50 protein-coding genes and 1 pseudogene (2 of these 51 cut by a window edge) are annotated in these 57671 nt (G+C 45.4%); 26 read left to right on the top strand and 25 right to left on the bottom strand.

Features of this window, described 5'->3' with window-relative positions; translation table 11 throughout:
* Together ONT08_RS07335 and holA are read right to left on the bottom strand one after the other, a co-directional pair.
* Positions 1–289: the 5' portion of a helix-turn-helix transcriptional regulator gene (locus ONT08_RS07335; RefSeq protein WP_264959624.1), read on the bottom strand. The gene continues 257 nt to the left of window position 1, outside the view; only the first 289 of its 546 coding nucleotides appear in the window; the start codon lies at positions 287–289; its stop codon lies beyond the left edge, outside the window.
* A gap of 1020 nt (positions 290–1309) precedes the next feature.
* Entirely contained in the window at positions 1310–2338 is a 1029-nt protein-coding gene (holA, locus tag ONT08_RS07330) for a DNA polymerase III subunit delta (protein ID WP_117588217.1), read from the bottom strand.
* Positions 2339–2594: 256 nt separating this feature from the next.
* On the opposite strand from holA, the gene ONT08_RS07325 reads away from it, so the two are divergent.
* From ONT08_RS07325 to ONT08_RS07305, 5 genes are all read left to right on the top strand, one after another.
* Complete coding sequence (locus tag ONT08_RS07325) at positions 2595–3053, top strand: type I restriction enzyme HsdR N-terminal domain-containing protein (protein WP_022120899.1); 459 nt, start codon at positions 2595–2597, stop codon at positions 3051–3053.
* A 350-nt stretch (positions 3054–3403) separates the two neighbouring features.
* Entirely contained in the window at positions 3404–4657 is a 1254-nt protein-coding gene (locus ONT08_RS07320) for a nucleotide sugar dehydrogenase (RefSeq protein WP_119236629.1), read from the top strand.
* An 81-nt stretch (positions 4658–4738) separates the two neighbouring features.
* Positions 4739–5206, top strand: coding sequence for a MaoC family dehydratase (locus ONT08_RS07315; protein WP_006847353.1), 468 nt, complete (start codon positions 4739–4741; stop codon positions 5204–5206).
* A gap of 3 nt (positions 5207–5209) precedes the next feature.
* Complete coding sequence (locus ONT08_RS07310; protein ID WP_264959623.1) at positions 5210–6061, top strand: TerB family tellurite resistance protein; 852 nt, start codon at positions 5210–5212, stop codon at positions 6059–6061.
* A 253-nt stretch (positions 6062–6314) separates the two neighbouring features.
* The gene (locus ONT08_RS07305; protein ID WP_264959388.1) at positions 6315–7871 is read left to right on the top strand and encodes an IS1182 family transposase; all 1557 of its coding nucleotides are present in this window, start codon (positions 6315–6317) and stop codon (positions 7869–7871) included.
* Positions 7872–8140: 269 nt separating this feature from the next.
* Here ONT08_RS07305 and ONT08_RS07300 read toward each other — a convergent pair whose 3' ends face one another.
* Positions 8141–8968 carry a zinc ribbon domain-containing protein gene (locus ONT08_RS07300; protein ID WP_117587846.1) on the bottom strand — a complete coding sequence of 276 codons (828 nt, stop codon included), beginning with the start codon at positions 8966–8968 and terminating at the stop codon, positions 8141–8143.
* Positions 8969–9012: 44 nt separating this feature from the next.
* Entirely contained in the window at positions 9013–9804 is a 792-nt protein-coding gene (locus ONT08_RS07295; protein ID WP_117587845.1) for a Nif3-like dinuclear metal center hexameric protein, read from the bottom strand.
* Positions 9805–10081: 277 nt separating this feature from the next.
* Between ONT08_RS07295 and ONT08_RS07290 the strand changes: the two genes are divergently transcribed.
* The 3 genes from ONT08_RS07290 (at position 10082) to ONT08_RS07280 (ending at position 13099) form a co-directional block, all read left to right on the top strand.
* Positions 10082–11206 carry an agmatine deiminase family protein gene (locus ONT08_RS07290; protein ID WP_118085836.1) on the top strand — a complete coding sequence of 375 codons (1125 nt, stop codon included), beginning with the start codon at positions 10082–10084 and terminating at the stop codon, positions 11204–11206.
* Between the two features lie 29 nt (positions 11207–11235).
* Positions 11236–12111, top strand: coding sequence for a carbon-nitrogen hydrolase (locus ONT08_RS07285; RefSeq protein WP_264959622.1), 876 nt, complete (start codon positions 11236–11238; stop codon positions 12109–12111).
* A gap of 79 nt (positions 12112–12190) precedes the next feature.
* Entirely contained in the window at positions 12191–13099 is a 909-nt protein-coding gene (locus ONT08_RS07280) for an AEC family transporter (RefSeq protein ID WP_264959621.1), read from the top strand.
* Between the two features lie 109 nt (positions 13100–13208).
* Here the strand turns inward: ONT08_RS07280 and ONT08_RS07275 are convergent, their stop codons facing one another.
* Positions 13209–15668: a C10 family peptidase gene (locus tag ONT08_RS07275; protein ID WP_264959620.1), complete on the bottom strand. Its 2460-nt coding sequence runs from the start codon at positions 15666–15668 to the stop codon at positions 13209–13211.
* Positions 15669–15942: 274 nt separating this feature from the next.
* Between ONT08_RS07275 and ONT08_RS07270 the strand changes: the two genes are divergently transcribed.
* Both ONT08_RS07270 and ONT08_RS07265 read left to right on the top strand, forming a co-directional pair.
* Positions 15943–17712 carry an outer membrane beta-barrel family protein gene (locus ONT08_RS07270; protein ID WP_264959619.1) on the top strand — a complete coding sequence of 590 codons (1770 nt, stop codon included), beginning with the start codon at positions 15943–15945 and terminating at the stop codon, positions 17710–17712.
* A gap of 103 nt (positions 17713–17815) precedes the next feature.
* Positions 17816–18568 carry a NigD1/NigD2 family lipoprotein gene (locus tag ONT08_RS07265; protein WP_264959618.1) on the top strand — a complete coding sequence of 251 codons (753 nt, stop codon included), beginning with the start codon at positions 17816–17818 and terminating at the stop codon, positions 18566–18568.
* A 171-nt stretch (positions 18569–18739) separates the two neighbouring features.
* On the opposite strand, the gene ONT08_RS07260 is transcribed toward ONT08_RS07265, so the two are convergent.
* Both ONT08_RS07260 and ONT08_RS07255 read right to left on the bottom strand, forming a co-directional pair.
* Positions 18740–18838, bottom strand: a complete 99-nt coding sequence (locus ONT08_RS07260) for a smalltalk protein (RefSeq protein WP_153081227.1) — start codon at positions 18836–18838, stop codon at positions 18740–18742.
* Positions 18839–18911: 73 nt separating this feature from the next.
* A complete protein-coding gene (locus tag ONT08_RS07255; RefSeq protein WP_117587840.1) occupies positions 18912–19469 on the bottom strand; it encodes an HU family DNA-binding protein in 558 nt (185 codons plus the stop codon).
* Positions 19470–20228: 759 nt separating this feature from the next.
* On the opposite strand from ONT08_RS07255, the gene ONT08_RS07250 reads away from it, so the two are divergent.
* The 6 genes from ONT08_RS07250 (at position 20229) to ONT08_RS07225 (ending at position 23584) form a co-directional block, all read left to right on the top strand.
* On the top strand, positions 20229–20669 hold the full coding sequence (locus tag ONT08_RS07250) for a DUF3791 domain-containing protein (protein ID WP_264959617.1): 441 nt from the start codon (positions 20229–20231) through the stop codon (positions 20667–20669).
* Complete coding sequence (locus ONT08_RS07245; protein WP_264959616.1) at positions 20666–21154, top strand: DUF3990 domain-containing protein; 489 nt, start codon at positions 20666–20668, stop codon at positions 21152–21154. Before ONT08_RS07250 ends, ONT08_RS07245 begins: the two co-directional genes overlap by 4 nt.
* The gene (locus ONT08_RS07240; RefSeq protein ID WP_117588197.1) at positions 21135–21386 is read left to right on the top strand and encodes a hypothetical protein; all 252 of its coding nucleotides are present in this window, start codon (positions 21135–21137) and stop codon (positions 21384–21386) included. Before ONT08_RS07245 ends, ONT08_RS07240 begins: the two co-directional genes overlap by 20 nt.
* A 384-nt stretch (positions 21387–21770) precedes the next feature.
* Positions 21771–21950 carry a nucleotidyltransferase family protein gene (locus tag ONT08_RS07235; protein ID WP_264959615.1) on the top strand — a complete coding sequence of 60 codons (180 nt, stop codon included), beginning with the start codon at positions 21771–21773 and terminating at the stop codon, positions 21948–21950.
* Between the two features lie 78 nt (positions 21951–22028).
* Positions 22029–22946 (top strand): IS982 family transposase, encoded by a 918-nt coding sequence (locus ONT08_RS07230; protein ID WP_119250497.1) that lies wholly within the window; start codon positions 22029–22031, stop codon positions 22944–22946.
* Positions 22947–23206: 260 nt separating this feature from the next.
* The gene (locus ONT08_RS07225) at positions 23207–23584 is read left to right on the top strand and encodes a HepT-like ribonuclease domain-containing protein (protein ID WP_264959614.1); all 378 of its coding nucleotides are present in this window, start codon (positions 23207–23209) and stop codon (positions 23582–23584) included.
* Between the two features lie 142 nt (positions 23585–23726).
* Here ONT08_RS07225 and ONT08_RS07220 read toward each other — a convergent pair whose 3' ends face one another.
* Both ONT08_RS07220 and ONT08_RS07215 read right to left on the bottom strand, forming a co-directional pair.
* Complete coding sequence (locus tag ONT08_RS07220; protein WP_264959613.1) at positions 23727–24236, bottom strand: very short patch repair endonuclease; 510 nt, start codon at positions 24234–24236, stop codon at positions 23727–23729.
* A 180-nt stretch (positions 24237–24416) separates the two neighbouring features.
* Positions 24417–24743, bottom strand: a pseudogene (locus ONT08_RS07215) (PD-(D/E)XK nuclease family transposase); the annotation flags it as partial.
* A gap of 357 nt (positions 24744–25100) precedes the next feature.
* Between ONT08_RS07215 and ONT08_RS07210 the strand changes: the two are divergent.
* Together ONT08_RS07210 and ONT08_RS07205 are read left to right on the top strand one after the other, a co-directional pair.
* On the top strand, positions 25101–25256 hold the full coding sequence (locus tag ONT08_RS07210) for a hypothetical protein (RefSeq protein ID WP_254972510.1): 156 nt from the start codon (positions 25101–25103) through the stop codon (positions 25254–25256).
* Positions 25253–25822 (top strand): GNAT family N-acetyltransferase, encoded by a 570-nt coding sequence (locus ONT08_RS07205; RefSeq protein ID WP_117692190.1) that lies wholly within the window; start codon positions 25253–25255, stop codon positions 25820–25822. The genes ONT08_RS07210 and ONT08_RS07205 overlap by 4 nt, the downstream gene beginning before the upstream one ends.
* Positions 25823–26593: 771 nt before the next feature.
* Here ONT08_RS07205 and ONT08_RS07200 read toward each other — a convergent pair.
* From ONT08_RS07200 to ONT08_RS07190, 3 genes are all read right to left on the bottom strand, one after another.
* Positions 26594–27037, bottom strand: coding sequence for a hypothetical protein (locus tag ONT08_RS07200; RefSeq protein WP_264959612.1), 444 nt, complete (start codon positions 27035–27037; stop codon positions 26594–26596).
* Positions 27038–27073: 36 nt separating this feature from the next.
* Complete coding sequence (locus ONT08_RS07195) at positions 27074–27580, bottom strand: very short patch repair endonuclease (RefSeq protein WP_118416781.1); 507 nt, start codon at positions 27578–27580, stop codon at positions 27074–27076.
* Positions 27581–27661: 81 nt separating this feature from the next.
* A complete protein-coding gene (locus tag ONT08_RS07190; RefSeq protein ID WP_153081231.1) occupies positions 27662–27934 on the bottom strand; it encodes a hypothetical protein in 273 nt (90 codons plus the stop codon).
* A gap of 393 nt (positions 27935–28327) precedes the next feature.
* On the opposite strand from ONT08_RS07190, the gene ONT08_RS07185 reads away from it, so the two are divergent.
* The 3 genes from ONT08_RS07185 to ONT08_RS07175 all read left to right on the top strand — a co-directional run bounded on the left by ONT08_RS07185 (position 28328) and on the right by ONT08_RS07175 (position 32540).
* Entirely contained in the window at positions 28328–28630 is a 303-nt protein-coding gene (locus ONT08_RS07185; RefSeq protein ID WP_264959611.1) for a nucleotidyltransferase family protein, read from the top strand.
* A gap of 282 nt (positions 28631–28912) precedes the next feature.
* Positions 28913–30793 carry an AAA family ATPase gene (locus ONT08_RS07180; RefSeq protein ID WP_264959610.1) on the top strand — a complete coding sequence of 627 codons (1881 nt, stop codon included), beginning with the start codon at positions 28913–28915 and terminating at the stop codon, positions 30791–30793.
* 7 nt (positions 30794–30800) lie between these two features.
* A complete protein-coding gene (locus tag ONT08_RS07175) occupies positions 30801–32540 on the top strand; it encodes an LlaJI family restriction endonuclease (RefSeq protein ID WP_264959609.1) in 1740 nt (579 codons plus the stop codon).
* Between the two features lie 4 nt (positions 32541–32544).
* Here ONT08_RS07175 and ONT08_RS07170 read toward each other — a convergent pair whose 3' ends face one another.
* The 11 genes from ONT08_RS07170 to ONT08_RS07120 all read right to left on the bottom strand — a co-directional run bounded on the left by ONT08_RS07170 (position 32545) and on the right by ONT08_RS07120 (position 49256).
* Positions 32545–32937, bottom strand: coding sequence for a (deoxy)nucleoside triphosphate pyrophosphohydrolase (locus ONT08_RS07170; protein ID WP_264959608.1), 393 nt, complete (start codon positions 32935–32937; stop codon positions 32545–32547).
* A gap of 27 nt (positions 32938–32964) precedes the next feature.
* Positions 32965–35736: a DUF3427 domain-containing protein gene (locus ONT08_RS07165; RefSeq protein ID WP_264959607.1), complete on the bottom strand. Its 2772-nt coding sequence runs from the start codon at positions 35734–35736 to the stop codon at positions 32965–32967.
* A gap of 119 nt (positions 35737–35855) precedes the next feature.
* Positions 35856–36320 carry a hypothetical protein gene (locus ONT08_RS07160; RefSeq protein WP_234699085.1) on the bottom strand — a complete coding sequence of 155 codons (465 nt, stop codon included), beginning with the start codon at positions 36318–36320 and terminating at the stop codon, positions 35856–35858.
* Positions 36317–36601, bottom strand: coding sequence for a hypothetical protein (locus tag ONT08_RS07155; protein WP_264959606.1), 285 nt, complete (start codon positions 36599–36601; stop codon positions 36317–36319). Before ONT08_RS07155 ends, ONT08_RS07160 begins: the two co-directional genes overlap by 4 nt.
* Positions 36602–36811: 210 nt before the next feature.
* Positions 36812–39178: a beta-galactosidase gene (locus ONT08_RS07150; protein ID WP_153079729.1), complete on the bottom strand. Its 2367-nt coding sequence runs from the start codon at positions 39176–39178 to the stop codon at positions 36812–36814.
* Positions 39179–39296: 118 nt separating this feature from the next.
* On the bottom strand, positions 39297–40856 hold the full coding sequence (locus tag ONT08_RS07145; RefSeq protein WP_181975380.1) for a glycoside hydrolase: 1560 nt from the start codon (positions 40854–40856) through the stop codon (positions 39297–39299).
* Between the two features lie 68 nt (positions 40857–40924).
* Positions 40925–42679 (bottom strand): glycoside hydrolase, encoded by a 1755-nt coding sequence (locus ONT08_RS07140; protein WP_118200802.1) that lies wholly within the window; start codon positions 42677–42679, stop codon positions 40925–40927.
* A gap of 97 nt (positions 42680–42776) precedes the next feature.
* Entirely contained in the window at positions 42777–44393 is a 1617-nt protein-coding gene (locus tag ONT08_RS07135; RefSeq protein ID WP_264911562.1) for a RagB/SusD family nutrient uptake outer membrane protein, read from the bottom strand.
* A gap of 57 nt (positions 44394–44450) precedes the next feature.
* The gene (locus ONT08_RS07130) at positions 44451–47468 is read right to left on the bottom strand and encodes a SusC/RagA family TonB-linked outer membrane protein (RefSeq protein WP_264959605.1); all 3018 of its coding nucleotides are present in this window, start codon (positions 47466–47468) and stop codon (positions 44451–44453) included.
* 50 nt (positions 47469–47518) lie between these two features.
* Positions 47519–48985 (bottom strand): hypothetical protein, encoded by a 1467-nt coding sequence (locus ONT08_RS07125; RefSeq protein WP_228115395.1) that lies wholly within the window; start codon positions 48983–48985, stop codon positions 47519–47521.
* Positions 48986–49076: 91 nt separating this feature from the next.
* Positions 49077–49256 carry a hypothetical protein gene (locus ONT08_RS07120; protein WP_147330173.1) on the bottom strand — a complete coding sequence of 60 codons (180 nt, stop codon included), beginning with the start codon at positions 49254–49256 and terminating at the stop codon, positions 49077–49079.
* A 15-nt stretch (positions 49257–49271) separates the two neighbouring features.
* Between ONT08_RS07120 and ONT08_RS07115 the strand changes: the two genes are divergently transcribed.
* The gene (locus tag ONT08_RS07115) at positions 49272–53327 is read left to right on the top strand and encodes a hybrid sensor histidine kinase/response regulator transcription factor (RefSeq protein ID WP_264959604.1); all 4056 of its coding nucleotides are present in this window, start codon (positions 49272–49274) and stop codon (positions 53325–53327) included.
* 40 nt (positions 53328–53367) lie between these two features.
* Here ONT08_RS07115 and ONT08_RS07110 read toward each other — a convergent pair whose 3' ends face one another.
* Positions 53368–53832, bottom strand: coding sequence for a hypothetical protein (locus ONT08_RS07110; RefSeq protein ID WP_264959603.1), 465 nt, complete (start codon positions 53830–53832; stop codon positions 53368–53370).
* A complete protein-coding gene (locus tag ONT08_RS07105; protein WP_228112419.1) occupies positions 53829–54113 on the bottom strand; it encodes a hypothetical protein in 285 nt (94 codons plus the stop codon). The genes ONT08_RS07110 and ONT08_RS07105 overlap by 4 nt, the downstream gene beginning before the upstream one ends.
* 543 nt (positions 54114–54656) lie before the next feature.
* Here ONT08_RS07105 and ONT08_RS07100 point away from each other — a divergent pair.
* The 4 genes from ONT08_RS07100 to ONT08_RS07085 all read left to right on the top strand — a co-directional run.
* Positions 54657–55664: an IS110 family transposase gene (locus tag ONT08_RS07100; RefSeq protein WP_119235899.1), complete on the top strand. Its 1008-nt coding sequence runs from the start codon at positions 54657–54659 to the stop codon at positions 55662–55664.
* Positions 55665–56220: 556 nt separating this feature from the next.
* A complete protein-coding gene (locus ONT08_RS07095) occupies positions 56221–56376 on the top strand; it encodes a hypothetical protein (RefSeq protein WP_022120246.1) in 156 nt (51 codons plus the stop codon).
* A complete protein-coding gene (locus ONT08_RS07090) occupies positions 56358–56753 on the top strand; it encodes a hypothetical protein (RefSeq protein WP_264959602.1) in 396 nt (131 codons plus the stop codon). The genes ONT08_RS07095 and ONT08_RS07090 overlap by 19 nt, the downstream gene beginning before the upstream one ends.
* 281 nt (positions 56754–57034) lie before the next feature.
* On the top strand, positions 57035–57671 hold the beginning of the coding sequence (locus tag ONT08_RS07085) for a hypothetical protein (protein ID WP_264959601.1). 1958 nt of this gene lie beyond the right edge of the window; the window shows 637 of its 2595 coding nt (coding positions 1–637); it begins with the start codon at positions 57035–57037; its stop codon lies off the right edge, out of view.

Genomic DNA, 57671 nt, shown 5'->3' with positions numbered 1-57671 from the left:
CAGCACCACCGGCTGCTCCATCCGTAACGCCCTGATGCATGTCTGCAGCACCCTCTTCGCTGCCACCCTGGGAAGCCTGGTTCTGATACATAGGAGGAGTACCGTAGAGTACCCAATAAACGTTTACCTGAGGAAAACTCTTATGGATGCCATCCACAATGCTGAGCGATGGATTGGTCTTTCCGTTGAAAATATTGCTCAGTGTAGCGGTCGAGATTCCGATCATCTGAGCGAAGTTTTGCTGAGTGAGGTGCTGGTCCTCCATCAGCTGTCTGATTCTATCTTTCATGCTCTAAAATTTTTAGTGTTCATTTTTCTACTGATACGATGTTTTATTTCCGAACAAGCCACTTTTGGACCTTTTTCGGTTGATTTTACAAAGATAAAGCAAAAATTTAGAATAACCAAACATTTCTGAATAAATTTAGATTTTTAAACTTTAGGTTTCTGTTTATAAATTTGAATTCTACTCACTCCAGTGTTCGGTTTTTAGGTTTAGTTTTATAAATATAAACCTATCAATCAAAATATATGACGAACCTTTTCTTTATAGATTTAGGCTAAATCACTGGTTATTCATACCATAAACCGCCTAAATAAAGGCATATAGAGCGGTTTATGCAATGTTTACCCAACACCTATGTAAAAGTCTATGGTTTATAAAACAACTAAAATACATAACTAACTGAGTTTCCGCTACTTACAAATTCAAAATATAGTATGAATATTTATTCATTCATAACCATAAACATCCTATTTTACCTTTATTTTTATAAATATAAAACATAAATTCGTGTATTTAGTTTTCTTGCATTTATGTTTATAAATCAAAATCATCCATTTTGATTTATGAATTTAAAAACATAAACTTAGGAAATATAAACCTTAACAAATGCAAACGACCGATTTCAGACAACAGGAAATGGCAAATTTTTCCATTTCTAGCGTATTCCAGCCCATCGGCAAGGAAACGGGCAAATTCGCGAGTAATGAAGAGGGTTAATTTATATAAGTTACTGATAACCAATAAAGTTAAGTCTATTTTCAGGCGAAAACGAAAAATGGGCATCTAGCTCGAAAAATCGCTTAAATCCCCCATTTTTGCCCCAAAATCGCCCAAAATGAGCCCAGATAAACGCTCCAAAAAGAGCTGAAAATCCCCCATTTGGGGCAAATTTATAATGCTAAACGCTAGTTGGCTGCTTTCTGGAAACAGGCGGCAAAGAAGGCCGAAAACGAAAACGAGCTCCTGCCGAGAGAAAACTCTCAGCAGGAGCTCGCCTACTCTCCCCCACCTCGCTCTTCAGCATCAGTGAAGGATAAAAAAGATGAGTTCTTTCATCAGTTCACCCACCGGAGTGGATGGATTATCCAGTCCCTTTATCTTCGCATCCACCTCCTTAAACTTCTCAATAATCGCCATCACTTTCACGCCCGTATAGTTCCTCATTCCTGTAATATATTCGCGCGCCGCCCAAGCTCCGCGCAAATCCAGGAATTTTGCGAGCTCATTTTCGTTCTGCCTGTTGGGTGCATAATAAGCAATCATCAGGTTTTGAAAATAAGTAAAGAGCATCGGGAGAAGCGTGAAGAGAGAACCACTCTTCGGATTGCTGTCAAAATAATTTATTATCTGATTTGCCTTGAACACATCGCGGCTGATGATGGCACTTCTCAGCTCGAAGGCATTGAAGTCTTTGCTCACCCCTATTTCTCGCTCCACAATCTCCGGAGTAACACGCCGGTCGTTCTCAGGAAGAGAAATGAGCAGTTTGTCGAGCTCGGAAGTGAGTCGGTGCAAATCTGCTCCCACATGATCAGCCACCATCTGAGTAGCCTTGGGTTCTATGGTTGCCTTGCGGGTCTTGAGATAAGTCTCGATGAAGCCCGGCAGATTTCGATCGTAGAGCTTTTTGCTTTCAAAAACCACACCCGCCTTGGCAGCGAGGGCAGAAAACTTTTTACGACTGTCGAGCTTGCCGTTTTTATGACAGAAAACAAGGATGGTTGTTTTTACCGGATTTTCGAGGTACTTCTCGAGCGCTTCCAAATTCCGTAAATTCTGAGCCTCTTTCACAACCACTACTCTATACTCCGCCATCATCGGGTAGCCCTTGCACAAATCTGCCACTTGCGCACCCGTAACATCAGCTCCGAAAACCACCATCTGATTGAAGTCACGCTCCTCGGGCTGGAGCACATTTTCTGAAATGTAGTCGCAGATCTTATCTATATAAAAAGGTTCCTCGCCCATCAGAACATAGACGGGAGAATACTTCCGAGCCTTCAGATCTTTCATGATAGACTCGTAACTTATTGCACTTTTCTTTTCTACCATTGGATTATTTTTTGTAACTTTGCACCCAGCAAACTCCGGGGGTGCGGACAAGCATTTGCTCCGCCTCCAGGTTCGCAGTTTTCTGAGGTGCAGTTTTCAGCTGCACTTCGACTGCAAAGTTACAAAAAATAAATTGAACTGCCTATATAAAAGAGGTAGTTTTTGAAAATGAGGTATGGTTAAAAGAAGAAAAGAAACCATATCGAAAACAGAAAAGAAAGAAATATAACTCCTATATATAATAAGGTACAGAAAAATGATTCGCTTAAATTTGCCATCTTTCGACATCAAGGTTTCGGGCTCAAAACAGCATCCCCAGATACTGGATGTGCTGCGCCGGAAGTTCATCACGCTCACTCCCGAAGAATGGGTGCGCCAGCATTTCGTTCATTTTCTCATCGAGCACAAGGGGTATCCTGCCTCTCTGCTCGCCAACGAAATCCAGCTGAAATGTGGCGACAAGGTGCTGCGCGCCGACAGTGTGCTCTACTCCCGTGAGCTGCAGCCCCGCATGATTATCGAGTACAAAGCTCCTCACATCCCCATCACGCAGAAAGTATTCGACCAGATTTCGGTTTACAATCTTCTGCTCCATGTCGACTTTCTGGTGGTGAGCAACGGGCTGGAGCATTACATCTGCAAGATGGATTATGAAAGTAAAAAATATGTATTTTTAGAGACCATTCCCGATTATTCCGATTTATTGACATTATGAGAGCGTCGGGGGATAGTCCGGAAGTTTTTAAACAGAGTTTCCCCAGCCTTCAAAATTTGCGAATTTCCGCCCAACCGGCCATCCGTTTTAGAATTCGCGAATTTTGGAGGCCTTTTTCTGCCCCTTTTCCTCTCCCTTTTTGAGCACTCCTTTTCCTCCCATCCCCCTTCTCGCGTTATTTTTTAATAAAAAAAACATTTTCATTTTGTAGTCTCCTCCTTTTATACTATCTTTGCATAAGATAAGCTGCACTCGGCAATTTGAAAGCAAGCTTTCATTGCTCTCGTTTGCATTATCTTTGCATCTAATATATATATTAAGGTATAGACTGCCTAAAAGAACAGAAAGAAATGGAGAATAAAAAGATAAAAATCGCCGTAGCCGGAACAGGATATGTAGGCCTGAGCATCGCTACCCTGCTGAGCCAGCATCATGAGGTGGTGGCAGTAGACGTGGTACCCGAAAAGGTGGAGCTCATCAACTCGCGCCGCTCGCCTATCCAGGACGAATACATAGAGAAATATCTGGCTGAAAAGGAACTCAACCTCAAAGCCACAACCGATGGAGAAGAAGCCTATAAGGATGCCGACTTCGTAGTGATTGCCACACCAACCAACTATGATCCGGTGAAAAACTACTTCGACACCTCGCACGTAGAAGAAGTCATCCGTCTGGTGATGCAGGTGAATCCCGATGCCATCATGGTCATCAAGAGCACCATTCCGGTAGGCTACACCGAAACCATCCGCCAGAAGACGGGCAGCAAGAACATCATCTTCGCTCCTGAATTCCTGCGCGAGAGCAAGGCTCTCTACGACAACCTCTACCCGAGCCGCATCATCGTGGGCAGACCGAACGGTGACGAGCGACTGGACCAGGCAGCCCACACCTTTGCAGAACTGCTGAAAGAGGGAGCCATCAAGCAAGACATAGAAACCCTGTTCATGGGACTTACCGAGGCAGAAGCGGTGAAACTCTTCGCCAACACCTACCTCGCCCTGCGCGTGAGCTACTTCAACGAGCTGGATACCTACGCCGAAATGAAGGGCCTCGACACCAAGGCGATTATCGACGGAGTGGGTCTGGACCCTCGCATCGGCACCTTCTACAACAACCCTTCCTTCGGATACGGCGGCTACTGTCTGCCGAAAGATACCAAGCAGCTGCTCGCCAACTATGCCGATGTGCCTGAGAACCTGATTCAGGCGATTGTGGAGAGCAACCGCACCCGCAAGGATTTCATCGCCGACCGCGTGCTGAACATGGCTGGCTACTACGATTATGCCAACCAGAACAACTTCAGCGAGGAGGAAGAGAAGCCTTGCACCATCGGCGTATACCGCCTCACGATGAAGAGCAACAGCGACAACTTCCGCCAGAGCAGCATACAGGGCGTGATGAAGCGCATCAAGGCAAAGGGCGCGCAGGTTATCATCTACGAACCTACGCTGAAAGACGGAACCACCTTCTTCGGAAGCCGCATCGTAAACAACCTGGATGCCTTCAAGCAGCAGAGTCAGGCCATCATCGCCAACCGGTATGACAAGTGTCTGGATGATGTGGAAGAAAAGGTTTACACCCGCGATATTTTCAGAAGAGACTGATCTGAACTGAAAGTTAACAGTTAAAAGCTGAAGACGAAAAATAGAAAACAATAATATTTATAATAAAGAGAAAAATAAGAAATGGCAAAATTAGTAATCAATTCCTACGAGGAATTTGCATCTCACCTCGGTGAGAAGTTAGGAGAATCAGACTGGTTGCAGATTGACCAGGACCGTATCAACAAGTTCGCAGACGCTACACTCGACCCACAGTGGATCCACGTAGACGTAGAGCGCGCCAAGGTAGAGAGCCCTTACCACAGCACCATCGCTCACGGTTACCTCACCCTCTCAGTACTCCCATACCTCTGGCAGCAGATTATCGAGGTAAACAACCTCAAGATGCTCGTAAACTACGGCATGGACAAGATGAAGTTCGGTCAGCCAGTCATCACCGGTTCACGCGTGCGCCTGGTAGCCACTCTCCACGACATCCAGAACATCCGTGGCATCTGCAAGACCAGCATCAAGTTTGACATCGAAATAGAAGGTCAGCGCAAGCCAGCCCTCTCAGGCATCGCTTCTTTCCTCTACTATTTCAACAACTAAAAGATGGCAGCAGGTAAATGGATTGGTGGTGTGCTCGGTTTCATCACAGCCGGTCCGCTGGGAGCCCTGGCAGGCTATGCCCTCGGTTCCCTCTTTGAGCACGGCCTGGATGCGGTAAACCGCGACGGCGACCACCATTACAACAACGCCTACGATGCCTACAGCGGCCAGCAGCACAACGGCCGCCAGGGCTTCAGCAACCAGGGCTACAGCCGCCAGCAGAGCTATGAAGGAGAGCGAAACTCCTTCATGTTTTCGCTGCTGGTGCTCAGCTCCTACATCATCAATGCAGATGGCAAGATCATGCATTCCGAGATGGAGATGGTGCGCCGCTTCCTGCGTCAGAATTTCGGCGAGGCAGCCAAGCAGCAGGGCGAGGAAATCCTCCTCAAACTCTTCGAACAGCAGAAGCAGATGGGCATGCAGCAGTACCGTTCGGTGATACAGGACAGCTGTCATCAGATACGTGCCAACATGATGTATGAACAGCGCCTGCAGTTGCTCAATTTCCTCGTCATGATAGCCCAGGCCGATGGAGTTGTGAATCCTCAGGAGATTCAGGCACTCAAGGAGATGGCCATCCACATGGGTCTTTCTGCCGAGGATGTAGACCAGATGCTGAATCTGGAGAGCGGGGCTTCTTCAGCAGGCAGTCTGGATGATGCCTACCGTGTTCTGGGTATCAGTCCTGACGCCTCAAACGATGAGGTGAAGGCCGCATACCGCAAGATGGCGCTCAAGCATCATCCTGACAAGGTAGCAGCCCTGGGCGAAGATGTGCGCCGTGCAGCCGAGAAGAAATTCCAGGAAATCAACGACGCCAAAGACCGCATTTACAAGGCTAGAGGACTCTAGGGTCCAGATTAGGATTAAAAGTTCCAGATTAGGATTAAAGGAGTTAAGGCAGATTGTCCTAGCTGCCTGAAAACGAAAAAAAAATAAGAGGGTGTGTCATAAGTCTGTGACGCACCCCTTTTTATTTTTTGCCTTTTCACAGATACGAAATCTTTAAAAAACATTTTTATTTACAACAAAGCCCAAACTTTCACAAGCTCGGGCTTTGCCTTTCCGCAAAAGATTTGTATCTTTGCAGAAAACTTCTTTAAGTATGGCAAAGATACAAATAAAATCTGAAACTCGGCACGAATTGAGCTTTTTTCCTAACTCTTTCGATGATTATGTGCCAAAAGACAGCAAAGTTCGTATGGTGGATCATATTATTCGCAGTATGGACATCAACCCTCTCATGGATACCTATGATGGGATTGGTGCTCCTCCTTATAGTCCGAAGATGCTTCTAAGTTTAGTTGTTTTTGCCTATATCAATGGCGTTTATTCCTGTCGTGGCATAGCGGACGCACTTAAATACGATGTTCGCTATATGTGGATTTGTGGAGGTAAGCAACTATCTTTCGCAACAATCAACCGCTTTAGATCCAATCATATGATTAAATGCATCGACTTTTATTTTGATGCAGTCGTCTCCATATTGGTTGAAAAGGGCGTGATTAGTCTGGAGGAACAATATGTTGATGGCACTAAGATAGAGTCGAAAGCAAACAAGTACACGTTTGTATGGAAGAAGACTGTGGAAAAGAACAGGGCTAAGCTCTTGGAAAAGACCTCTGCTGCATTGGCTCAGATAAAAGAACAAATTCGCCTGAATGGCGGGAGTGACATTAAGGAAGAAGACAGCGAGCCAGCCACTTCCGCCAAGGATGTAGAGAGAAGTGCACGTTTGTGTGAGAGGCAAGCTAAGAACCTTCCTAAGGCAAAGCTTACAGGAAGAGAGAAGCAAAAGCTAAATACTCAGATAGATCACTTGTTCAAAGCCTCGGACAAACTGTGCGAGTATGAAAAATCACTGGATATACTGGGCGAGAGAAACAGTTACTCCAAGACTGATCCCGATGCGACCTTCATGCGCCTCAAGGAAGATGCCATGAACAATGGGCAGACAAAGCCTGCCTATAACCTTCAAATTGCGACAGAGAATCAATATTGGACGAATTTCGCCCTTTATCCCAATCCAACAGACACCCTGACCTTCAAGCCTTTTTTGGATAAGTACAAGAAAAGATATGGAAAGCAATCCAAGAGCGTCACCGCAGACTCAGGGTATGGCTCGGAGGAGAACTACGAGTACCTAGAGATGGAAGAAATGATGGGTTATGTAAAGTACAACTGGTTTCACAAGGAACAGCATAAGCCTTTCAAGGAGGATGCCTTCAACCAAGCGAACTTCTACTACAACAGGGATGATGACTATTATGTCTGCCCCATGGGACAACACATGGAACCTTGTGGACAACGGCAAACGAAAAGTGACTCCGGCTATGTGTCTGTCATTACATTATATAGAGCACAACGATGTGATGGATGTCCGCTTGGAAGTCTCTGCAAGAAATCCAAAGGCAACAGAACCATATATGTCAACCATAAACTGAATGCATATAAAAAGGAAGCCTTCCTGCTACTAACGTCTGAAGAGGGCTTGAAACACAGAAGCCAGCGACCGATAGAGCCGGAAGCTGTATTTGGGCAGATGAAGGCGGATATGCATTATAAGCGATTCAGGCATTTTGGAATGGACAAGGTTTACATGGATCTAGGATTGTTCGGAATGGGATTCAATTTGAAGAAATATTTGGGTATAAAACGATAAAACTCAATTTTGTTTTTTTATCGTCAGGGATAACTATGCCCTTTTGTGGGCTTTGGGGCTGTTTTGTTATCGATAAAACAAGAAAAGTAAAGTTTCTATACAATATAATAAGATTCCCTTTGTGAAGAAAGACTACGATTCAACTAGAATATATAGAAACACACACAAAAAAAGGGTGCGTCACAGACTTATGACACACCCTCTTATTGTATCTTATCGTATCTTTATCAGAAGATTATCATCCGAAAAGAGCGGAGAGAGAAGGAAGATTAATCCTCATCCTCAGTCTTTCTTCTGCGGATAGCGCGCTTGCGCTTTGGCTTCTCCTCTGTCTTAGGAGACTCAATCTTAACACCAGCCAATTCTGGGTCGATGAGGATACGGCCGCAATACTCACAAGGGATAATCTTCTTGTGCATCTTGATATCGAGCTGGCGCTGAGGTGGAATCTTGTTGAAGCAACCGCCACATGCATCACGCTGCACGTAAACGATACCCAAACCGTTGCGGGCACCATTACGGATGCGCTTGAAGCTCTGGAGCAAACGTGGCTCAATCTTCTTCTCGAGCTCGAATGCCTTCTCCTTCAAATTCTCCTCTTCTTCACGGGTTTCAGCCATGATTGACTCAAGCTCAGAACGCTTAATTACCAGACCCTTCTCGCGGTCTGCCTTCTGGTCCTCAGCCTTGTGAAGGTCGTACAGGCGCTCGTTGATTGTCTGCTGCGCCTCGCGGATCTTCTTGCTGCAAAGTTCGATTTCCAGCTCCTGGAACTCGATTTCCTTGCTCAAAGTATCATACTCGCGGTTGTTACTAACCATTTCGAGCTGCTTCTTATAACGCTCCACGCTAGCCTGAGCCTCCTCAATCTCGTGCTGCTTCTGATCGATGGCGCGGTCAAACTGCTCAATATCAGTCTGGATTTTCTCGATACGGGTGGTAAGACCAGCAATATCGTCTTCCAAATCCTGAACTTCGAGAGGCAACTCACCTCTCAACGCACGCTTTTCATCAATTGCAGACAAGGTGGTCTGAAGCTGATAGAGAGCCTTCAACTTCTCTTCCACTGTCAAATCTGTAGGATCTTTCTTTGCCATAATTCCTTATTTATTTTTAATTTAAATCTTTTATATTCAACGTTTTACAAGTACAGAACAGGGTTGGTATTCACCTCCGAGATGCAGCATTTGGCATCAGGGAAATTCTCCTGGATGATGCTGCGGAAGATTTCGCCCGTAAACTGCTCACTCTGATAGTGGCCGATGACGCAAATCTGAATCTCCTGTTCGTGGCCGAAATACTCGTGATAGCTCATCTCGCCCGTGATGAAGGCATCGGCACCTGCCTTGATGGCTGCGTCGAGCAAGAAAGCACCTGCTCCACCGCAGAGTGCCACCTTCCTGATAGGCCGGCGAAGCAACTGGTTGCACTGCACGCACTCCACGCCAAACCGCTCCTTGAGCATCAGCACCAAGTCGTCGGCTGCCAGGTCCTCAGCCACCTCTCCGATGACGCCCTCGCCGCCCTTCACGCCGTCCACTTCCTTCTCGCCAGCAAAGAACTGCACGTTCCGCAGTCCCAGTTTCTCGGCAATCTTGAAGTTCACGCCGCCCGCAGCCGCATCCATGTTGGTATGCATCGCCACGATGGTAATATCATTCTTAATCGCCTTGCGCACGGTACGCTGCACGTAGTTCTCGTCCGAAATTCTCGCCAGTTTGCGGAATATCAGCGGATGATGGCTCACGATGAGGTTACATCCCTTCCGGATTGCCTCTTCAACCACTGCTTCAGTAACGTCAAGACACAACAATGCCCCTGACATTTCTACCGCCTCTGTCAATCCAACTTGCAGGCCGGCATTATCATATCCTTCCTGCAAGGGCAGAGGCGCGTAATGTTCAAGGGCATCAACTACCTGTTTTATTTTCACGCTCCTATTCAATATTTTATTTTTTAGACTGCAAAGTTACTCATTTTTCCCCGATTTTATCTCCATACAGCCCTCCGTTTAAACTTTTTTAATACAAAGTTTCGCTTTTGCGCAAAATATTTCACAAAAACAGCCGATAGTTGTAGATTTTTTATTAATTTTGCAAGCATACTTCATAAAAGCAGAACGGAGCCCGTCCCCCAAGGAAAGGTTCCCGATGAAGAACAGAGTATAATAAATTGGTATAGAACATCGTTTCATAAAAATAGTATAGCTTATGCATCAATCTACATTACCCTGCGATTTCGCACTCCCTGCCGAATGGGAGCCACAGAGCGCCATCATGCTCACCTGGCCACATGCCGGCACCGACTGGAAGCCGTATCTGCCTGAAATTACAGATACTTATCTCGAACTGGCAGATATCATCACGCGCTACGAGCAGCTGCTTGTGGCTACACCCGATGTGCCCGCCACCCGATACCAGCTCAAGAAAAAGCTTTCTGCCGAACAGATGAGCCGCGTGCTGCTCTACGAGGTAGAAAGCAATGATACCTGGGTGCGCGACCACGGACCCCTCACGATGGTGCTGCGCAGAAAGCAGAACACCTGGATGGTGCCTTACCGCATACTCGACTTCAAGTTCAACGGCTGGGGCGAAAAGTTCAGATGGGAGAAGGATAACGCCATCACCCTGCAACTATACTATCAGGCAGCCTTCAATGCCGATATAGAGAACCACCAGGGCTTCGTGCTCGAAGGAGGCAGCATCGAGAGTGACGGAAAGGGTACACTCTTCACCACCTCACAGTGCCTGCTGGCGCCTCACCGCAACCAGCCGCTCGACCACGACAGCATCGACCATCTGCTGCAGACTTTCTTCCAGCTCAAGCGAGTCGTCTGGCTGGATCACGGCAATCTGATAGGCGATGATACCGACGGCCACATCGACACCATCGTGAGAGTGGCTCCACACGACACCTTATTATATGTAGGCTGCGATAATCCGGAAGATGAGCAGTATGAAGACTTCCAGGCGCTGGAGAAGCAGCTCAAGGGCCTCTTCACCTGGGAGGGATACCCTTACCGCTTGCTCAAACTGCCGATGCCCGACCCTATCTATGATGAGGGCGACTGCCTCACCACCAACCCCGAGAGCGAGGGCGACCGCCTGCCAGCCACCTATGCCAACTTCCTGATACTGAACAAGGCGGTGATTTATCCCACCTATAATCAGCCGGAAAAGGACGAGGAGGCACGCAAGCAGATTCAGCTCGCCTTCCCCGACCGCGAAATCATCGGCGTAGATTCGCAGACCATCATCCGCCAGCATGGCAGCATCCACTGCATCACCATGCAGTTGCCCGAGGGAGCCCTCAGAGACTCAACATTCCACATTTAACATTAAACATTTAACATTAAAAGTAAAAAATGAAAGTCGGTTTATTACAACTTCATAATACGGCAGATATCGCCAACAACAAGCAGCGCCTGGCAGAAGGCATCATCGACCTCGCCTATCGCGGCGCAGAGCTCATCGTGCTTCAGGAGCTTCATAACTCCCTCTATTTCTGTCAGGTAGAGGATGTTGACCTCTTCGACCTGGCAGAGCCTATTCCGGGCCCTTCAACCGATTTCTACGGCAAGCTTGCCAAGGATCTCGGCGTCGTCATCGTCACCTCCCTCTTCGAGCGCCGCGCTCCGGGTCTCTACCACAATACGGCGGTAGTGATGGAGAAGGATGGAAGCATAGCCGGAAAATACCGCAAGATGCACATCCCCGATGATCCTGCCTACTACGAGAAGTTCTATTTCACACCGGGCGACCTCGGTTTCCACCCTATTCAGACCTCTGTAGGCAAGCTCGGCGTGCTGGTTTGCTGGGACCAGTGGTATCCCGAAGCAGCCCGTCTGATGGCGCTGCAGGGAGCCGAAATGCTCATCTATCCTACCGCCATCGGCTACGCTACCTATGATACCGAGGAGGAGCAGCAGCGCCAGCGCGAGGCGTGGACTACCGTGATGCGGGGCCATGCCGTAGCCAACGGATTGCCGGTCATCGCCGTAAACCGCGTAGGTTTCGAGCCTGATCCAAGCGGTCAGACCGAGGGCATCCAGTTCTGGGGCAGCAGTTTCGTAGCCGGTCCTCAGGGCGAGCTCTACTACCGTGCCAGCGATCAGGAAGAAGAGAGCCTGGTGGTAGATATCGACTTGAAGCACAGCGAGAATGTGCGCCGCTGGTGGCCATTCCTCCGCGACCGCCGCATCGAGAACTACGGGGATATTACCAGGCGATTTATCGATTAAACCATTTTTGCCGGAAATTCCGAGAGAATATCGGGATTCCGGCATACATATATATATAAGGTATAGATTTTCAGGATAAATGGAGAATTTGGAAGTGATGGTGATACTTTTCATCATCGTGATTTTAGGTTACGTCGCCTGCAAGTTGGGATATATGGGCGACAAGTTTGACAAGAAGCTATCCAGCATGGTGGTAGATATCACCTGTCCTCTGCTGGTGCTCTCGTCAGTAATGGGCGATGAGCTGCCCGACCGCACGCTCATCCTTCCCCTCCTGGGCGTAGGTTTTCTTACCTACATCCTTTTGCTGGTATTCGGTTTCTGGGTGCCACGTCTCATCACTCGCAATCATGATGACCAGGGCATGATAGGTTTTGCGCTGATGTTTGCCAACGTAGGTTTCATCGGCTACCCTATCGTTTCAAGCATATTCGGTCCGAAGGCCATTTTTTATGCCGCGCTGCTCAACATGCCGAACACCTTTTTTATTTTTACGGCAGGTGTCATGCTCATCAAGGGCGAGTACAGCGTCAAGCAGTTCAATCCTAAGGTGCTGTTTTCTCCGGCTCTTCTGGGTGCCTTCATTGCCGCCCTCCTGGTAGCTTTTGGGGTTCATACGCCAGAAATCATTGCGCGTCCGGTAACGATGGTGGGCAACATAACGGTTCCGGCAGCCCTGATGATTATCGGTTCCTCGATGGCTAAATTGCCGGTGAAGGAGATTATCGGCAGTCCTAAGGTATACCTCTCCTCGTTCTTGCGTCTTGTGGTAGTACCTCTGAGCATTTATTTCCTGTTCAAGGTATGTGGTGTAAGCGATCAGGTCAACGACATCAATACGGTTGTCATTGCGATGCCCGTAGCCAGTTTCGGCACGATGTTCTGTCTGAAATACGGCCGCAATCCTTCGCTCATCACCGAGATGACGTTCATCACCACGGTTGGCAGCATCATCACCATCCCGCTGATTACGCTGCTGTTTTCTTAATCTTTTTCATGCTGATAATCATAAAGTTAGATAAAAGAAAGTCCCCCTGATGCTTTGCGGCACCAGGGGGATTTTTCTATTATTTAACTGAACTTTCGCCAGCAAATGATTATTTTCTAATCATCTTCTTTCCATTCTGGATATAGATACCCTTCTTCATCGCCTCAGTAATGCGGCGGCCGTTCAGGTCGTAAATGGCAGCATTGCCTGGCTTCTTATCCAATGTTACAGAATGGATGCCGGTAGGCTCCAGATCCTCTACCACATTATCAAAGTAGACTATCCAGTTCTTGGTATTCGAATGAGCTTCATACTTCGCTTTGCTGCCCGGATAGAGATGCAGCGTGCGATACAACTGACTGCTCTTGCTAGCAAATACACACCAGCTTATCCAGTAAGGAGCCTCTTTATGGCGCATATATACATCCTTCAATTCGAAGCAGGCATTGAATGTGTTGAGGCCGAATTCCGTTATCGTCTCAGGCAAATCAATCTCCTTCAGCTTGGTAGACCTGAAGGCGTTGAAACCCAACTCCCTGACGCCGGAAGGCATCTGGAATTGCTCCAGATAAGTGTTGCCATAAAATGCATAACCAGGAACCATATCAGCCTTGTAGCCTTCATAAGCCACCACCTTGGCACCGCTCAGGTCGATGCTCTTGAAATAATGGCTCGCCAGCTCATCAAAGTCGCGCTTGTCTATCTCGCCGTTCACCTTGATATTTCTGTATACAAAATAGTCAGGGTTTTCCTTGGCAAGTTTTTCCTTCAGCTGTCCGGCCTTCTCCAGGTTGATTACCAACTCCTTCTCCTGATAGTCGCGATAAGTGTTCACCACGAGGTCATAAACCGGTTCTATTCCTCTGAAAGAATTCGGATAGACTGTAGTACCCAGTTTAACATCATCCATCAGCTTTCCGTTCAATTCTACGAAATACTGTGAGATGCCCTCATCTACCGTCAGATAATAATAGTACCAGGCACCGATAACCGGCTTGCCATTATAGAAATTGTAGGAAGAATTATATCCCGTGCCTGCTAGCTGGAATGTAGCCCCGTCGCCCATTTTCGTACTTACCTCAAACGTAAGAGGCTTATATCCGGTTGCCGGCAGACGCAATCTCTCGAAGTTCGAATCATACAACTCTATATATTCCGAAGAGCCTTTTTCCTTTGCCACAATAGCCAGATAATCACCCGGTTCTGCATCCACTGTACTCACAAAATTGAAAGACGGAGACGAATAATAATAACCAGGGGCTAAATCATCAACAGTCAGAGGGCTGGATGTTACGATTTTCCGCATCTCGCCCTTCGCATTCATCAGCGCTACGTCTACTTCTCCGGTAAACGGCTGGTCTCCCGTATTACCGATTGGCGCACAGAAGATGCCAACCTTCTGCCCCTTCTTCACATCGGTGATATTCATATTCAGTATATGAAACCGACCTACATTTGTCATGAATCCCATGCCAGATACTTTCTCCGTGCCATCAGAAGGTTCCATGCCGAATACTGCCGATTGACCTACATTATACTTATCGCCCGTTGGCTTTCCTGCGCTTTCCGGATTCAGGGCTCCAATCTGGTAGAAGCCATCACAATAGCCACCCCAGCCCCAGTTTACGCTGAAACTTTCGTCCTTGTATCCATCAATTACGAAGGCATGACCGCCACCAGCTGGGTCAGAAGCAGCATAGAGCACAGGGCGGTTGGCATCAATCTCCTCGCGCAGTCTGCCGTTCCACGCCTCAGCACCCACATCTTCTATTGCCATCAGATGCGAAAGTTTGCTGTAGCCGTAGTACTTCTGCAGGGCGGTTACCAGGTTGCCGATATACGCACCGCTTCCGTCCTTATTATACTGCATCTCCACTGCCACACCGAGGTCTGCCATCAGTCTTGCCACGCCGTCGAAAGCGGCATCGTTGGTGCCGTCATATTTAGCAGGCATGCTTGCCCAGTCGTAGGTATGCTCGAAATTGGCTGAGAGGGTCTTGCCGTTCCAGGTATAAGAATGGTTTCCGGCGCCCTTGGCAGGATAGCCGTGGTGCTTCATTACGATGGCTCCAGCCGTTGCTACACAGCCTGTTACATAGTTGTTTGGCGTATACTTGTTGAATGGAGCCATCTGGTTCCATTCTGCGGTTTTGAGCAGTTTTTCGCCTGTAAAAGCGGCTCTTGTGGCAGTCTGGTTCGCTACATAATTGTCGCCCAGCGCCGCAATCTGCCGCTCATAGCTCTTCAGCAGATCCTTCAGTCCGTCAGGCAGATTTTCTGCATCAAATGATCCCGTTGAGGTATAGCCCAAGACTGGCGTTACGGCATCATCACCTGCGATAATGACGAATCCGCCTGCATCGTTGTTAAATACATAGTAAGCATCCGATGGTGATGCCGTAATAGCCGTGCGGCTCTTCGCCTTCGCCTTCTGCGGCATCTGCTTTCCCCAGAAACTGTAGGCCTGTTGCTGAGCCTGCCACTGTGTGATTCGCTTGGCTTGCAGAGGAGAGTATCCCAGCGCCAGCAACAATACCAATAGAAATTGAATGTGTAATAGTCGCTTCATAAGTTCTTATCTTTAAAGGGTTATTATATAATATGTATAGTTCTTAGAAAATTCTTTGTTCTTTTGCAAAGATAGGAAAAAAAATAATGCCACGCAAGTTTTACGCCCTCTTTTTTTGCCCCGTTCTCCACTTTTTTACGCAATGACACCTTTTTTACGCATTGAACGATAAAAAAATCTCCATTTTTTCGTTATTCCCCGATTTTTGCCTTATCTTTGCAAATAAATTTGGCACGAAGAAATCCTTTTTACCAATAAAATAAATTAGAAGAAAATGAAGATAAACAACAGTACGAAGAAAAACCTGCTCATCATCGCACTCGCGATGGCCAGCACTACTTACCAGACACAGGCCGCTCCGATAGAACATATCGGCGACAGATACATCATGCATATTCCAGAAATGGAACTCACAGGCGAAGAATCACTCCTCGATGTACTCATGATGTGCCCCGAAGTCATCTCACTCGACGGCAACAACATCATCGGCGGAGATCCATTCGCCAACCTCTACGGCAAGTTCGTCATCCGCATCGACAACCAGGAATACGGACTCGATTACGCCACCTTCCTCCACCATTTCAAGGCTCGGGAGATTGAAACCATCAAGGTGTGCCAGAACGCCGAAGTGATGAAGGGATGCAGCAGTCTGAAGAAAGTCATCGACATCACACTGCGCAAGAAGGAGAACGGAACCACCGGCAGATGGGGACTCTTCGGTGATACCTACGGCGGCGCAAAAGGCATCGTCAGCGTCATCAGCCAGCAAGATAAACTCCGTGTGCTCAGTCATGTAGAAGGCAACTTCCAGCGCACCTCCAGCAGCGATAAGGACGCCTACCAGGGCATCTCAGGAACCACCGTGAACCACTACTCCCACGAGGGCGCCAAACTCAATCTGCTCTGGACGCCTACCGCGAAGGATGTGCTCGAAATAGATGCGATGCAGACCTATACCCGCAACCATTTCACCCACACCCCAGCCGATTACGTGCGCGCCTACCATCTGCAGGCCGACTATACCCGCACGCTCGCCGACAACGGCTCCAGCATCCTCTTTACCCTCGGTGCCGAGCATATCAGCGACAACGGACGCACGCTGGAAGAAACCCAGACTGCGCCCTACCAGAACCACTCTACCTACCCCTTCATGGTGGTAGAATACGCCACTCCGGTCATCACCCCTGATCTCTGGATTACGGCAGGTTTCGAGGGCGGTCTCTCCATCGAGAAGAACTGCGTCGCCAATTACATCAACCATTCCAACTACCAGGATTTCTACGCCCAGATAGATTACAACATCGGCAAGTGGGGATTCATGGCAGGCGACCGCTTCCGCATCATCAACTTCCGACCTAAGCAGATTGCGCCGGAAGAGCACTGGAAGCATACCACGCGCAACCATATCTACTCGGCGAGTGCCTATTACAGATTCACGCCGGGTCATACCCTGCAGGCCACCTACTGTCGCCGCATCTTCAATCCCGAGTTTGGCGATTTCGTAACCGCGGGCGATATGGAGGGCGCCTGGCAGCCGGTTTATACCGCCGATATCGGCAACAGCATGGCGAATGTGGTAGAGCTCAAGCATACCTACAGCCGCCCTGCCTTCGTGCTCAGCACCTCGGTAAAGAACATCCACCAGCACCAGCTCAGCACCATCCACGACAATACGCTCGGCATCGGCACCACCGCCTTCTGGCACAAGGGCATCCTTCGCCTCACAGCCGGAGTCAACTACTTCTGGCAGCGCAGCGAAACCCCTTCAGAGGAGGCTCAGCAGCGCAATGCAGAGTATAATCATTTTGCCGTATTCAAGTTGGCACCGCAGCTCACAATGGCCGATGGCTGGCGCTTTACGGGCAACCTCATCTGGTGTACCCGCCGCCGCAGCGAAGCCTACACCCCGGCTAATCTCTATGCCGAGGTAGGAGTATACAAGAATCTGGGCAAGCACTGGACGCTCGAGGGCCGCTTCCACGATATGGCGAGCCAGCACTTCGGCAACCGCGCAGCCACCATCGGCTGCACGTATTATTTTTAACTTGAATTTTTAACAATCTTTTTCTAAATCAGAAGCAAGATTTCTGTTCCTTTCTTATTTTATTATCAGAAAGTGAAACAATAAAAAGAAAGGAACATTATATATGAGAAAAATTGATTTCAAGAAGATCGGGCTGGCAGCGATGATGCTCCTGTCGGCCCTCACATTCCAGTCGTGCGATAACGATAACGATACCGACTGGGACCGCGTTTTCCCTAACGCACTGGTAACCGTGAAGAAGAGTGGCGATGCCTGCTATCTGCAGCTCGACGACAACACCACGCTGCTCGCCAAGAACCTGAAACCTACCATCTTTGACGGTAAGGAGGTTCGCGCCCTGGTCAACTATTCCCAGACCTCGGAGAAGAGCGAGAAGTATAACCAGGTGATTCACGTCAACTGGATAGACAGCATCCTGACCAAGAAGCCAGTTCCTTCGCTCGGTTCTGATACCGAGAACCGCGAGAAGTATGGCGACGACATGGTCGACATCGTTCGCGACTGGGTAACGGTAGCCGAGGATGGCTATCTCACCCTCCGTTTCCGTGCTCTCTGGGGCGGTCAGAATGTGCATTACATCAACCTCGTTACGAGTGTGAATCCTGAGAATCCTTACGAGGTAGAGCTGCGCCACAATGCCAATGGCGACCCTCAGAACTACTGGCGCGATGCCCTCGTAGCGTTCAATCTGAACGATGCTGTGCCTGATACAGAAGGCAAGACGGTGAAGCTTACCATCCGCTGGCGTTCCAGCCAGGGCTACAAGAAGGTAGATTTCGACTACTGTTCGCGCAAGCCTATCAGCAGCCCGAAGATGCTCGAAGGATACAGCCAGGAAGGAAGAGATATCCGATAAACGAAGAAAAAGCAGATAAAGCAAAAGCCCCGATGCATGATGCATCGGGGCTTTTTTGGGTTTCCTTTATGGTAAAGGCTTTTTGGGGGACCAGCGATGGAATCGCTGGGGACGGGGGCGCAAAGGGGCTAAGGTTCTTTTTACCTTTTTACTTTTTTACCTTTTTACCTTTTAAAGGCTGCTGCAGCTAGTTACACCGAGTGTGGTAGCGATAGCTGTGAGAAAGGAGATTGCAATCTGCAAAATTGTTTTCCATGTACTTGCTTTCATAATGTTTAATGTTGAATGTTGAATGTTGATGTTTAATGTTGAATGTTGACTTGGTTGGCCTCAGGCGAGGGCTTTATTCAAGCCCGTCGCCGCCTTCCTGAGAGCCGCCGCCTGGCTGCGTACCGCCGCCGGTAGTTCCGGAGCCGCCCTGGCTGGTGCCGCCGCCCTGTTCAGTGCCGCCTGAGGTACCACCAGAGGTGCCACCCTCGTCGGTGCCGGTATAGCCGCCGTACTCCTGAATCTTGCACTTCTTGCGCAGTTCCGAGTTGCTCCAGCTTTTTGTGTTTCTCACAATCAGGTGTACACCCTCTACGCTGGCAGCCGTTACCTTCTCCTTGGTATCCTCCGCCTTCGAAGTCATACCGATGGAGAACAGGCCGAGGTCAGAGAGACGCACACTCTTACCGTCAAGAATCAACTCCTGCAGATGGTCGAGTGCATCCATCAGCACACCATGGATAGTACCTCGGGAGTAAGGCGAACCATGGTCGGAGATGTGGGATACGAATCCCTCGAAATCCACCTCGCGGTCGGTTACCGCAGTGGCATACCACTTTTTCTTACCAGCGTTCTCGCCGCTCTGTGGTGTACGCTGCAACTTACGATACTTCAATGTTCCTTTCTGTTCCATGATCTTAAATTATTAAAGGGTTAATATTAATGTTTAATGTTGAATGTTAAGTGTTGAATGTTAACTTGGTGGGGTGCGCTTTGTCGAGTGCAGCCTTTCTTCGAACGACAGTGCAAAGAAAGTGCAAACGAGAACAGAGCTAAGCTTGCTTAAGCTTTGTCGAGTGCAGCCTTTCTTCGAACGACAGTGCAAAGGTACGGCAATTTTCTGATACTACCAAATTTCACCCTGCAGAGTTATGTTAAACGGATTTAACACTTCGGGCACATCCGGTTAATCTTGCCAACTCATAATTTATCGTGCGAGAAAACTATGTAATGTAAAAAGTTTCTCTATGCTTTCTTACTCCGAAAACAGCAGGAAGCAAGAAATCATCCATTAATGCTTCCACCTTCCTCAACCTCCAAAGCGTGACAGTTGTGACAGTTGTGACAGTTTTCAGCGCCTACCCCCACCTCCCTCTCTTTAGAGGTAACTTATTATATATATAATTATATATATAATAAGTTAAATATAATAATAACAATTTGAAAGCAGCCCGAATTCATATACCCCCTCCCCTGAAAACTGTCACAACTGTCACAACTGTCACAACTGTAACGCTCCCTCAATCCTTCTCCCTTCTCTCCTCCTTCATCCATCTTTGTAAAGAAATCACCTACCCATCTCCATCCCCCCGCCCCATCAGTTTGCGGAGATTATCTGGCTTATTCTCCGCAAATTTTCGGAGAATAGACAATAAATCCCCCAAAAACTTGCATGAAAGAGAAATATTTCATATATTTGCAGAAGAAAAGCTGCACTCGGCAATTTGAAAGCAAGCTTTTATTGCGCTCGTTTGCATTTTCTTTGCAGAAGAAAAGCTGCACTCGGCAATTTGAAAGCAAGCTTTCATTGCGCTCGTTTGCATTTTCTTTGCAGAAGAAAAGAAGAAGAAAAAGAAAAGATATGGAACAAGAAAACAACAGAATACAATTACCCCTAGAAGAAATCAAACTCGCATTCGCTGCTTCATGCGTTGAGGGAGCTGCAAGAAAGCTCGGGGTACCATATATTGAAATATACGAAAGAATGAGAAAGGTTGATTTAATCAACAAGTTCATTCTGCCCCACTACGATACGCTCCACACCGAAAGTCGAGAGTATCTTATAGAAGATGTCATTGAGTGTCTAACTAATTGGGAGAAGAAAGACAGATGAAAATAACTGTTTATCATGGAGCTACAGAAATTATAGAAGCTCCACTTAATCATGTTGGAAGACCAAGGTTAGACTTTGGTCAAGGCTTCTATGTAACCGATTTAAAGAATCAGGCAATCAAATGGGCTAAAACCATAGCCGAAAAAAGAACAGCACAACCCCTACTCAATATCTACACTCTAGATAGGGATGCTATTCTCGCAGAAGCTCGCTGCAAGATATTTACCGCATACGATAAAGACTGGCTAGACTTCATCGTGGGCAACAGACGGGGCGAAAACCTTGCCAGAGATTACGATTATGTAGAAGGAGGTATTGCTAACGACCGAGTAATCGATACCGTAAACCTATACATGACAGGTTTTTACGATGCAGAATCAGCCCTACAGCAGTTAATATTTCATAAGCCCAACAATCAGATTTGCTTACTCAATCAAACTCTCATCAACAAATACTTAGTATATAATGGAACAGAAAAAATATAAACAGATCAACACAAAGACACCTGAGATTCAAGAAATGATTCTCAGCTATCAGATAGGTGGCGTAGCATACGAATTGTCACAGCGCCTGGAAATATCTCCAGCTCTGGCTCTTGATCTTTTCTATCGCAGCAAGACCTGTGCCCAACTCCACGATAAGCGCACCGGCCTGTATCTCATGAGCAATGGCTACATCGCCGATGATTTCATTTACGAGAAGCAGAGAGGGTACTAAGCCGCAGTTTTATATCTGAGATACCTTGCCCCACACGCCCTGAAGGGGCAGAAGCACCTAGCCCAGGGTAACACCCTGAGTATAAGCGCAATACGCCTTGCGCCCTGTAAGGGCAAAAGCTTCGTAGCAGGAATGCAGATAGAAAGTGAATTCAACCAACGATTTCATTTAAAAGCGAAGATTTTCCCACTTTCCTAGAATCATTCTATCAAAAACCTTGTAAATCGTGTAATAATTCATAAAAAGAAGGTTTTTACTTGGTAGTTTCAGGTTTTTATTTTATCTTTGCAGAAGATAGGCTGCATCTCGGCAAAACATTCAAGCAAGCTTGATGTTCTGCACTCGATTTGCACTATCTTTGCGGTAGAAACAAAAACGATAATTATGAAGTCAAGGGAATATTATATATCACTCATCACTTCTCATGCCGAAGAGCTAAAAAAGAACTTTGGCATTAAATCATTACGCCTTTTCGGTTCTGTGTCTAGAAACGAACAGAAAGAAGGTAGTGACGTTGATATATGCGTAGATATACCTCAGTTCGGGATAAGAAATAGTGCCTAAAAAAGTTGGTAATCTCCGATATTTTTTGTATCTTTGTAGTTGAAATCCAATTAGTTACAAACATAAAAAGATATCATTATGGAGATTACCAAGGACAAAGTTACAGAATTATTTTGTATTATTGATGAATTTTACAAAGTTTTTGATGCTGAAAATGCAGGAAAATTGCTTTTGGGTGAAGATGGAGTAAAGCGCAGACGACGTAAAGCCTCTTTATCTGATAGTGAAATCATGACGATTTTGCTGTATTTCCATTTCGGCTCGTTCCGAAACTTCAAGCATTATTACCTATTCTTTATTAGAGGAACTTTGAAGTCATATTTTCCAAATGCGGTGTCTTATAACCGTTTTGTAGAACTTGAAAGTCGCGTATTCTTCCCTCTCATGTTCTTCCTGAATCTCCGTGCTTTTGGCAGATGTACAGGTATAACCTTTGTTGATTCAACCATGATACCAATATGCCACAATCTCAGGCGTTATGCCAACAAAGTGTTCAAAGGCATTGCCACAGACGGAAAGGGAACAATGGGATGGTGTCATGGGTTCAAGCTACATCTGGCTTGTAATGATAGAGGTGAGATAATTGCTTTTGTTCTCACTGGTGCAAACGTCAGCGACAAAGATCCAGCGGTATTCGATGTGTTGGCTAAACGTCTGTATGGCAAGCTGTTTGCTGACAAAGGCTATATCTCGCAAAAACTCTTCGATTCGCTTTTTGAGGAAGGCATCCAGTTGGTAACAGGACTGAGAGTGAACATGAAGAACAAACTAATGCCGTTCTATGACAAGATGATGCTACGCAAAAGATACATCATTGAAACGATTAATGACCTGTTGAAAAATACGGCTCAGATAGTACATTCACGTCACAGGTCTGTTGCGAATTTCATCATAAATATTATTTCTGCATTAGGGGCATACTGTTTCTTTGACAACAAGCCCAAGGCACTTACTGGATACGTTATCGAAGATACGAAACAGCTTAGTCTTTTCTAACATTGCATATTTTACAGGAGGATTTTGTCTCAGCAACCATCCAAGATATATAGATGGTTGCCAAGCCTCTGTATCCCTTATATAAAAACATTATAAAGCCTTTAGATAGAGTTCGTTATCCCGAACTGAGGTAGATATGGAACCGAAAATGTTCCTTGTAGTAAGACTGAAACGTTTTCTAGAAAACCTGCTGGAATGTTCTGTTGACATTGTAAGATTGCACAAGCATATCAATCCATTCCTCCTTAAAGAAATAGAACATGACGGAATATACATCATCAAATAGAATTATTGGAACCTTAATACAAATTAAGGAAGCCATTAAACAATTGCAAGATTGGAACAAAGATGTACAGACTGTTGACGATTACTATTGTACACCAGAAGGAATGAAGAATCTTGCAGCTAGCTGTATACTTATCGAAGCAATTGGAGAGGGAGTTAAACAAATTGACAGATTAACTCAATCTCGCCTACTAAATGAGCGCCCAGAAATACCATGGCAAGATGTTATTGGCATTCGCAACCATATAGCACATGGCTATTTTGATATTGATGGAGACATCGTGTTCGACGTCATCAAGAATAATCTCGATGACTTACTAGCAGCTATAAATTATTTTATATCAAAATTCTGAGATCTGTGCTGCTCTAGTCACTTCCCCCACACACCCTGAAGGGGCAGAAGCCCCTAGCCCAGGGTAACACCCTGGGTATAAGCGCAATCCGCCTTGCGCCCTGTAAGGCTAAAAGCCTTAAAAAATTCCGTGAAATCCCTGCCTATTCCTCTCGTCTTTCCGCCTCCGGCTCCGCCACCATTTCCGGCACTTCTTCCGGCAGCACATACCTCTTCACCTGGATATCTTCCAGATAGATATGGTTCAGCGTAAAGGCGAGCGACTCCAGCGTCTTCTCCCTTACCGCCGGCTTCAGTTCACATTCCCATATCACGATGGTATGCCATCCCATTTCAGCCAGCCGGTGCAGCACCTCATGGTCCCTCTCCCGATTCCTCCTGATCTTCTCCATCCAGAACCCGGTGTTCGATTTCGGCACCACATAATATTTACACCCCTCATGTCCGTGCCAGAAGCACCCGTTCACCAGAATACAGGTGCGATATTTCCTCAGCACGATGTCCGGCTTGCCCGGCAACCGCGGATGATTGAGCCGATACCTGAATCCCCTACTCCACAGAAATTTCCTGACAAGAATCTCCGGTTTGGTATCCCTGCCCCTTATTGCCGCCATATTGTTATGGCGCTGTTCTATGGTCAAACGGTCCGACATACTCTTTATTTACAAAGACTTCTTTCTTCTTATCTAATAAGTTTTGCAAGCTATATGCTCCTCTATATGAAAAAATTCCGCAGTTTGCGGAACTTTTCTCGGATTCATTGTAAAACCAAAAATCGTCAGCAGGTTGCTGACGATTTCAAATTATTGGTTCCTAACTCAACTTTGTTAATTTTATTGTTCCAATTTCTTAATCTCTTCGATAGATAAGTCGGTGAGATCGGCAATATCATCTAATGGAGTATTGCGCGCTAACAACTTCAAAGCAATCTCTTTGCTTTTCTTTTTGGCTTCTTTTTCCACAGCATGCTTAAATACCGCATAATTGTCCCACATGACCATCATGCTATTGTCGTATTTCTCCTGTTCCTCTTTGGTCAGAGTCTTGGAGTCGGCGATTTCTGCCAGTCTCTTGAATATCTTATGCTGAGCCTCAAAAGGCATTTTTTCTAAAGTCTCCATATGCTTCAAATTATAAATCCAACAATCTAAAAACGTAGTACACTCTTCCTTATGTACTCACGTTGCAAAGATACGCTTTTCTTTCGTAACTTCCAAGAAATTAACTAAGAAAAATTCTCTAATTCTTGACGAAAAACGAATCAAGCACTTGGTATAATTTTAAGAATCAAGAATTTAAGAATTTTCATTCTTGCTTGATGAATTTTGAACTGACAAATCATCACCATAACCCGTCAAATACTCGTTTTAATACTAAAAAGAATAAAATAACCAGCTAAATATTTGGAAGTTACAGGAATATTGCTTATTTTTGCAGAAGAAAAGCTGCACTCGGCAATTTGAAAGCAAGCTTTCATTGCGCACGTTTGCATCACAAACATTTTAAATTATATAATTATGTTAGGAATAAATGCACCAAAAGTTTTAGCTAAAGGCAAATACGCACAAGCCGTTCGTAAAGCCGCTCTTGCATCCATCGGTGCAAAAGCAAAGAAAGACGATACCACAAAGACATCAAATTATCCATATAAATTTGAGTGGAATTTAGAATGAATTTAGAAGAATATAAAATAGAACTTTTATCAGACTTTGATGAGTTGATAAATTTCTATACAGGAAAAGACAAAATGGATGACTTTCTTCATAATCACTTACAAGATTGTGAAGAGAGTCATTATTGTAAGACATTTTGTGTCCGCTTAAAAGCAAACAACACGATTGTTGCAATTTTCGCCTTAGCATTTGACTCTGTTGACATTGATTCAGATGATTTTGATGATATGCGTATGGGGGCAGCAGGAACCGATTTGCCAGCAGTAAAAGAAACATTCCGAGAACAATTCGAACAAAAATATACTTATCCCGCTTTAGAAATTGCCTACTTAGCTATTGAACAAAAATTTCAAAGTTTACACCTAGGTTCAGCCTTAATTGAAGAAATAGCTTCGATGGCTAGAAACCAAAGATATGCCGGTTGCGTCTTCTTGACTGTAAGAGCTTGGCATACCTCTGATTATAGCGCAGTAGGTTTCTATGAAAAAAATCAATTTGCAAAATTGACTCCAGTTCCCCAAATGGATGTTTGGCCAATGTACAAAACAATTTGGCCGGAGGAATAACCCCCTACACGCCCTGAACCAACGGGCACCGGACGAAGGGAATTGAAAATCACCACAATTTCCAGGCCCACTCCATAGAAGATCTTCCAGAGGATTATCTCCCTACCGAAGATTCTTATTATGAATTTGAGCCAGAAGATGTGAACAAAGAGAACTTATCCATAGCAGAAATGAGCGGCAAGAAACTCGACTGGTTCCGCAAGGTCTGTGCAGCGGTACTGTAGTCACTTTTTCCGATTGTCTGCAATTCGTCCGCAACTTGCGGGCAAATTCACTGATAGCACAATAACCATTGATATTCAACAAATTGCAGCCAACAAGCAAAATCGTCAACAGCCTGTTGACGATTTCAAATTATTGGTTCCTAACTCTCGTTCCGCATGTGGTTCAGGTACGGGCTGAAGGCCCAGAAGCTCCTTGCCCAGGGCATCACCCTGGGTATAAGCGCAATCCGCCTTGCGCCCTGTAAGGGCAAAAGCCTTTTAAAAAAGGATATTAAGAATGAAAACAAGAGAAGGCAAGAAACCAGCACCACGATGGCAGCGATGTAGATATCTATGTAGAAATGCCCCCTAAGTTTTTTCTAGTAGTCCGTCTGAAGGCATACTTGGAAGAACTTTTAGACAGCCCTGTCGGTATTATCCGGAAGCACCAACACCTCAATCCCTTCCTACTCAAGGAAATTGAGAAAGACGGGATTGAAGTGATAGCAAACAGAAATGAGCGGTAAGAAACTCGACAGGTTCCGCAAGGTCTGCGCATCGGTACACTTTATTCCTCCTCGTCTCTACGCCTCCTATGCCACTTGTAGTCATTGTACAATACCCACAAACCGCCTCCCCCAAAGAAGAGACAGCCCACTATTCCCACTACCTGACAATATGTTTCAGATGGAATTTTTCTTGATACTTTTGAATGAAGAAACATATTGATGCCACCACACACAAAAATCAGACACAACAGGTAAAACTTAATTTTAATCGATATTTTCTTCCTATAAAAAAGAAAACAAACCAAAGAAAGACCTACCATTAACACTAAAATTAATGAAGACATTCTCCCAAAAGTAAATTCTTCATGCCTCAATAACCTAAGGCATAGCGTAAATATGGAAGCAGTAACCAATACAAGACCAACTGCATAACCTATCCAAATCACTTTTCGATTATCTTTAGAATCGAAAAGTGAACCAACGCTCTTCCAAAATTTATCCATATCTTTCATAAAGCTTATTCCCAATAATAGTAGTTACTAATCACGACGCCTTGGTTCCGGCTCCGCCACCATTTCCGGCACTTCTTCCGGCAATTCATATCTTCTGATATGATGATCTTCCAGATAGATATGGTTCAGCGTAAAGGCGAGCGACTCCAGCGTCTTCTCCCTTACCGCCGGCTTCAGTTCACATTCCCATATCACGATGGTATGCCATCCCATTTCAGCCAGCCGGTGCAGCACCTCATGGTCCCTCTCCCGGTTCCTCCTGATCTTCTCCATCCAGAACCCGGTGTTCGATTTCGGCACCACATAATACTTGCACCCCTCATGTCCGTGCCAGAAGCATCCGTTCACCAGAATACAGGTACGATATTTCCTCAACACGATGTCCGGCTTGCCCGGCAACCGCGGATGATTGAGCCGATACCTGAATCCCCTACTCCACAGAAATTTCCTGACAAGAATCTCCGGTTTGGTATCCCTGCCCCTTATTGCCGCCATATTGTTGTGGCGCTGTTCTATGGTTAAACGGTCTGACATACTCTTTATTTACAAAGACTTCTTTTAACGTAACTTAGAAATAAAAACGAGGTCACTCTTACCAGCAACATCGTTCAAATATTAGTTGAGTTTTAAAATATCCTCCTTGGCAAGCCCTGTATATCTTGCGATTTTATCAATAGGCTCGTTTTCCATCAGCATATTCTTAGCTACTTCAATTTTAGCCTCTATGATAGCTCCTTTATAAGCTGCAATATGGTCACGCATCACCTTGATTGCATCATCATATTTCTCTTGATCTTCCTTGCAGAGTGCAGTAATGTCCTCTATCGCAGCAAGTTTCTGGAAGAGTTCATTTTCTGCCAAAGAAGGTATTTTGTCCAATATACTCATATTATTTAATTCTATTAAAAGAAACAATTCTTATATCAATTAACACCATTCATTGGCAAAATTAATCTTTTCTCATGAAAACACAAAAGAAAAAGCCCAAAAACTTGCATAAAAGAGAAATATTTCATATATTTGCATAAGAAAAGCTACACTCGGCAATTTGAAAGCAAGCTTTCATTGCACTCGTTTGCATTACAAACATTTTAAATTATATAATTATGTTAGGAACTGAACTTCCGCATGTGGTTCAGGCACGGGCTGAAGGCCCAGAAGCTCCTAGCCCAGGGTAACACCCTGGGTATAAGCGAAATCCGCCTTGCGCCCTGAACCAACGGTCACCGGCGCGTAGCGGAAAGGTAAAGGGCAAAAGCCTTTTAAAAAAGGATATTAAGAATGAAAACAAGAGAAGAATACATAACCCTCATCACATCTCATGCCGAAGAACTGCAAAACACCTTCGGCATCACCTCCCTGCGCCTCTTTGGTTCTGTAGCAAGAAACCAGCACCACGATGGCAGCGATGTAGATATCTATGTAGAAATGCCCCCTAAGTTTTTCCTGATAGTCCGTCTGAAAGCATACCTTAAAGCCCTTCTGGGCTGCCCTGTCGATATTATCCGGAAGCACCAGCACCTCAACCCCTTCCTGCTCAAAGAGATTGAGAAAGATGGGATTGAAGTGATAGCGGAGCGATAGATTAGGGACACCAGTAGATAAATATGTTGACTATGGAACTCAACAAGAATCTCCGGGTTGGTATCCCTGCCCCTTATTGCCGCCATATTGTTGTGGCGCTGTTCTATGGTCAAACGGTCTGACATATTACTCTATCTTTTTTAAAAAGGGATTTCTTCAATCCCATCATACCTTTTCATCCGCAAAAATATTATTTTATTCTCAAAACCCAAAGAAAAAGCCCAAAAACTTGCATAAAAGAGAAATATTTCTTATTTTTGCAGCAAAATAAACTGTAGAAATATGACAACAGAAGAACAATATAAAAGTTTTATACTGAATTGCACTACATCACCCAAAAGTGTCAACAACTATAGTGATTTTAAGCGCATCAATGAAACTATTGCCAAAATCAAGGGAGTTGATTCTTTTGATATCTACTCTTGTGTACATACCAAAGAGCTACAAGATATCATTGATTCACTTAACAACAATGAAGAATTCAAGCAGTATGAGAAGACTGGTAGTTACCAGTATTCTAACGCATTAAAGACATACATGCGTTTCCTATGCGCTAAGGAACTTTTCTCGAACGAGGCAAAAAAGATAGATGCTCCTAAGCCCATAGGTCTCCAGCAGATTTACTATGGTGCTCCTGGCACAGGTAAATCAAAGACCATCAAGGACTTGACTTTCGGAGAGAGCGTGATTCGTACTACATTCCATCCAGACTCTGATTACGCCTCTTTTGTAGGTACTTATAAACCTATTACAGAAGAAGTTGATCTCCGAGATTGCTATGGGAAAAAGGTCATCGATGACGATACAAAGGAAGTCGTAAAGGAAGAAAGAATTGCCTACAAGTTCATTCCTCAGGCTTTTCTCGAAGCCTATGTGAAAGCGTGGAAGAAACTTGGCAGAAAAAAGAGTGATAATAGCGACAAAAGCTATAATAGAATCCACCCAGCACTTCTCGATACTCCAGAAATTTTCACTAAGAATAAGGCATCAAAGAAGCAATATCTTATTATCGAAGAAATAAACCGAGGCAATTGTGCCCAAATCTTTGGTGATCTGTTCCAATTGCTCGACCGCAACGAATATGGTTTTTCTGATTATCCTATCGTTGCAGATAAAGATATGCAGAAGTATCTCGAAAAGGAATTTGCGGGATGGGAGATTACTAATAAAGAAGAAATCAACCAGCTCTATGGCGAAGCCAATATGGTAAACCTCATCATGAAGGGAGAGCGCCTTGTTCTGCCTTCAAACCTCTATATTTGGGCTACAATGAACACCAGCGACCAGAGCCTCTTCCCTATCGACTCTGCCTTCAAGCGCCGCTGGGATTGGAAGTATGTGCCTATTCGCGAAGGTCGTGACAAAGAAACCAACACTCCTCTCAACTGGTACATCAACACGGGAGATAAGCAGTACAAATGGTGGTCATTTATCAGCAAGGTTAATGAGCTGATTGGTTCACTTACCAATTCAGAAGACAAGAAACTCGGCTATTTCTTCTGCAAGGCAAAGGATGGCGAAATCGATGCCGATTTATTCGTTAGTAAGGTTATCTTCTATCTCTGGAATGATGTGTTTAAAGACTATGGATTCGATGATAAGGACTTCCAGGATGAAGAAGGCAAGATTCTGTCTTTCGACCGATTCTATGAGGATAAGAACGGCAAAACTAACGTTGATATAGCTATCGTTAAGCAGTTCTTGGAGAATTTGGGAGTAGAGGAATTCATTTCAGAAGAAGAAGAAGAGGAAAAAATTGATGCTGTCCCAAGCAACAATGAAACTAAAGGCAACGATAAAACAAAATATAGTTTCAATGGCTCTGAACCGCTTGGCAAAGGTGACTTAGGTATTTCCATCATTAAACAATATCTGAAGGAACATCCCGAGATGAAATATTCTGAAATCAAAGAAACCTTCCCAGACTCGATGCTTGGAAAGGAACTGAAACTCATAGGATTAATAGTCACTCGTCAGGAAATAATAGAAAACGCTATAGAAAGATACAAGCAAAGAGCCTATGGTTTTTATAAAAAAGATAGAAAATTCTATTCTTCTGATGGAGTCGAGTTCTATATAAGTAATTGGTGGAATATAACAAACATTGATTCAATTATCCAATTTGCAAAAGATCAAGGCTGGACTGTAGAAATAACAAAATAAAGAGATTATGAGAATCCTCATAGAAGAACATCAGTATCAGGCTGAACAGATTAGGGATGTCCTGCACGGCATCGACGCCATGCAGGACATTGATGGCAACGTCAGCATCAACTACGTTGGGTATTACTACAATACCCAGCTCAACGATTGCGTCTTTATTTTGCCGAAAGTACTGCTCGAAGACACCCCAGAGGGCGAAAGAGTATTCGGCAAATACGCCCCGGAAACCATCGTCAACCTGAACCAGAACAACCCACTCTCTCAACAGGAGAAAGACTTCATCTATGAGTTCTCTGTCTGGATTTACCGCACCATCGAGGTTTACAACAATACCACCAGAAACGGTATCGTTTATCACCAGAAAATAGCGTGCCTCGGTAAAAGTAACAGACAAATCAACAACACATTCCTCGATATTCTGCTGGCTCTCATCGACTTCAACAAGCATAACCAGGATTTCATCTTCTTCATCCTGAAGAACATCCATTCCGGTTACAACCGCATTCATTGGTCAAAGACCATAGCCACCACGAGTGCCATCATCAGCAAAAACAGCCCTGTTTATCCCCATCCTGTCAACAGGAAAAAGCAGATCTATTTTGATGAAGAACTCCTGATTATCTTCTATTCCATCCTGAATTATATCAGCGAAAGATACGGCTTCGCCAATCATATCAACTGCAATTTCCAGCTGATAACAGGCTATCGTTTCAAGACCTATCTGGATGGATTAGGAAAGACCAGGCTGCTCCAGATTAAGTATAAATACTTCTCAGACAAGGCTTTACACCTCTGGCAACTATGCTACGATTTCTTTGACAATGCCAAGCGCATGAACATCCAGCAGGAACGCAAGGAGTATCTTCTGGTAAAGAGTTTCAATATCGTTTTCGAGGCCATTATTGATGAACTTCTAGGCGAGAAGAACATTCCAGCCGGACTGAAAGAACAGGCTGACGGCAAGCGCATAGACCATCTGTACAGCTACCAGAACCTGATTACAACAAGAAATCAGGAGCCAGTTTATTACATCGGCGACAGCAAATATTACAAGCTAGGTCATTCCATCGGCAAAGAATCTGTGTATAAGCAGTTTACGTACGCCAGAAACATCATCCAGTGGAACCTGAACCTCTTTATGAACGACGATAAGGACGATGAAGAACTGCAATACGACAAGCGTAATTTTGGCAACGTACCCAAGCTTCGCGATGACCTGACGGAAGGCTACAACATCATTCCGAACTTCTTCATCAGCGCAAAGATGGCAGAGAATCTCTCTTTCTCAGACCAGATTTCGTCAACCGACAGGGAAAAGAAGTGCTTCAACACCCAGCATTTCAACGACCGCCTGTTCGATCGTGACACCCTTCTCGTCTTCCACTACGATGTCAACTTCCTCTATGTAGTATCTCTGTATGCCCGTCATAACGAGCACCAGAAATTCGCCTGGAAAAACCGGGTTCGCAAGATGTTCCGTGATGAAATCCAGAAAATGCTGGATGAAAGATATGAGTTCTATCGCCTTACACCGAAAGAAGGTACGCATGTAGAAGAATTCGTCAACAGGCATTTCAGGATGCTTATCGGCAAGATATTCTCACCAACGAAAGACAATGATTATCTGATACTTGCGTTCGAGAAAGAAGATTCCAACGAGGAGCAGAAAGAAGCTATCATAAACGATGTTAAGGAGAAATTCTATATAGAGGGATTTGCCTTATCAGTTAACGACAGGATAGGCTAATATATTATAAGATACTTGCCACTACCCCAACATCCGCTGCAGCCCAGTTGAGCCCCTTCAGCTCATCTTTGCTGCACCACTTGCTATCAGCGTGCTCACGCCTCCTGAACCCATTAGCATCGCCTTTTGACGTACACAGAAAGGCAGTCATGGTTATCGAGAAATCAGGATACTCGTGATTCACTGTCACCAACTCCTCTCCTACTTCTACAGGATATTCCATTTCCTCCATCAGCTCACGAGCCAACGCCTGTTGAGGAGTTTCACCAGGCTCAATCTTGCCACCAGGAAACTCCCATTTATAGCTGGTATACTCAAACTTTGTCTTGCCTTTCTGCATGCAGAGATACTTGCCATCATGGCAAACCACAGCTGCTACCACATTATAATGTTTCATTGTCTATTCTCCTATTTAAAATATCATTTACTCCATCCACTGGAAATCTTCCTGCAATTCCTGCGACAACGGATTGTCCATGTGGATATCATACAATATGGAACCATTCGTCGTTACATCCTTTCTCGGATTCTCCAAATGACCAGTTCCGATATAAGTATATGGCAGAGTGATACCATTCTCAGCACTCACCTTCCTCACAAACACCAATACCCTCTTGGCAGTTCGCTGCAAAGCCTCATCCTTAGCAGAGATACGAGCAATACTCTCCCACTGGAAAACATCTGGCGACAAGAACTTGTCATTATACTTCAAATGTTCATCCAGCGAGGCATCCTTCTTTAAACCCGCAAAGATATACATATTGCCATTTTTATAATAAGTGCCATACTGATTGTGCTTCGGATTCTCCAGGATTTTCAAGAGCACCTGGTCCTGACGATAATCCTGCCACAACAGAAAATCTTCTTTCGTGTCAGCATATCTTGCCTCATATTGCGTCAAACCATAGTTAAGCAAATCTTGCAGATATGCCTCATATTCTTCTTCTCTTTCGCCACATAAATGCACTTCATCCGCTTCTATCTTCACAGCAAATCCCTCTTCCAGGAATCGCAAAGCGTGCTCCAGTTGCTCATGCTTGAAACCAGGAATCTCCTCCTGGATATTGGCTTCTATATGCGATAACGTAGTCTCTCCGTTCAGTAAATTCTTGATTACCAAATACTCATGTTCTCTTACCAAAGGTAAAAGACCAGACAGATAATTGATACAAGCAATCTGCTCTTCTGAGAATACCGGCAAGCCCTCTTCTTCTATACCCTTCAAGAAACCATAATAAGAATTGGTTTTCTTGGAGCCAATCTTTATCTTCATGAATTTCAAGAGATTAGGAGCATAATCACTATTCATATAATCCATGTGCGATGGATAAGACGGAGTTTTCAGATATGCCTTGAAGTTCTGATAATCCATCTTCAGATAGTTGATGCGGTTGAAATTCTCGCTCTCAATCTTGTCGATGATTTCCTCTTTGGAAAGGTCATCGATGTGTACCTCAACGCCATATTTATCCAAACCCAAGCTCTTGAAATCATTCCTTACCATGAACTTCAAGAGTTTCTTTTCCAAAATAGAATTGCGGGAAAGACTGCCTAGCGCCAAGGCTATATGAACGCTACGCTTATAGCTGTTGCCAATGAAATCGAGTATCGTAACATAAGGCTTGTTTGTATACTTACGAAGACCTCGACCCAATTGCTGCAAGAAGATGGTACTCGATTCCGTTGGGCGCAGAAAGAGCACCATGTTGACACCAGGAATATCCACACCCTCGTTCAGGATATCTACAGCAAACAAGATTTCCAAATCCCGGTTTTCATCCTGTAAATCATTGTAAGCACGAATACGTTCACCGGTCTTGTTCTTACCGCTCAAGGAAGCTGTATGGTAATAATCACCCAGGTTATCAGCCATCATTCTGGCATGCTGGATGTTTCTACAGAAAGCCAGCGCCTTCAGCTTCTGGTTCCCCATTCGATGCTTCTCTATCTGTTGGTGGATAAACTCGCAGTTTTCAGGTGTAGAGATTTGCGAAATCAAACGGCGTTCGCCAGATGCTGTCAACCCATAATCAACCAGTTCGTCACGAATACCATAATAGTGGAAAGGCACAATCAGATCATTGATGATGGCATCACGAAGCCGCAACTCGTATGGGATATTATTGCCGAAAATCTCTACTACATCCTGATTATCCATTCGGTTCTCGGTAGCTGTCAAGCCCAGCAGGAACTCCGGCTCAAAATAGTCGATGATTTTCCGATAACTGTCTGCTACAGCATGGTGACACTCATCGATGATGATATAATCGAATTCCTTCTTATCAAAGAGTTCGAGCGAACGGCACATCGAAACATTGGTAGAGAACAGGAAATCCTCACCTGTTTCCTTTGCCTCCGCATTATACAGACCGCAGGTTTTAGAGCCACCAAAGACCTTTTGGAATGTCTCCAGGGATTTCTTCAAGATAGAGCCTTCATGTACGATGTAGAGCAATCTGTCGGGGTTAAAATTGAGCGCATCGAATGCTGCCAGATACGTCTTTCCTGAACCTGTGGCAGAAATCACCAAAGCCCTTTCCTGACCGATGGCACGATACCTGTTCAATTCCCTAAGTGCTTTGCGCTGCATATAATTAGGTTTGATTTCAGAATCCGCCATATCATAATCCATATCCCAATGCTCAATAGCAAAACTGAGTTTGGTAGAATATTCTTTAATTCTATCCTGCGATAATTCATACGTCTGATTCCATAGGCTTTCAAATTCATTCATTGCATCAAGATAAGCCTCGGTATCATGCTCGCAATTCACCACCAAATCCCACTCTATGTTTTTCAGCAAAGCATAGCGTGTGATATTAGAAGAACCAACAACCATTTCTATACCATTTTCCAGTTCGAAAATATAGCCTTTAGAATGGAAACCATTGGTGAAATAGTTCTTCTCATCGTGGAAACATTCATCGTCCAGATGGCACTGAAAATTAGGATATTGCGTTAAACTCAAAAAGTAGTTTAACGATTCAACATCCGTGAAATTCTGATAGGTAGAAGTGATGATTCTTCCTTTAGCTCCACGCTCTATAGCAGCACTAATGTCTTTAGCCAAGAGTACCAGGCCGGCTTTCTTGATAAAGCTGACTGAAAAAGCAAATGACTTGCAGCGGCGCAAGTTCATCTGAATGGTAGACAGGAAGGTTGTCTCTGTATAATTGGTCAAGAATCTAGATTCCATAAGTCTTGCATTTCTTTTATTGCGTACAAAAGTACAAAAAAGAATCCATTTACATCATTTTTTCTCCTATTTTTTTCGGCTTATTTATTACAATAGTTCGTTAATAATTCAATAATGTGCTAAGCAGCTATACGCTGTAAGCACGAGAGATCTTTGAAAATCTTGCTAATTAAAGTTCGGTTCGGGGTGTACCCGCTTGCTTTAAAAATTCGTTTCACCAGATAAATGTTGGTCATCAGTGACTTGAATGAAGACATAGAATATTCCATTCCCAGCTCCTTCATAGTTACCTTGGCAACATTTAGTGATGTGAACGAAGCATTGAAAGCAAAATCGAGTTTCCACTTATTGCGAGCCTGGCAGTCCATAAGACCAGTATAGCCTTTGGCGTCACGAAAGCAAAATTCGATCTGGAACCTGGTTCTATAATAAAGAAGTACCTCTTCACCCGAAAGTGAGGGGTCTGTAGAGAAGAATAGTTTCTTCTTGCCATTCGGCATCTGCCAGATGACAAGTCTAACTTTACACCTGAGTGCCTTGGAATAGGCTATCAAAGTATAAGCTGTTCCTTCTATATCTTTCATCTCCATCTTCCCTGTTTACCAAAGAAGCGCTTGGCAAGTGAGGCATTAAGATTGAGCCAGTCAATGCTTTTCGACTTTTTTAAGCCGAATGCGTTGCGATAGGTTTGCTCAACATGCAAGCCATACCTCCCCATTTGGGTGAAATTTATCTTTCTTGGTATTACCATGAACAAAATTATCACCTCGATGAGTATTTTCTCGAAACTTTTTGTTAACTTTGCAGCCGAATCTTCAACTGCATCTTTAAAGATATCCATATATTGGTCAAGTCCTGTATTCATATAATTTTGCGTTTGTCGTGATTTGCAAAGTTACTGAAAATCAGCGACTTGACCAACTTTTTTTTACAGTTAAGTTTTCATAAGCATTTCTTAATATAAGTTATTGATTTACAGACGATTAAATGTTAATTTAACGCAGTATTGTAGAATAATAATGTATAAAAAAACAAAATGAAAAAAGAGGAAGACTTTCCGTCTCCCTCTTTTCATTTATTTCTTTACATAGAGCTTGAATGCCTTCACGCTGCCTGGAGCACCCTGCTCGGCACGTGGCAAGTACTCGAAGGCAGAGATGGTAACTTCCTTGCCCATATCCACGATGCCGAGATGTGGGAAGTTGGCACCCTTCTCGGTCTGCCAGTAAGTGCTCTCCTGCAAGTCAAACATCTTGTCGAGTGTTGAGTTGCCCTTCTCGCTGTCGGCATAGAAGGCTACCCAGTTGTTGCGGTCGATGCGGTTGCCCTGTGCATCCTGCAGATAAACCTCGGCGATGGCAATCTGGCTGTCACCGCTCTGGCTGCTTTCTGCCTGGATGGCGAAGTAGCGACCGGTTACAGGCTTGTCGAGCTTGATGGTCTGCCAGCCGTTGCCAGCCTTGAACTCGCCCTTCAATACAGGAGTCTCTGAATTGAGATCCATGCGATGACCTGGCTCGTTATGCTTGTTGCTCTTTTCGAGATTCAGCTTGTCGAGCTCCGGATGATCCTGGCAGAAAGCGGTAGGAGCCACGGTAGAACCTGACTTTCCTGCTTCACCCTTAGGACCTACAACGTCGAGAACAATCACCTCGTTCTTGCCCTTCTTCAACCAGCAGCCTGGAAGATATAAGGTCTGCTGAGGACCAATCTGCCAGAAGCGACCGAGGGCATGTCCGTTGACGTAAACCTGACCCTTGCCGAATGCCTCCATATTAATAAAGGTGTCGCCCACCTTCTTCAGGTTGAAGTAGCCGCGATAGTAACCCGCCTTGGTCTGGAGACCGCGCATCTTGTTGGTTGGCATGGTGAGTGCCTTGACTGCAGTCTGGTAATCATCAGCGATGCTGCTGTTGTTCCAACGGGTAGGGGTGAGGGCAAGTTCGCAATCCTCTTTCTGTGTAGTGATGGTTACGTTGCCGATGATACCCTTGTAGTCCTTGATAGCACGACCGAAGTTGATTCTTCCCATACCTTCTACTACGATGGTGAGCTGTGCACCCTGTGGCATGGCTGGCAATTCGAGTGATTTCTCATTCTTTACACGGTCAATCTTGCCTACATACTTTCCGTTCACATATACCTGGGCAAAATCGTGGAACTCGCCGGTAAGGGTTGATGTACTTTCGATGGCTGGAACCTGGGTCTCGTAAACCATGGTTCCCCATCCCATATCCATATCCTCGAAGCACTGAGGAGCGTTGCTTTCTTTCTCCTTTCCGATACCATAGCTCAATGGCTTGTATTCGGTAAACTTGAACTCTGGTACCTTGATGATCTGCATCGGAGCCTTAGGTACGGCTGGCAACTTCTTGCCGTCGTTGTATTTCGCCATCATCTTCTGGAGTTCGTAGAACTTAGGAGTAGCCAATCCCCATTCGTTGATAGGGGCATCGTAATCATAGCTGGTTACGTCTGGCTGGAAACCAGGAGAGTTGGCACCTGCCCAATGGCCGAAGCTGGTTCCGCCGTGGGTCATATAGAGAGAGAAGCTGATGCCTTTGCTCAGCATCTCGTCCATTCCTTCTACCATATCCTTGGCAGGGCGGGTTTCGTGGCGGGCTCCCCACTTGTCGAACCAGCCGCTCCAGAACTCTGAACACATCTTGGGAGCATTCGGACGAACCTCGCCGAGACGCTTAAACTGCTGGTCGATGTTGGCACCCGTACCGAAGTTCATGGTCCAAGTCAGGTCATCGAGACCATTGTTCAGGAAGTTGGATGACCAGTCGCATTGGAAGAGGCTTACCTTATCAAATCCGCTCTTGCGGACGATGTCGCGGATGGCACTTACGTATGGCTTGTCCTTGCCGTAAGAACCATATTCGTTCTCCACCTGAACCATGATGATAGGACCACCATTCTGGATGGTGAGTGGAGCCAGCTGCTTGCCCACTTCCTTCTCGAAGATTTCTACTCGCTGCATGAAGTAAGGATCCTGCTCACGCAGACGGATATCCTTCTTCTTGAGGAGCCACCAAGGCAGACCACCCATTTCCCATTCTGCACAAACGTATGGACCCGGGCGAACGATGACATACATGCCGTTCTTCTGGGCGAGGCGGCAGAAAGCAGCCACATCGTTATTGCCAGTGAAGTCGAATTTGCCTTCCTCCTGCTCATGGATATTCCAGAACACATAGAGGCAGACGGTATTCATGCCAAGAGCCTTGCACATCTTGATGCGATGCTCCCAGTAGGCACGAGGAATACGAGGATAGTGTAACTCGGCAGCTTTAACCACGAAAGGTTTGCCATTGAGAAGGAATGTCTTGTCGCCGGTAGTGAAGGTGCCACCTTTTTGTGCCGCCATCATCTGAGCCGGTGCCAGTGCCAATAGTGAGGCAAAGGCTAATGTCTTGATTGAAGTTGTTACTGTCATTATACTTATTTTTTAGTATTCTTGATAAAACATTTGCAAAGATAACGGAAAATCTCCTTTATGAAGGATAAAAATCGTTCAATAAAGGGGATTTTTCGTTAAAAAGGGACTATTTCAATCATTTTTGCATAAAAGTCGTAATGCTTCGTGGAGCCAACTGCGTGGTTCCATCGCAACTTCCAATAGGCGCTAAACTCTCGGAAGAGATGTCACTGGTACGATACATCTGCCAGTTTTTCTGCTCATGATTATCGAGTTGGAAGTTGACAGGCTTCACATCCTCAGAATAGTTGATTGCCACAATCACCCATTTGCCGTTGGCATTCTGATAGGCAGAACACATTACTCCGTAAGGGTCGTTGTAGCCTTCCTCTATCTGCTTTCCGTCGGCAGAAGTTGTAGCGATATCGAAGCGCTGGGCACCTGGACGGATAAAGCGGGAATAGTTGCCGAGTACCCACATCAACTTGGAATCTACTGCCCAGCCGCTCTTCCATCCATCCTTGCTGTATATGCGGATGAGTCCATCGCGGTAGTCACCGCCTGCAGAACGCCACCAGCTCCAGCTCTCGGCATTGGCATATACCAGGTCATGATGGATGACACGAGCCACATAGAGGGCTGTCTTCATCGAGAAGTCGTAAGGAGTTCCGCCGCCAATCTCCTCGTCGTTGCCCATGATGCAGAGTTCTGTTTGCCAGAACTTGATGTTCTTCTGCTTACATGCTTCCCTAATCTTCATTCTGATTTCTCTCATGTATGGGATAGGGGTATTGGTCCAGTAGCTATGAGCACCGATGAGAGGGAGGAGTTGCTTGGTCTTGCCCAGATAGGTCTGCGTACTGTCCTTGGTGAAGAAGGAGTTGATTTCGTAGCCTCGCTGCCAGTCGGCCATGTGGGTGCCAAGCATGCAGCGATAGTCGCTCGACTCATTGATGAGAATCTCGGTGTTGAGCTTGTTTTTTACCAATGCTTTGCTTACCTCCTTTGCCACCTTGGCAAACTCGCGGTTGGTGGCTGGGGTTCCTTCCTGCTTCGGTCCTGTCCAGTTCCAATGTCCATCCGGCTCGTTGATAGGGCTGATGTAGTTGAAGTGGATGCCATCGTGCTCTTCGATGCCTTTGAGAGATGTGGCGATGAACTTTCCGAATTTGCCGTAGCAATCATCCTTCAGATTGATGGTGCCGCCGCGCCCTGTGTTGGTTGCGAGTCCGTTCTTGGTATAGAACACGGGTGCTGAGTTGCAGAAGGCGAGGAAATAAGGCACACCTCTCTGCTTGGCGAGCTTGAGAAACTTGCGCTGTCCAGCCTGTTTGCTCCAGTCGTAGGTGCCGTCAGCATTGAGAAAGCATTGGGTTCTTGTGCCCGGCTGAATCTGCGAAGCCTCTCCCTGTTCCTCGCTTCCGGCTCCCAGATTGAATCGCCAGATAGACAAGCCGATGCCTTTAGGTTTGCCTAAGGCATCATTCTCGGTAGAGAAGAGCCAGTCGGCAATCTGCTCCTGCTGTTTCTCTGACCATAGACCGAGAAACTGCATACTCCATGCATCGCTGGCACCGAAGTGCTGGATGTGCTGCTCCGGGCTTTGGGTAAGGATGGTATAACGGGTTGTTCCTTCCTGTGCTGCCTGCATGTTGATGCTGGCGATGAGCAATGCAGATAAAGCACCGTATTTCATATAATTATGTGCCATAATAGAATTTTATGTTTGATGAGTTGTTCAAAAGCAGATGGATGCCCTTGCTGTTATTTTATCACGAATTTCTTTCCGTTTTGGATATAGATACCCTTGGCGAGTCCTTCTGTAGAATCTGCATGTTTGCGAACCAATTTGCCCTCGATGCTGTAGATGTCATTGCTACCGGCCTTATCTGCCTTGATATGGCTAATGCCAGTATTGATGGCATCTTCGAAATCAATCACGATGGTTACAACGCTCTTGGTTGGGATGGCAATCAGCTTATCCAGACTGAAACTGCTCTTGATGTGCTTCAGGTTTTCTTTCGCAGATGTGCGGTAAACGTTGATATCCTTGGCTGCCTTCTGTCCCTCAATGTTGATGCGTACACTGTTTTGTGATGCCATCATGTTTACATATACTAAAACGATTCGTTTGCCATCTGGAGAAAGATAGGCAGATCCCAGAAGCTTATTGAGATTTTCTTCCTTATTGGTGATATGGTCGATACGCTTGTAACCAGGGCGGATGAAACGGCTGTAGTTGCCGAGTACCCAGAGGTTACTGTTGTCGGTGATGGTACCGCCGTTCTGGATATCACCATAGCTCTCGTTGTTGTTATCGCCCTGGGTATTCATTCGCAAGAGATAGAAGCGGTTCTTCTGTCCCCATTTCTCTTGTGCGAAAGAGGTCCAGTAGCTCCATGATGCCATATTGCCGTAGGTGAGATCGCAGTGGATAAGCTTACCCATATAGAGCGAGATGTCCATATAGCTGGCTGCATCGTAACTGGAAGGGAAACCTGCTGAAGTGGATGGCTCCTTATCGAGCATGCTCCATTCGGTTTGATATACATCGAGATTGTATTCCTGAGCCTTGTTCCATACGTTCTGACGGATGTCCTTCAGGTCGGCATTCGTGCCGAAGGTCCAGTAGCTATGACCAGCGATGGCTCTTTTCAGGTTTTTCAAGTCGCCGATGTAGGTGCTGCTGTTGCTGGTATTGAAGAAAGCCTCTATCTGGTTGTTGGCTCTCTTCTCGGTTCCGTCTTGATAGAGTGCCTTCCATTGGCAGGCTTCCGGCAGGAGTATCTGGGCAGAGAGTCCCTGGTCGGTAATGCTTTTGTCCAACTCTCGGGCGAGCTTGGCGATGCACTCGTTGGTCCATGGTGAACCTTCCTGACCTTCAGTCCAATCGTATTGTGGCTCGTTTACCGGATCAATGAGGGTTATGTTGTAGCCTTTGTCGGTGAAGTGTTTGGTTGTTGTCGTGAGGAATTTGGCAAAGTCGGCATAGTGATTGTCTGCGAGATTGCTTCCGCTCACACCCTTGTTGGCGCATGCCTTGCCGTTTTTGGTAAACTGTACTGGGGCTGAATTGGAGAAGAGCAGAAAATGATCTACTCCATATTTCTTGGCTTGCTGCATGAAGTATTGTTGACCTGCCGACTTGGTCCAGTCGTAGTTGCCATTGGCATCTAGATAGCAGTAGCCACGTCGGGTGATGTCTTCGATGCCGCTTTGGCTGCCTTGTTCTGCTGAACCGGCACCCAGGTTTACGCGCCACATTGAGAGACCGATGCCTTCTGGGTTACCATCGGCATCCATTTCCTGGCTGAAGAGCCATTTCGCCGATTTCTCTTTTTCTGCATCACTGAAATATTTGCCCACAAAATCGGCTGTCCAACAGTCGCTTGATCCGAAGTCTGCTATGGTCTGATAGCAGATGTTGGGGTTTACGGTGACCTTATATGATGATTGCGCATATAAGTTGGCAGTCATCATCAAGGCAGCTGTGAGGCTGAAGATGGATGTTTTTTTCATTTGCTGAGGCTTTATATATAATTAAAGTGTATGGATAACAATATTTTTATGAAAGAAAAGGGGCAGGACAAGAGATTTGTCCTGCCCCTTTGATATTTTAGTTGTAACCTTCGTTCTGCTTGATGGTTCCGTTACTCATGGTAATTTCTGAGTTAGGGATGGCGAAGAGAAGGTCGCGAGGTGCCTGGAAGTTGATACCCTCGTTGCTGTTCTCCTGCTGGTTGGTGGTCTCGTATGGGTCGGTAGATTCCTCCATGTTGTACTTCACGAAAGTACCGTTAGGACCGAATACGTGTTCCATCATTGTCTTTCCATCATCCATCTTCCAGCGGCGCAGGTCGTCGAGGCGGGTCCCCTCAAGTGCCAGCTCCAGACGGCGCTCGGTGCGGATAGCATCACGAAGGGCTGTACCTGTGGCGGTAACTTCTGGAAGTTGAACACGCTGGCGTACCTTGTTGAGTGCCCACTGTGCCTCACTGTCGTGATTGAGAGCATTCTCTGTCTCTGCATACATCAGCAATACCTCTGCATAGCGGAGCAAGCGGATGTTCAATGGATTGTGAGGTGCATCGTATGGACTAGGGCGCCTGTTCACTGGGATGAAGAGCTTCATGTTGCAACGGCCAGACTTATGCTTGCTGGCTGAAATCACGTATGGGTTGTCCTCATTCCATGTTGGGTCACCAGGAACTTCTGTCTGTCCATCGTGAAGGATGGTATAGCGAAGTCGAATCTCGTCTCCTGCATCCTTGAAAGCCTTTTCCAGGTTGCTGGTAGGAAGACCCCATGCCCAACCAGCGTCGTCACGTGAACCAACCAAGACAGAGTAGCGCTCACCCAGAGAATACTGGGTATCATCACTGGTCTGAATCTCGAAGAGACTCTCCTTGCCATTGTTATAGTCGATGTTCCAAACCTGGCTAAAGTCATCCATCAGTTCATATTCCGGTGTTCCGCTGGCATGAGAGCCACGGCAGGTGAGTTCCTGCAGGATAGGCTCAGCTTCAGCATACTTACCCTGGTAGAGATATGCCTTTGCCAACATACCCTTGGCAGCACCGCTGGTAGCACGACCGATGTCGTTGGCAGATAACTCTGCCTTCTTTGGAAGATCGGCGAGGGCATCCTTGAAGTCCTGCTCAATCTGAGCGTAGGTTTCTGCGCTGGTAGCTCGGGTGATACCCTGAACCTCAGAAGGCATCTTGAGTGACATTACCAATGGTACACCGCCAAAGTTCTTCACCAGTTCGAAGTAGTAGAAACCGCGGAGGAACTTAGCCTCGGCAATCAGTCGCTTCTGATACTTCTCGTCGTTGAATTTCAGTTGTGCAATCTTTTCTATGGCGATGTTGCACTGGGTGATACCCTTGTAGCGATACTGCCAGAAGTTCTGTACGGTATTACCCAACTCGATGGTGTTGCCGGTAAACATGGCTGCTACTCTATATTCACCCGGGTCCTGTGTGGTGTTACCCATCCAGCAATCATCGGTGGTAATGTTGCAGAGGTTGTAGAATTTGTAAATCTGCCACCAGTCATCACATGCGATGAAGTTGTAGCAACCGGTAATCTGCTTTTCACATTCTTCCTCGGTGGTGAAGTAGTTCTCCATATCCTGCTGACCGCGGATAGGCTCCTCAAGGAAGTCGGAGCAAGATGTCAAGCCCATAGTCAAGGCAGAAGCCAAGGTCAAACCTATGATATATCTTTTCATAATCTTGTTTCTTATTTTAATGATTACATATATTATAATAATGTATATTCCCTGCGATTAGAAGCTCATGTTCAAACCGAAGAGGAAGGTACGTGGGTTAGGATAACCTGTGTAGTCGATACCTGCCTCTGTTACACTTTTACCCATTGATGCTGCTTCTGGATCTGCACCAGAGTAGTTGGTGATGGTAAAGAGGTTCTGAGCTGAGAATGACAAACGCAAGTTCAGCTTGTTGTTGAACCACTGCTTAGGCAAGGTGTAACCAATCTGGAGCAACTTGCAGCGGAAGTAAGAACCATCCTCTACGAAGAAGTCGCTTACTCGCTTGTAGTTCATGTTGGAATCGTTGACAGAGAGGCGAGGGAATTCTGCACCTGTGTTGTCGGTTCTCCAGGTCTTGTCGTAAGTGCCGGCATATACATTCTGACCGTCGGTTCCTGCATAGCGACCGATGTTCTTGTTGAAGATGTCGTTGCCGAAGGTTCCGTAGAAGTTGGCTACGAGGTCGAAGCCCTTGTATGCCGCATTCAGGTTCAAACCTATCATGAGGTCTGGGAATGGATTACCGATATGAGTCTTATCGTTGCTGTCGATAACGCCATCATTATTCAAATCCACGAAGCGGAGGTCACCTGGCTTGGCATTTGGCTGCAATGACTCGCCATGCTCGTTGGTGTATGACTTCACTTCTGTCTCGTTCTGGAAGATACCTGCTGTCTTGTAACCCCAGAACTGGCTGAGAGATTCGCCCTCGGCATTGCGAACGATGTAGTCGCCACTGAATCCACCTGTCCAGATGTAGTCACCATTCAGTTTCACTGCCTTGTTCTTCACCTGAGAAAGATTTAGACCTACGCCGTAGGTGAAGTCCTGGATTTGGTCGTTCCAATTGATACCAAGTTCCCAACCAGATGCCTTCATTTTACCTACGTTCTCCCACATCTGTCCGTTCCACATTGGGTAACCGAGGATGAGGAGGTTGTCTTTCTTCATCAGCATATCGTGAGATGTCTTCTCGAAGTAATCCGCTGTAATCTTCAGGCGGCTCTGGAGAAGAGCAAGGTCAAGCCCCACGTTCCAGTCCTCCACGGTTTCCCACTTCAGGTTAGTGTTTCCGATACCGCTCACAGTAGAACCGATGATGCGGTTTGGAGTTCCACCGAATACATAGGTTGTTGTACCGATAGAGCTGAGATATGCCGAGTTGTCGATGTTCTGGTTACCAACCTTACCCCAACCAGCACGGATCTTGATGTCATCAAACACCTTCTGGTTCTTCATGAACTCCTCGCCGGTAAGGCGATAAGCTCCAGATACAGATGGGAAGGTAGCCCATTTGTTGTCCTTGGAGAACTTGGAAGAACCATCCACACGGATAGATGCTGTGAGGTAGTACTTCTCTGCGTAGTTGTACATTACACGTCCCAGGTAAGATACCAGCGAAGTGAAGCTGTCGGTACCCGTAGCTGCCGGGTTCTTGGTTCCTGAACTAGGGTAGCGCAGAGACTCATCATTATTTGGAATGTTCTCTGAGTAAGCATTAGCCCAGTAGTCCTGGAAGCGCTCCATAGTGTAACCGCCCATCAAGTTGATGTTGTGTTTCTTGTTGAGGGTTGTCATGTAGTTCACTGTGTTGGTCCAGTTCCAGTCCACCCAGTTCTCCATCTTTCTGGTAGCATTGTTGTTCTGGTTCTGCTCCAGGTTGTCGATGAAGAAGTTAACGTTGAACGAATCGGTTCTGCGGAAGCGGGCGTTCAAGCCGAATGCTGATTTGATGGTCAATCCCTTGATTGGAGTGAGACTTACGTATGGAGTTGCGAGCAATCCATATTCGCTAGCACCAGAGTCCATACGTGCCATAGAAGCCACTGGGTTCCATTCCTGGTTGTTGTGCGAACGGTCATAGTTGCTGTATGGATTGCTGGTCCATTCGCTTTTTGGTCGCATCACTGGAGTAGTTGGATCCATCGCCATGATGGCACTCATCAGTCCTGGGGTGTCATCCCACTGCTCGTAGCGAGGAGTGAAGTCAACACCAGCCTTGACAATCTTATTGAAATTGTATTCGGTAGAGAAACGTGCAGAGAGTTTCTGCCACTGACCTACCTTGTACTGAGAATCCTGCTTGTAGTACCCGATGCTTCCAGAGTAGATCATCTTGTCGTTACCGCCAGAGAAAGAGATGTCGTAGTTCTGCTGTACGGCTACATCGTTGATACATTCTTTCCACCAGTCTGTATAGGTATCAGCGCTTCCCTTGAAAGGAGAAACGTTGCCATCATTGGTATAACGAGCATCAAACACTTTCTTGTATTCCTGAGAGTCTGCCATATTCTGCTTCTTCAATGTTTGGAGACCTACGGTGGCTGTGACATTGAATTTGGCATCTCCCTTCTTGCCTTTTTTGGTGGTGATCAAAATCACACCATTCGAAGCACGGGTACCATAGATAGCTGATGCAGAGGCATCCTTCAATACCTGCATGCTCTCAATGTCGTTCTGGTTGAGGAAGTTGATGTTGGTACCTACAGGCATACCATCTACAACGTAGAGAGGATCAGAACCATTCACGGTAGTGACACCACGGATGATGACACGAGGAGAAGCACCAGGACCACCGGCGCCACTGATCTGTACACCGTTCACCTGACCCTGAAGGGCGTTCATCACGTTACCGGTAGAGAGCTTTTCCAGCTTGTCGCCCTTGATGGCTGAGATAGAACTGGTGAGGTCGCCCTTCTTTACCTGACCATAACCGATGACAACCACCTCGTTCAAGTCGTTGGCATCGTCCTTCAGCACAAAGTTGATCTGTGAACGGTTGCCAACCTTTTCTTCCTGGTTTGCCATACCTACGTATGAGATAACAAGGGTAGCGTTCTTGTCGGCATCGATGGTATAATGACCATCCAGGTCGGTAACAGCACCTCTGTTGCTACCTTTCACCTTGATGTATGCTCCAATAACTGGTTCGTTGTTGCTGTCCACGACATTACCCGTCACTTTCACGCTCTGAGCGTTCATATTGAGGGCGAAACTGGTTGCCATGGCTGCTATGATATATTTCTTGTTCATATTACAATGTTTCTAATATTCTAGATGACTGTTCTTTCACACGTGTTATACTATTTGATAGGGATGATGCGAGAACGCAAGAGAGCGTAGTCGAACTCGAAGAGGTACTTTCCTGTAGCAGGAACCCTTACCGCTTTCATGTTGTCACCGCCGTTGAGCTTGTTGGCCTCGTTCTCATCCGAACCATCGAAGCGCCAGTAAGGCTCTGGCCACCAACCCCACCAGTGAGTCTGGCTGATGGTGAATTCAATTTCATCACCTGCCTTGAGGTTCATTTCGCGATAGAGGCGATATGGGTTGTTCTCGTCCTGATTCAAGATGAATGCACCTGCGTTCTGATTGGTTGTCCATTCGCCGGCTCCCTCTGGCAAGTAACCCTTACCTGCTAGACAAATCTGTGCAGGCTGTGCGCCAGAACCGTCGTTGAAGTCAATCGTGGTAGAACCGTTGAGGGTCATCTTCTTGGTTGTAGGAGTATATTCCTCTACCTTGTATTCACCTGTGATGATGTTGAAGTTGATTTCGTAGTAACCCACCTTTTCCAAGATGATAGGCTTTGCATCGCTAGCCTTGCGGGTGAGCAAACCTGTCTTCTCGTCAACACCGAAGCAGAGAGGAACGAAATCAGTCTTCTGTGGAATGAAGCGTATGCCTGTGCCTGGCTTCTGGTTGTAGTAGCGGGCACGATACTGGAATTCGCCTACGTGATCAACCAGCATTGGTACACCATAAACATCGCTTGTCAGTTCTGCTGCTGAGTTGACATCTGCAAGATACATCTTCTCAAAGTCAACCAAGTCGCTGACGATGATGGTGCTCTTCTGCTCGGTCATGTTGTCCATACTGTCATACACCTTGATGCTCATCTCGTAATCGGCATCTTCTGATGGGAATGTATATTCCTCGCTGTATTCGTACTCGGTACCAGAGAGTGTTACCTCGTCGTGCTTGTTGATGCCAGGAATATCAATGACCAACTTCTTCAACGACTTGTTGTCGGATACGGCAACATTGAGCAGGAATATTGGGTCTTCCTTCATCACGTTCACCTTATTAGATGGTGCTACTGTGAATACCGGGAAGGTAAAGTCGCCGTCACCCTTGATGGTGATGTTGGCTGTTGATACTTTTCCCACCACGTCTTCAACGGTCACTTCCAAAGGAAAGCTGGAGTTGTCGGTCCAGTCGTCTGCAGGAGTATAAGCATAGTCGAGGTTATACTCATGGAGCAGGGAATCTTTGTAGATGTCGAGCAGGTTGATGGTCTTGTCGAGGAGCATTCCCTCGTTCTTGAGTCGGATAGACTTGATACCGTCGGCATCGCTAATCTTACCTGTGATGTTGAAGGTACGTCCTGGTTCTGCATGAATCAGGTCTGATGTTAATGAAATCGTTGGATTCTGACCATCCACTGTAGGATAATCATCATCGTTACTGCATGCCTGGAATGTGAATCCACCCAAAGCAATTGCAGCCCATAAAAGGACATTCTTTAGATTAAATGGTTGATGTGCCATAAGACATTCTTTTTAGTTATTTATATTTGTTGTTTTGTTTATTATGCGTTAGTTGAGTAACTTTGTGTTAGTTGAACAACTTGCGTGTTGTTTATTCGGTTGCAAATGTACGGCGATTATTAGGAATTAATGGAGAAAAATCATTCAAAAGGGGGCATAAATCGTGCAGTGAAGGATTTGTGCCTCTGTTTTTCTCGTTTTTTTGCTTGTTTTTGCCCGATTTTTGGCGTTTTTTTGTTAATTTTGCAGCAAATTGAAAATTAAAAACCATATACCTTCGATGAATATGATAGAAATAAAAAAGACACTTTGGGTGGTCTTCATCTGTTTGATGGGGCATATTGTTGCCTTGGCTCAGAAGTATCAGGTAAGACCATTGGACTTGGAGCAGGGCTTATCGTGCAATTATGTTGTAAGCATAGCGCAAGATAAATATGGCTTTCTTTGGTTTGCTACCGAAGAAGGATTGAATCGGTTTGATGGTAATAGCTTCTTTACCTATTACAAGCAAAGAGACAGAAAGGGCATATCCAGTAGTGAGTTGAACTGTGTGATTGATGATGCCAAGAAACCTGTTGTCTGGATTGGAACCAAGAATGATGGTCTCAATTCCTTTAACTATCAAACAGAAGAATGGCATAGCTATAAGCATGACGGCAAGAATCCTTCCAGCATCGCAACGAATGATATTACGCATATCACACCCTCTGCCAATGGTAAACTCTGGATTACCACCTATTGGAAAGGTGTAGAACTGTTTGATCCCGAAACCGGCAGGTTTGTGCATTTTGATAAAGATAGAGTGCAAGGTTTGCCTGATAACCAATTGTGGTGTGTGCTCGATTTGGGAAATGGCAATCTTTTGGTGGGACATGTCAAGAGTGGATTATCCATCATGGATACCCAACATTTAACTGCCCGGAATTTTAAGCACAACGCCCAAGACATCTACTCTATTTCGGGTAATGAGGTAATTTGTCTGTATCGCGACAAAAAAGGAACGATATGGATCGGTACTAATATGGGTATAGATATTTACGACCCACTTAGCCAGCGATTTCTGCATGTGGCGGATCAAACCATCAAGAATCATCGTATTTTTGATTTCTGTGAATTGCCGAATGGTAATATGCTTGTAGCAACCGAGCAGATGGGTATAGCTGTATTGGATGTTGCCAACAAATCATTTACTGCAAGTACTCAAATTCCATGTTCTTTCATCAGCGAGGGGTTGGAAGAATTTAATCTTACGGGTAATAGTGTGCGAAGCCTATTGCTAGATAAATATAATAATGTATGGGCAGGATTTTATGGTAGCGGCATCAATTTCCTGACTCAATCTGTTGCACCATTCAGTACCATTCGGGCTGGTGTTCCTGATCAGCTGGAACGACTTACGGAGAAATCTGTGATGGGATTGGTTTTCGATAAGAATGGGCAGCTATGGGTAGGTACTGATGGTAAAGGACTGAATGTCTTCTCGCCAGAAAAAAAACGATTGGCTACCTATGAACATGAAGGTGGCAGTATCGTGGCAGCTGCAACTCGAGATAGCAATGGTAATTTGTGGTTTGGATCTTTCTTTCAGGGTGCTACCGTAAAGATGGCGGGTGGAGGTTTCCGCAAGGTTTTGCCAGATGCGCATGAAGATGTCAGATGTTTCTATGAAGATGACAAGCAGCAGATGTGGATAGGTACCGCTCATGGCATCTATGTGGTTGATATCAAGCGGATGAAGGTGGTAAATAATTATCATCTTGGCAATGATATGGTACGTGCCATCTGTATGGATGCACAGCATAGAGTCTGGGTGGGCTATTTCGGCATTGGCATTGAGGTGTTTTCGCCTCAAATGAAGCGGATCAAGTCGTTTAATTCAACTAAGGGTGAAAAAGAATATATTCCTTCCAACGCAGTGAATCAACTGATGCGTGATTCCCAAGGTCGTATTTGGGCAGCTACCAACGAGGGAGCCATCTGCTTTGATGTAAAGCATCAGGATAGACACGTGATTTATGACCAGAGACAGGGAATGAGCAATATCCATGTGCGTGCCATTATAGAAGATGAGATGCACAACATCTGGATGAGCACCAATCGTGGTATCAGTTGCTTAAAGGCAGGAAAAGCTGGTAGGTTTATCAATTTTAATGAGAAAGATAATGTCGTTAAGGCTAATTTCAACGATGGTAGTGTGGCTCGTTCCGAACAGGGTATTATCTATTTTGGTTCGGCTCAGGGATTATGCTGTTTCCAGCCAAGACAAGTCTTGTCTGTCAGTCGGGCTCCTGAACCGATAATTACTTCGTTGCGGCTGATTCGTGGTATAGAGCAAACTGATAGTGTCATCAATCTTGCCATACGCAACCATATCTCGTTGGCGTATGATGAAAATTCCTTTGCGATAAATTTTACCGTGAAGAACTTTGCCATGGAGAACTATGTGGAGTATAGCTATATGCTTTCTGGTTTGCAGAATGATTGGATTACAGCACAGAATGGAACCATTACTTTACGTGATATTCCATCAGGAACCTATCAGTTGCAGGTACGAGCTCGCTTTCATAACCAGCCATGGTCTTCTGAAATAGCCGAGTTTACCATCATCGTTCGGCCTCCGTTCTGGCTTTCATGGTGGGCTAAGTTGTGCTATACCTTATTCGTTTTGGCGATAGTGTATCTGGCTTTGAGAATATATCAGCGTCATCTCCGCTTGAAATTCGAGTTGAAAGCAGAAAAGGTGAACCATGAGAAGGAACAGAAACTCAACGAGGAACGCCTGCGCTTCTTTACTAATATCACTCACGAACTTCGCACGCCACTTACGCTGATTCTCGGTCCGCTCGATGACATCTCGCATTCGTCGGATATTACGAAGGCCGTGAAGCATAAGCTGGCGGTGATATATCAGAGTGCGGTGAGATTGAACGAACTGATTACGCAGATATTGGAATTCAGAAAGACGGAGACCGACAACCGTCAGCTTCGTGTAGTGAAGGCAAACGTGGTGGATGCCGTGCATGAGGTTTCTTTGAAGTACGAGGAATTGGCACAGAAGCCTGACGTAGCCATCAAGTTTGTGGCTCCAGAGAATCCGATTATGATGTATATCGACAAGGAGGTCATCGCCATTATCTTGGATAATCTGGTATCGAATGCCATCAAATATACCGATCAGGGTAATATTGATATCAGTGTGGAGCGTCGTCGCAGCGGGGAACGTCATCTGGTAGATATCACGGTGAGTGATACGGGCCATGGCATCTCTGCAACGGCATTGCCGCATATTTTCGATCGCTATTATCAGGAGAATGGACCCCATCAGGCTTCCGGCACAGGTATCGGTCTCTCGCTGGTCAAGAAGTTGGTGACCCTGCATCATGGTGAAGTGAAGGTAGAAAGCAATCTGGAGCAGGGTACCAGTTTCATCGTCACTCTGGATGAGAATGAAATTTATCCCGATGCCTTGCGAGGTGATGAGAATGCTTCTGCTAAATTGCAGGGTAATGATACTGCATCTGGTGTCCTCAATTTGGAGGAAGCTGTGCTCAGTGTGGAGAATGGCAAGCCGTTGCTCCTCGTGGTAGAGGACAATAGGGAGATACTCGACTATGTGGCAGAATCGTTTATTGACGAGTTTGATGTGTTGAAGGCTGGTGATGGTCGGGAAGGATTGGCTTTGGCATTGAATAAGGTGCCTGATGTAATCATTTCAGATGTCATGATGCCAAATATGGATGGCAATGCCATGTGCAGGGCCTTGAAGAAAGATATACGCACGAGTCATATTCCTATCATTCTTCTTACGGCGAAGGATTCTTTCGAAGCCAAGGAGAAGGGCTATGACTCGGGTGCCGATTCGTATATCACCAAACCTTTCACGCATTCGCTCTTGCGTAGCCGAATCCTTAACCTCTTGCAGCAGCGTCGGCGTGACAAGATGCTGATACAGGAATCGAAGGAAACCAATTTGGCACAGAAGAAAGAGCAGTTGAGGGAATCGCTCAATAAGGTAGATCAGGAATTCTTTGACAAGTTGAATAAGCTGATAGAAGAGAATATCAGTGGTGATGTGGATGTTAACTTGATTGCCAGTAACTTGGCGGTAAGTACCAGTACGCTCTATCGCAAGATGAAGGCGCTCACGGGTATATCTACCAACGAATATATCCGCAAGTATAAGATGCAGTATGCCGAGCATTTGCTTCTGGAGGGTAAGTATAGCATCAGTGAGATCTCCTTTATGGTAGGTATGAATAGCGTGGCTTATTTCCGCCGGTGTTTCAAGGCTGAATATGGGGAGATTCCTTCTGAATATCTCAAGAAATTGCAGAAAATGTAATATTGGTATAGCAATAGTTCGTTAATAATTCAATAATGTGCTAAGCAGCTATACGCTGTAAGCACGAGAGATCTTTGAAAATCTTGCTAATTAAAGTTCGGTTCGGGGTGTACCCGCTTGCTTTAAAAATTCGTTTCACCAGATAAATGTTGGTCATCAGTGACTTGAATGAAGACATAGAATATTCCATTCCCAGCTCCTTCATAGTTACCTTGGCAACATTTAGTGATGTGAATGAAGCATTGAAAGCAAAATCGAGTTTCCACTTATCGCGAGCCTGGCAGTCCATAAGACCAGTATAGCCTTTGGCGTCACGAAAGCAAAATTCGATATGGAACCTGGTTCTATAATAAAGAAGTACCTCTTCACCCGAAAGTAAGGGGTCTGTAGAGAAGAATAGTTTCTTCTTGCCATTCGGCATCTGCCAGATGACAAGTCTAACTTTACACCTGAGTGCCTTGGAATAGGCTATCAAAGTATAAGCTGTTCCTTCTATATCTTTCATCTCCATCTTCCCTGTTTACCAAAGAAGCGCTTGGCAAGTGAGACATTAAGTTTGAGCCAGTCAATGCTTTTCGACTTTTTTAAGCCGAATGCGTTGCGATAGGTTTGCTCAACATGCGAGCCATACCTCCCCATTTGGGTGAAATTTATCTTTCTTGGTATTACCATGAACAAAATTATCACCTCGATGAGTATTTTCTCGAAACTTTTTGTTAACTTTGCAGCCGAATCTTCAACTGCATCTTTAAAGATATCCATATATTGGTCAAGTCCTGTATTCATATAATTTTGCGTTTGTCGTGATTTGCAAAGTTACTGAAAAATCAGTGACTTGACCAACTTTTTATAGTTAAGTTTTCATAAGTATTTCTTAATATAAGTTATTGATTTACAGACGATTAAATGTTAATTTAACGCTGTATTGTATCATATTCGGGTCGCCATACAAAGCTTTTGCCCCTACAGGGCGCCAGGCGTGGGGACATGAATACCCAGGGCGAATGCCCTGGGCTAGGAGCTTCTGCCCTTTCTATTATATTTGCACTTGGAAAAATAAAGAGGTAAAAATCTTTATATCTGCAAACTTTTGTTAACTTTGCAGAAAATTAGATAAGTACAATAAAAAAAGAAGAATACTCCATATCCAGCGTTAACCCTGTGCCCTTTCTAGCATAGTAAAGGCTTAGCCCTGTTTGGGGAACTGGATATTTTCTGAACAGAAGCTTGAGAGTAAATTAGCCTGCTTGTGTAGAACAAGACAGGACTCGTAGTATAGTTGTAGCCGCTCAGAACGGAGCACCCTTCTTATTAAAAACTTTATTCAATATGCAAATATACGGAATAGATTTGGCAAAAGAGAAATTTGACGTAAGTTTTTTCGACTTGACATCAAAAAAAGTATCAAACCAACCTTCACATAAGGTTGTAAAGAACAATTTTAAGAGTATCGGAAGGTTTTTAGAAACCCTTCCAAGCGATGCTGTATTGGTTGCTGAGCATACCGGAGTTTATGGTGATACTCTCTTGAAGTGCTGCATGGATAGCAATGTGAAGATTGCCTTTGTGGGTGGATATGTCATCCATAGATACAGAGCTACACCTGACCGTGCCAAGACGGATGTCCTGGATTGTGCACTGCTCAGAGATTTTGGAGAGAGATATCCTGATAAGCTGAAATACAAGACGTTTCCAGAAGAGGCTCTATATGAGCTTCGTCAATTGGCACGCCACCGAGAAATGCTCGTAGAACAGCGTAAGCAGCTAATAACAGCCGACAAGAGCGAGGATTGTCGTCCTATCAGAAGTCTTGCCGTCAAGCGAAGCATGGACCGCATCAAAGAGATGTTGGACACGGAAATTGCAGAGACGGAAAAAGAAATGTTGAAAGTCATAAATGGACATGAGAGCATTCGCCACAACTATGAGCTTGTTAAAAGTGTCGATGGAGTTGGGCTGATTACCGCAGTAGAACTATTGGTAAAAACAGAGAATTTCACAAAAATAACTACAGCGCGCCAATATGCTGCTTATGCAGGAACTGCGCCATACGAAAAATCATCGGGGAAAATGGACAAGGGAGCACATATATCCAAGATTGGTAATAGACGGTCAAAGACCTTGTTGTACATCTGCGCAGAAAGCGCCAGATTGCACAACAAGGAGATTAAACTGTACTACGAGAGACGTACTTTAATAGATAAAAAGCCGCGTCATTATGTGCTAAATGCCATAGCAAACAAGTTGCTAAGGATCATATTCACCCTCGTGGAAAAAGGTGAATACTATGACGCAAACTTCATTAGGCAAGACCCAAGGGTCGTTAAATATAATTAACGTTAAAAAATACGCTCAAAGCTTGCTCAATTAGAGTAAAACAGGGCGTGAGGGAAATTGCAGGGGGCGTGAAAGGAATTGCAGGGATGCGTGAGGGGAATGGCGTTTAATCTGTTAAAAACATCACACGTATTACAATAAACATTAAATTAAAGTGAGCGTCATAACGCTCAATTTTTATTTGGTTATTTGAATGTTTTTTATTACCTTTGCACGAAATTTTGAAATTATGAAAAAAATGAAGCATATTAACAGCAATCACCTCGACTTTATGAAGAAAAGGTGTTTCGGAAGCTTAGGAGAACTCCTAAGCGAGCTGTGGTATGCTATAATTACAAACAATCGGTCGAGATGCCAGGTATCTGCGACCAAGTATCAACTTAATGCCATATCAACAACCAGAAAGTAAACACAACCTTACCCGCCCCCACACCTTACGATAGTAGGCGCTCGGCAGTCTCCAGCGGCTTACGCTAAAAACGTTAGCGCAAACACACGTCCTCTACTAAAATGAGGCGGAAACAGTTAACAATCAACATAAAAACAATAAAAGAAGATGAAACTTTTTTTTTATAGGAAATTTATTCGCTTCGTAATAAAGCACTTCACCATCGTTATCAACAATACCATACAGATGAATGGTGGACAGTATATCGAACACATGAACAACTATCAGGGAAAGGAGGATGAGAAATGTCTGGACAAAGAATGATCATCATGAACGCTGGTAGCTCGTACTTCGAGCATGTGGAGAATTATTATGGCAGCAATGCCTGTGAGCAAAACTCATGCAGAAATGCTGTGATGCCGGCTGAGCTGAAAACGGAAAAGGCTCAGAGGATAAAGAACAACCTGATGGAGATAGGCATGGTAACTGAAGATTTCATGCCCTCAGGACTGTCATCATCCGAAGCTGCCATCCTTGCCAACCAGATAGGTACAGAGTTGAAAATCGATAATATATGGAGCGTATTCGGCAATTATTGGGGTCCTAATCCGAACTCGATGAGAGCCGCCTACAACCGAGGAATGGAACAGAAGAAAACGATTCCCTTCCTCGAAAAAGTAATGCCTGCTATCAGAGGTTAATCTGGCAGGTAGTACTAGTACGCGTACATAGTACGTACTAGGTAGAAGCGAGAAAATTGCCTTACCTTTGCCCCCGGAATTCAGAACCAATGCGGTTTGAGTTTCGGGGGCTTTTGTGTATCTGCACATCAACCATGGTGGGAGCCTCCAATCTTCTAAATTATTTAAAATGATGGAAGTGAAAGCGTATGTGTTCAGTCCTCCTCCTTACAGACGGCTGAGAGTGGTGAAAACGGAAGAGGGGATTACCCCACAAACCAATCTTTTATTAACGAAATAACATGACAGAAACACAACATGTAATTGCACTGAACCCTTATCGCAAGGGCAATAAGGGGAAGGTGTTTTCCAACAGTATGGCGGTGTATGACAAGGTGATTGCATCGCCGGAAATCAGGAAGATGATTCAGCAGATTAGGGGCGAACTGCCTATCCCGAAGGTGAATGCCAACGATGCAGAGGCGGTGAAGAAGGCGCAGGACAGGCTGAAGAGCGAACTGCCTTTCTTCTGTCCCCACTACGGCATTTTCAAGAACAATGTGCGCAGACAGGAGAATGCCCAGCCCGAGAGCTTCATGTTCCAGACTATCATCGACGTGGATGACAGGGAGTATGTAGACAAGGCTATCGAGAAGGCAAGGGAGCTGAACTGCTCTGACAGCATCTGGAACGGCTCGCTGCTGCACCTCTGCTACAGTGCCCGGAAGAAGCTGCACATCGGTATCAGACTGCCGGTGGGAATGACCATCGAGGAGACGCAGAAGGCGTATTGCGAGGCGCTGGGGGTGCCGTATGACGAGAGCTGCATCACACCCGAGAGAATGATTTATCTTACGGATAAGGACTCGGAAATCTACAGGTCGAAGATGTGGTGCGCCGTGCTGAACGAGAAGGAGATTCTGATGCGAAGGCAGGCGT

It is taken from the genome of Segatella copri, from assembly GCF_026015465.1.
In the GTDB taxonomy this organism is placed as follows: Bacteria; Bacteroidota; Bacteroidia; order Bacteroidales; family Bacteroidaceae; genus Prevotella; species Prevotella copri_E.
The sequence above is the reverse complement of the archived record's forward strand: the minus strand, read 5'-3'. Positions and strand labels throughout refer to the sequence as shown.

What these genes read in the sequence shown, in the direction of transcription:
- holA (WP_117588217.1), bottom strand. Translation starts at nt 2,338, where the DNA reads ATGGTAGAAAAGAAAAGTGCAATAAGTTACGAGTCTATCATGAAAGAT.
- ONT08_RS07325 (WP_022120899.1), top strand. Translation starts at nt 2,595, where the DNA reads ATGATTCGCTTAAATTTGCCATCTTTCGACATCAAGGTTTCGGGCTCA.
- ONT08_RS07320 (WP_119236629.1), top strand. Translation starts at nt 3,404, where the DNA reads ATGGAGAATAAAAAGATAAAAATCGCCGTAGCCGGAACAGGATATGTA.
- ONT08_RS07315 (WP_006847353.1), top strand. Translation starts at nt 4,739, where the DNA reads ATGGCAAAATTAGTAATCAATTCCTACGAGGAATTTGCATCTCACCTC.
- ONT08_RS07310 (WP_264959623.1), top strand. Translation starts at nt 5,210, where the DNA reads ATGGCAGCAGGTAAATGGATTGGTGGTGTGCTCGGTTTCATCACAGCC.
- ONT08_RS07305 (WP_264959388.1), top strand. Translation starts at nt 6,315, where the DNA reads ATGGCAAAGATACAAATAAAATCTGAAACTCGGCACGAATTGAGCTTT.
- ONT08_RS07300 (WP_117587846.1), bottom strand. Translation starts at nt 8,968, where the DNA reads ATGGCAAAGAAAGATCCTACAGATTTGACAGTGGAAGAGAAGTTGAAG.
- ONT08_RS07290 (WP_118085836.1), top strand. Translation starts at nt 10,082, where the DNA reads ATGCATCAATCTACATTACCCTGCGATTTCGCACTCCCTGCCGAATGG.
- ONT08_RS07285 (WP_264959622.1), top strand. Translation starts at nt 11,236, where the DNA reads ATGAAAGTCGGTTTATTACAACTTCATAATACGGCAGATATCGCCAAC.
- ONT08_RS07280 (WP_264959621.1), top strand. Translation starts at nt 12,191, where the DNA reads ATGGAGAATTTGGAAGTGATGGTGATACTTTTCATCATCGTGATTTTA.
- ONT08_RS07275 (WP_264959620.1), bottom strand. Translation starts at nt 15,668, where the DNA reads ATGAAGCGACTATTACACATTCAATTTCTATTGGTATTGTTGCTGGCG.
- ONT08_RS07270 (WP_264959619.1), top strand. Translation starts at nt 15,943, where the DNA reads ATGAAGATAAACAACAGTACGAAGAAAAACCTGCTCATCATCGCACTC.
- ONT08_RS07265 (WP_264959618.1), top strand. Translation starts at nt 17,816, where the DNA reads ATGAGAAAAATTGATTTCAAGAAGATCGGGCTGGCAGCGATGATGCTC.
- ONT08_RS07260 (WP_153081227.1), bottom strand. Translation starts at nt 18,838, where the DNA reads ATGAAAGCAAGTACATGGAAAACAATTTTGCAGATTGCAATCTCCTTT.
- ONT08_RS07255 (WP_117587840.1), bottom strand. Translation starts at nt 19,469, where the DNA reads ATGGAACAGAAAGGAACATTGAAGTATCGTAAGTTGCAGCGTACACCA.
- ONT08_RS07250 (WP_264959617.1), top strand. Translation starts at nt 20,229, where the DNA reads ATGAAAGAGAAATATTTCATATATTTGCAGAAGAAAAGCTGCACTCGG.
- ONT08_RS07245 (WP_264959616.1), top strand. Translation starts at nt 20,666, where the DNA reads ATGAAAATAACTGTTTATCATGGAGCTACAGAAATTATAGAAGCTCCA.
- ONT08_RS07240 (WP_117588197.1), top strand. Translation starts at nt 21,135, where the DNA reads ATGGAACAGAAAAAATATAAACAGATCAACACAAAGACACCTGAGATT.
- ONT08_RS07235 (WP_264959615.1), top strand. Translation starts at nt 21,771, where the DNA reads ATGAAGTCAAGGGAATATTATATATCACTCATCACTTCTCATGCCGAA.
- ONT08_RS07230 (WP_119250497.1), top strand. Translation starts at nt 22,029, where the DNA reads ATGGAGATTACCAAGGACAAAGTTACAGAATTATTTTGTATTATTGAT.
- ONT08_RS07225 (WP_264959614.1), top strand. Translation starts at nt 23,207, where the DNA reads ATGACGGAATATACATCATCAAATAGAATTATTGGAACCTTAATACAA.
- ONT08_RS07220 (WP_264959613.1), bottom strand. Translation starts at nt 24,236, where the DNA reads ATGTCGGACCGTTTGACCATAGAACAGCGCCATAACAATATGGCGGCA.
- ONT08_RS07210 (WP_254972510.1), top strand. Translation starts at nt 25,101, where the DNA reads ATGTTAGGAATAAATGCACCAAAAGTTTTAGCTAAAGGCAAATACGCA.
- ONT08_RS07205 (WP_117692190.1), top strand. Translation starts at nt 25,253, where the DNA reads ATGAATTTAGAAGAATATAAAATAGAACTTTTATCAGACTTTGATGAG.
- ONT08_RS07200 (WP_264959612.1), bottom strand. Translation starts at nt 27,037, where the DNA reads ATGGATAAATTTTGGAAGAGCGTTGGTTCACTTTTCGATTCTAAAGAT.
- ONT08_RS07195 (WP_118416781.1), bottom strand. Translation starts at nt 27,580, where the DNA reads ATGTCAGACCGTTTAACCATAGAACAGCGCCACAACAATATGGCGGCA.
- ONT08_RS07190 (WP_153081231.1), bottom strand. Translation starts at nt 27,934, where the DNA reads ATGAGTATATTGGACAAAATACCTTCTTTGGCAGAAAATGAACTCTTC.
- ONT08_RS07185 (WP_264959611.1), top strand. Translation starts at nt 28,328, where the DNA reads ATGAAAACAAGAGAAGAATACATAACCCTCATCACATCTCATGCCGAA.
- ONT08_RS07180 (WP_264959610.1), top strand. Translation starts at nt 28,913, where the DNA reads ATGACAACAGAAGAACAATATAAAAGTTTTATACTGAATTGCACTACA.
- ONT08_RS07175 (WP_264959609.1), top strand. Translation starts at nt 30,801, where the DNA reads ATGAGAATCCTCATAGAAGAACATCAGTATCAGGCTGAACAGATTAGG.
- ONT08_RS07170 (WP_264959608.1), bottom strand. Translation starts at nt 32,937, where the DNA reads ATGAAACATTATAATGTGGTAGCAGCTGTGGTTTGCCATGATGGCAAG.
- ONT08_RS07165 (WP_264959607.1), bottom strand. Translation starts at nt 35,736, where the DNA reads ATGGAATCTAGATTCTTGACCAATTATACAGAGACAACCTTCCTGTCT.
- ONT08_RS07160 (WP_234699085.1), bottom strand. Translation starts at nt 36,320, where the DNA reads ATGAAAGATATAGAAGGAACAGCTTATACTTTGATAGCCTATTCCAAG.
- ONT08_RS07155 (WP_264959606.1), bottom strand. Translation starts at nt 36,601, where the DNA reads ATGAATACAGGACTTGACCAATATATGGATATCTTTAAAGATGCAGTT.
- ONT08_RS07150 (WP_153079729.1), bottom strand. Translation starts at nt 39,178, where the DNA reads ATGACAGTAACAACTTCAATCAAGACATTAGCCTTTGCCTCACTATTG.
- ONT08_RS07145 (WP_181975380.1), bottom strand. Translation starts at nt 40,856, where the DNA reads ATGAAATACGGTGCTTTATCTGCATTGCTCATCGCCAGCATCAACATG.
- ONT08_RS07140 (WP_118200802.1), bottom strand. Translation starts at nt 42,679, where the DNA reads ATGAAAAAAACATCCATCTTCAGCCTCACAGCTGCCTTGATGATGACT.
- ONT08_RS07135 (WP_264911562.1), bottom strand. Translation starts at nt 44,393, where the DNA reads ATGAAAAGATATATCATAGGTTTGACCTTGGCTTCTGCCTTGACTATG.
- ONT08_RS07130 (WP_264959605.1), bottom strand. Translation starts at nt 47,468, where the DNA reads ATGAACAAGAAATATATCATAGCAGCCATGGCAACCAGTTTCGCCCTC.
- ONT08_RS07125 (WP_228115395.1), bottom strand. Translation starts at nt 48,985, where the DNA reads ATGGCACATCAACCATTTAATCTAAAGAATGTCCTTTTATGGGCTGCA.
- ONT08_RS07120 (WP_147330173.1), bottom strand. Translation starts at nt 49,256, where the DNA reads ATGGTTTTTAATTTTCAATTTGCTGCAAAATTAACAAAAAAACGCCAA.
- ONT08_RS07115 (WP_264959604.1), top strand. Translation starts at nt 49,272, where the DNA reads ATGATAGAAATAAAAAAGACACTTTGGGTGGTCTTCATCTGTTTGATG.
- ONT08_RS07110 (WP_264959603.1), bottom strand. Translation starts at nt 53,832, where the DNA reads ATGAAAGATATAGAAGGAACAGCTTATACTTTGATAGCCTATTCCAAG.
- ONT08_RS07105 (WP_228112419.1), bottom strand. Translation starts at nt 54,113, where the DNA reads ATGAATACAGGACTTGACCAATATATGGATATCTTTAAAGATGCAGTT.
- ONT08_RS07100 (WP_119235899.1), top strand. Translation starts at nt 54,657, where the DNA reads ATGCAAATATACGGAATAGATTTGGCAAAAGAGAAATTTGACGTAAGT.
- ONT08_RS07095 (WP_022120246.1), top strand. Translation starts at nt 56,221, where the DNA reads ATGAAACTTTTTTTTTATAGGAAATTTATTCGCTTCGTAATAAAGCAC.
- ONT08_RS07090 (WP_264959602.1), top strand. Translation starts at nt 56,358, where the DNA reads ATGTCTGGACAAAGAATGATCATCATGAACGCTGGTAGCTCGTACTTC.